Annotated in this window: 50 protein-coding genes; 17 read left to right on the plus strand and 33 right to left on the minus strand. The window is 70.1% G+C overall.

Translation table 11 applies throughout. The features are described 5' to 3' along the window. Positions 1 to 54: 54 nt before the first annotated feature. The 5 genes from tnpC to GFH49_RS35010 all read right to left on the minus strand — a co-directional run bounded on the left by tnpC (position 55) and on the right by GFH49_RS35010 (position 4,613). A complete protein-coding gene (gene tnpC / locus GFH49_RS34990; RefSeq protein WP_155054304.1) occupies positions 55 to 1,485 on the minus strand; it encodes an IS66 family transposase in 1,431 nt (476 codons plus the stop codon). A gap of 319 nt (positions 1,486 to 1,804) precedes the next feature. Continuing rightward, entirely contained in the window at positions 1,805 to 2,425 is a 621-nt protein-coding gene (locus GFH49_RS34995) for a dihydrofolate reductase family protein (protein WP_155060087.1), read from the minus strand. Next, entirely contained in the window at positions 2,425 to 2,931 is a 507-nt protein-coding gene (locus tag GFH49_RS35000) for an SRPBCC family protein (protein ID WP_155060088.1), read from the minus strand. Before GFH49_RS35000 ends, GFH49_RS34995 begins: the two co-directional genes overlap by 1 nt. 3 nt (positions 2,932 to 2,934) lie before the next feature. Next, complete coding sequence (locus GFH49_RS35005; RefSeq protein ID WP_155060089.1) at positions 2,935 to 3,276, minus strand: ArsR/SmtB family transcription factor; 342 nt, start codon at positions 3,274 to 3,276, stop codon at positions 2,935 to 2,937. Between the two features lie 83 nt (positions 3,277 to 3,359). Further along, positions 3,360 to 4,613, minus strand: a complete 1,254-nt coding sequence (locus GFH49_RS35010; RefSeq protein WP_155060090.1) for an IS256 family transposase — start codon at positions 4,611 to 4,613, stop codon at positions 3,360 to 3,362. Between the two features lie 269 nt (positions 4,614 to 4,882). On the opposite strand from GFH49_RS35010, the gene GFH49_RS35015 reads away from it, so the two are divergent. From GFH49_RS35015 to GFH49_RS35025, 3 genes are all read left to right on the plus strand, one after another. Beyond that, complete coding sequence (locus tag GFH49_RS35015; protein WP_155060091.1) at positions 4,883 to 5,854, plus strand: hypothetical protein; 972 nt, start codon at positions 4,883 to 4,885, stop codon at positions 5,852 to 5,854. Positions 5,855 to 6,004: 150 nt separating this feature from the next. Beyond that, positions 6,005 to 7,399 (plus strand): AAA family ATPase, encoded by a 1,395-nt coding sequence (locus tag GFH49_RS35020; RefSeq protein WP_155060092.1) that lies wholly within the window; start codon positions 6,005 to 6,007, stop codon positions 7,397 to 7,399. A gap of 8 nt (positions 7,400 to 7,407) precedes the next feature. Beyond that, complete coding sequence (locus GFH49_RS35025; RefSeq protein WP_148833519.1) at positions 7,408 to 8,295, plus strand: hypothetical protein; 888 nt, start codon at positions 7,408 to 7,410, stop codon at positions 8,293 to 8,295. A 14-nt stretch (positions 8,296 to 8,309) separates the two neighbouring features. Here GFH49_RS35025 and GFH49_RS35030 read toward each other — a convergent pair whose 3' ends face one another. Beyond that, complete coding sequence (locus GFH49_RS35030; protein WP_155060093.1) at positions 8,310 to 9,425, minus strand: XRE family transcriptional regulator; 1,116 nt, start codon at positions 9,423 to 9,425, stop codon at positions 8,310 to 8,312. A 240-nt stretch (positions 9,426 to 9,665) separates the two neighbouring features. On the opposite strand from GFH49_RS35030, the gene GFH49_RS35035 reads away from it, so the two are divergent. From GFH49_RS35035 to GFH49_RS35055, 5 genes are read left to right on the plus strand one after another with little or no spacing between them, the layout of a single operon-like run. Further along, positions 9,666 to 10,571: an AAA family ATPase gene (locus GFH49_RS35035; protein WP_155060094.1), complete on the plus strand. Its 906-nt coding sequence runs from the start codon at positions 9,666 to 9,668 to the stop codon at positions 10,569 to 10,571. Between the two features lie 19 nt (positions 10,572 to 10,590). Beyond that, positions 10,591 to 11,037, plus strand: a complete 447-nt coding sequence (locus GFH49_RS35040; protein WP_230396674.1) for a CBASS system Cap8 protein — start codon at positions 10,591 to 10,593, stop codon at positions 11,035 to 11,037. Beyond that, on the plus strand, positions 11,034 to 11,543 hold the full coding sequence (locus GFH49_RS35045) for a hypothetical protein (protein ID WP_155060095.1): 510 nt from the start codon (positions 11,034 to 11,036) through the stop codon (positions 11,541 to 11,543). The genes GFH49_RS35040 and GFH49_RS35045 overlap by 4 nt, the downstream gene beginning before the upstream one ends. A 24-nt stretch (positions 11,544 to 11,567) precedes the next feature. After that, the gene (locus tag GFH49_RS35050; RefSeq protein ID WP_148833508.1) at positions 11,568 to 12,434 is read left to right on the plus strand and encodes a CBASS oligonucleotide cyclase; all 867 of its coding nucleotides are present in this window, start codon (positions 11,568 to 11,570) and stop codon (positions 12,432 to 12,434) included. Next, positions 12,431 to 13,399, plus strand: coding sequence for an S-4TM family putative pore-forming effector (locus tag GFH49_RS35055; protein ID WP_155060096.1), 969 nt, complete (start codon positions 12,431 to 12,433; stop codon positions 13,397 to 13,399). Before GFH49_RS35050 ends, GFH49_RS35055 begins: the two co-directional genes overlap by 4 nt. A gap of 313 nt (positions 13,400 to 13,712) precedes the next feature. On the opposite strand, the gene GFH49_RS35060 is transcribed toward GFH49_RS35055, so the two are convergent. From GFH49_RS35060 to GFH49_RS35085, 6 genes are all read right to left on the minus strand, one after another. After that, positions 13,713 to 14,162: a DUF8820 family protein gene (locus tag GFH49_RS35060; RefSeq protein ID WP_155060097.1), complete on the minus strand. Its 450-nt coding sequence runs from the start codon at positions 14,160 to 14,162 to the stop codon at positions 13,713 to 13,715. A gap of 26 nt (positions 14,163 to 14,188) precedes the next feature. Beyond that, positions 14,189 to 15,406, minus strand: a complete 1,218-nt coding sequence (locus GFH49_RS35065; RefSeq protein ID WP_155060098.1) for a DUF6745 domain-containing protein — start codon at positions 15,404 to 15,406, stop codon at positions 14,189 to 14,191. A gap of 148 nt (positions 15,407 to 15,554) precedes the next feature. Continuing rightward, the gene (locus tag GFH49_RS35070) at positions 15,555 to 18,038 is read right to left on the minus strand and encodes an alpha-L-arabinofuranosidase family protein (protein ID WP_155060099.1); all 2,484 of its coding nucleotides are present in this window, start codon (positions 18,036 to 18,038) and stop codon (positions 15,555 to 15,557) included. Positions 18,039 to 18,395: 357 nt separating this feature from the next. Then, positions 18,396 to 18,989: a histidine phosphatase family protein gene (locus GFH49_RS35075; protein WP_155060100.1), complete on the minus strand. Its 594-nt coding sequence runs from the start codon at positions 18,987 to 18,989 to the stop codon at positions 18,396 to 18,398. 96 nt (positions 18,990 to 19,085) lie between these two features. Next, positions 19,086 to 19,865, minus strand: a complete 780-nt coding sequence (locus GFH49_RS35080; RefSeq protein ID WP_155060101.1) for a class I SAM-dependent DNA methyltransferase — start codon at positions 19,863 to 19,865, stop codon at positions 19,086 to 19,088. A gap of 37 nt (positions 19,866 to 19,902) precedes the next feature. Next, positions 19,903 to 21,345 (minus strand): aminotransferase-like domain-containing protein, encoded by a 1,443-nt coding sequence (locus GFH49_RS35085; protein WP_155060102.1) that lies wholly within the window; start codon positions 21,343 to 21,345, stop codon positions 19,903 to 19,905. On the opposite strand from GFH49_RS35085, the gene GFH49_RS35090 reads away from it, so the two are divergent. Together GFH49_RS35090 and GFH49_RS35095 are read left to right on the plus strand one after the other, a co-directional pair. Beyond that, positions 21,344 to 22,408 (plus strand): DMT family transporter, encoded by a 1,065-nt coding sequence (locus GFH49_RS35090; RefSeq protein WP_155060103.1) that lies wholly within the window; start codon positions 21,344 to 21,346, stop codon positions 22,406 to 22,408. The genes GFH49_RS35085 and GFH49_RS35090 overlap by 2 nt on opposite strands. A 94-nt stretch (positions 22,409 to 22,502) precedes the next feature. Beyond that, entirely contained in the window at positions 22,503 to 22,697 is a 195-nt protein-coding gene (locus GFH49_RS35095) for a DUF1918 domain-containing protein (RefSeq protein ID WP_155060104.1), read from the plus strand. Between the two features lie 21 nt (positions 22,698 to 22,718). Here the strand turns inward: GFH49_RS35095 and GFH49_RS35100 are convergent, their stop codons facing one another. Beyond that, positions 22,719 to 23,942, minus strand: coding sequence for a glycoside hydrolase family 10-like protein (locus GFH49_RS35100; protein ID WP_155060124.1), 1,224 nt, complete (start codon positions 23,940 to 23,942; stop codon positions 22,719 to 22,721). Between the two features lie 168 nt (positions 23,943 to 24,110). Between GFH49_RS35100 and GFH49_RS35105 the strand changes: the two genes are divergently transcribed. Together GFH49_RS35105 and GFH49_RS35110 are read left to right on the plus strand one after the other, a co-directional pair. Then, complete coding sequence (locus GFH49_RS35105) at positions 24,111 to 24,971, plus strand: 3-hydroxybutyryl-CoA dehydrogenase (RefSeq protein ID WP_155060105.1); 861 nt, start codon at positions 24,111 to 24,113, stop codon at positions 24,969 to 24,971. 193 nt (positions 24,972 to 25,164) lie between these two features. Next, positions 25,165 to 25,422, plus strand: coding sequence for a hypothetical protein (locus tag GFH49_RS35110; protein WP_155060106.1), 258 nt, complete (start codon positions 25,165 to 25,167; stop codon positions 25,420 to 25,422). A 28-nt stretch (positions 25,423 to 25,450) separates the two neighbouring features. On the opposite strand, the gene GFH49_RS35115 is transcribed toward GFH49_RS35110, so the two are convergent. The 10 genes from GFH49_RS35115 to infC all read right to left on the minus strand — a co-directional run bounded on the left by GFH49_RS35115 (position 25,451) and on the right by infC (position 36,264). Continuing rightward, positions 25,451 to 25,996: an NUDIX hydrolase gene (locus tag GFH49_RS35115; protein WP_155060107.1), complete on the minus strand. Its 546-nt coding sequence runs from the start codon at positions 25,994 to 25,996 to the stop codon at positions 25,451 to 25,453. A 74-nt stretch (positions 25,997 to 26,070) separates the two neighbouring features. Beyond that, on the minus strand, positions 26,071 to 27,411 hold the full coding sequence (locus GFH49_RS35120) for an NsdA family TPR-like regulatory protein (RefSeq protein WP_155060108.1): 1,341 nt from the start codon (positions 27,409 to 27,411) through the stop codon (positions 26,071 to 26,073). A gap of 221 nt (positions 27,412 to 27,632) precedes the next feature. Further along, on the minus strand, positions 27,633 to 28,697 hold the full coding sequence (locus GFH49_RS35125; RefSeq protein WP_155060109.1) for a PP2C family protein-serine/threonine phosphatase: 1,065 nt from the start codon (positions 28,695 to 28,697) through the stop codon (positions 27,633 to 27,635). 165 nt (positions 28,698 to 28,862) lie between these two features. Beyond that, positions 28,863 to 31,385: a phenylalanine--tRNA ligase subunit beta gene (gene pheT / locus GFH49_RS35130; protein WP_155060110.1), complete on the minus strand. Its 2,523-nt coding sequence runs from the start codon at positions 31,383 to 31,385 to the stop codon at positions 28,863 to 28,865. Further along, positions 31,385 to 32,515, minus strand: a complete 1,131-nt coding sequence (gene pheS, locus GFH49_RS35135; RefSeq protein WP_155060111.1) for a phenylalanine--tRNA ligase subunit alpha — start codon at positions 32,513 to 32,515, stop codon at positions 31,385 to 31,387. The genes pheT and pheS overlap by 1 nt, the downstream gene beginning before the upstream one ends. 128 nt (positions 32,516 to 32,643) lie before the next feature. Then, the gene (locus GFH49_RS35140) at positions 32,644 to 33,783 is read right to left on the minus strand and encodes a sensor histidine kinase (protein ID WP_155060112.1); all 1,140 of its coding nucleotides are present in this window, start codon (positions 33,781 to 33,783) and stop codon (positions 32,644 to 32,646) included. 50 nt (positions 33,784 to 33,833) lie between these two features. Beyond that, entirely contained in the window at positions 33,834 to 34,682 is an 849-nt protein-coding gene (locus tag GFH49_RS35145) for a TrmH family RNA methyltransferase (protein WP_155060113.1), read from the minus strand. A gap of 102 nt (positions 34,683 to 34,784) precedes the next feature. Continuing rightward, complete coding sequence (gene rplT / locus GFH49_RS35150; RefSeq protein ID WP_033531708.1) at positions 34,785 to 35,168, minus strand: 50S ribosomal protein L20; 384 nt, start codon at positions 35,166 to 35,168, stop codon at positions 34,785 to 34,787. A 110-nt stretch (positions 35,169 to 35,278) separates the two neighbouring features. Continuing rightward, complete coding sequence (rpmI, locus tag GFH49_RS35155) at positions 35,279 to 35,473, minus strand: 50S ribosomal protein L35 (protein WP_004933563.1); 195 nt, start codon at positions 35,471 to 35,473, stop codon at positions 35,279 to 35,281. Positions 35,474 to 35,583: 110 nt separating this feature from the next. After that, positions 35,584 to 36,264, minus strand: a complete 681-nt coding sequence (infC, locus tag GFH49_RS35160; protein WP_196218231.1) for a translation initiation factor IF-3 — start codon at positions 36,262 to 36,264, stop codon at positions 35,584 to 35,586. 341 nt (positions 36,265 to 36,605) lie between these two features. Between infC and GFH49_RS35165 the strand changes: the two genes are divergently transcribed. Next, positions 36,606 to 36,962 (plus strand): DUF1844 domain-containing protein, encoded by a 357-nt coding sequence (locus GFH49_RS35165; protein WP_155060114.1) that lies wholly within the window; start codon positions 36,606 to 36,608, stop codon positions 36,960 to 36,962. A 598-nt stretch (positions 36,963 to 37,560) separates the two neighbouring features. On the opposite strand, the gene GFH49_RS35170 is transcribed toward GFH49_RS35165, so the two are convergent. Next, on the minus strand, positions 37,561 to 38,340 hold the full coding sequence (locus GFH49_RS35170; RefSeq protein WP_155060115.1) for an SseB family protein: 780 nt from the start codon (positions 38,338 to 38,340) through the stop codon (positions 37,561 to 37,563). A gap of 149 nt (positions 38,341 to 38,489) precedes the next feature. On the opposite strand from GFH49_RS35170, the gene GFH49_RS35175 reads away from it, so the two are divergent. Beyond that, positions 38,490 to 39,467, plus strand: coding sequence for a serine hydrolase (locus GFH49_RS35175; protein WP_155060116.1), 978 nt, complete (start codon positions 38,490 to 38,492; stop codon positions 39,465 to 39,467). Between the two features lie 115 nt (positions 39,468 to 39,582). On the opposite strand, the gene mycP is transcribed toward GFH49_RS35175, so the two are convergent. After that, positions 39,583 to 40,749, minus strand: coding sequence for a type VII secretion-associated serine protease mycosin (mycP, locus tag GFH49_RS35180; RefSeq protein ID WP_155060117.1), 1,167 nt, complete (start codon positions 40,747 to 40,749; stop codon positions 39,583 to 39,585). Next, positions 40,746 to 41,666, minus strand: coding sequence for a hypothetical protein (locus GFH49_RS35185; RefSeq protein WP_328288315.1), 921 nt, complete (start codon positions 41,664 to 41,666; stop codon positions 40,746 to 40,748). The genes mycP and GFH49_RS35185 overlap by 4 nt, the downstream gene beginning before the upstream one ends. Before the next feature lie 1,282 nt (positions 41,667 to 42,948). On the opposite strand from GFH49_RS35185, the gene GFH49_RS35190 reads away from it, so the two are divergent. Continuing rightward, entirely contained in the window at positions 42,949 to 44,151 is a 1,203-nt protein-coding gene (locus tag GFH49_RS35190; protein WP_155060118.1) for an amino acid deaminase/aldolase, read from the plus strand. 4 nt (positions 44,152 to 44,155) lie between these two features. Here GFH49_RS35190 and GFH49_RS35195 read toward each other — a convergent pair whose 3' ends face one another. Genes GFH49_RS35195 through GFH49_RS35210 form a run of 4 tightly spaced genes read right to left on the minus strand, consistent with a single transcriptional unit; the run spans position 44,156 to position 48,680 of the window. After that, a complete protein-coding gene (locus GFH49_RS35195) occupies positions 44,156 to 45,082 on the minus strand; it encodes a DUF2510 domain-containing protein (protein WP_155060127.1) in 927 nt (308 codons plus the stop codon). Between the two features lie 27 nt (positions 45,083 to 45,109). Continuing rightward, positions 45,110 to 45,892 carry a 3-oxoacyl-ACP reductase gene (locus GFH49_RS35200; protein ID WP_155060119.1) on the minus strand — a complete coding sequence of 261 codons (783 nt, stop codon included), beginning with the start codon at positions 45,890 to 45,892 and terminating at the stop codon, positions 45,110 to 45,112. Further along, a complete protein-coding gene (locus tag GFH49_RS35205) occupies positions 45,889 to 47,262 on the minus strand; it encodes an aldehyde dehydrogenase family protein (RefSeq protein ID WP_155060120.1) in 1,374 nt (457 codons plus the stop codon). Before GFH49_RS35205 ends, GFH49_RS35200 begins: the two co-directional genes overlap by 4 nt. 8 nt (positions 47,263 to 47,270) lie before the next feature. Next, positions 47,271 to 48,680: a glutamine synthetase family protein gene (locus GFH49_RS35210; protein ID WP_155060121.1), complete on the minus strand. Its 1,410-nt coding sequence runs from the start codon at positions 48,678 to 48,680 to the stop codon at positions 47,271 to 47,273. A gap of 98 nt (positions 48,681 to 48,778) precedes the next feature. On the opposite strand from GFH49_RS35210, the gene GFH49_RS35215 reads away from it, so the two are divergent. Both GFH49_RS35215 and GFH49_RS35220 read left to right on the plus strand, forming a co-directional pair. After that, complete coding sequence (locus tag GFH49_RS35215) at positions 48,779 to 49,513, plus strand: FadR/GntR family transcriptional regulator (RefSeq protein ID WP_155060122.1); 735 nt, start codon at positions 48,779 to 48,781, stop codon at positions 49,511 to 49,513. A gap of 73 nt (positions 49,514 to 49,586) precedes the next feature. Next, positions 49,587 to 50,285 (plus strand): gamma-glutamyl-gamma-aminobutyrate hydrolase family protein, encoded by a 699-nt coding sequence (locus tag GFH49_RS35220; protein WP_155060123.1) that lies wholly within the window; start codon positions 49,587 to 49,589, stop codon positions 50,283 to 50,285. A 21-nt stretch (positions 50,286 to 50,306) separates the two neighbouring features. Here the strand turns inward: GFH49_RS35220 and GFH49_RS40815 are convergent, their stop codons facing one another. The 3 genes from GFH49_RS40815 to GFH49_RS35235 form a co-directional block, all read right to left on the minus strand. After that, on the minus strand, positions 50,307 to 50,693 hold the full coding sequence (locus GFH49_RS40815; protein WP_230396675.1) for a Rossmann-fold NAD(P)-binding domain-containing protein: 387 nt from the start codon (positions 50,691 to 50,693) through the stop codon (positions 50,307 to 50,309). A 41-nt stretch (positions 50,694 to 50,734) separates the two neighbouring features. Further along, positions 50,735 to 51,382 (minus strand): NAD(P)-dependent oxidoreductase, encoded by a 648-nt coding sequence (locus tag GFH49_RS35230; protein WP_155059817.1) that lies wholly within the window; start codon positions 51,380 to 51,382, stop codon positions 50,735 to 50,737. 64 nt (positions 51,383 to 51,446) lie between these two features. Next, a partial coding sequence (locus GFH49_RS35235) for a TetR/AcrR family transcriptional regulator (RefSeq protein WP_155059816.1) occupies positions 51,447 to 52,031 on the minus strand: 585 nt, incomplete at its 5' end.

A 52,031-nucleotide genomic window follows, 5' to 3' on the forward strand; every position in this document is an offset into this window, starting at 1 on the left:
GTACGCATTCAGAAGGAATGGGCCTGATCGGTGACGGTCGGTGAGAGTGGCTGGTCAGGTGGTCTGTGCGATGGGTGGCATCCAGAGTTTGCCGGTGAAGGCGCGGTGGATGGCCTCGAAGGTGGTCAGGCCGTGCTTGCGGGCGGAGTCGAGGTAGGAGCGCACGGCGAGCCAGGCCGTCGCGCCCGTGTCGGACTGATGGCAGCCGGAGATCTTCAGCTGGGTCTTGACCGGACGCAGGGCCCGTTCGCCGCAGTTGTTGGTGAACGGCACGTGCCGGGGATCGTCGGCGAAGCGCAGGACGTCGTGGGCCTGATCGCGAAGCCGGGTCAGGAGGTTGTGGGCCGGGCTCTGCTTCCGGCCCGGCACTTTGGGATGGAGACTGAGCCCGACCTTGATGCCCTGGTGGAACGCTTCGCAGTGCAGCAGGAGCGCACCGGGGGTGATCTCGGCGGTCTCCTGGTTCCGGACGCGTACGGCCTGGGTGTTCAGTCCGGCCAGGGCCCAGCGGATCTGCTGGTGCCACTTCTGGTCGGGAAAGTCCTCTTCGGCGGCGGTCAGTTCGCGGATCAGGTGGGCTCCGCACAGCTGATGGGTGCAGGAGTCGTAGCCGGCATACAGGGACAGTGAGTCGTGGACCAGGACGCCCCGGTAGTGCGGGAGCACCTTGCCGGCATCTGCTCCGGCGCGCGAGCGCGGGGCGAGGTGGAGCAGGGTGAGGAAGTCGGTGCAGGCCACGTGGAGCCAGCGCCGGGTGGTGCCGATGCGGGTGGTGGTCTCATCCGCGTGGAGCACGTGTCCCATGATCAGCAGGGCACGGATCAGGTTCAGACAGTCCTCGACCAGGCCGGCGGCCTCGGGGAGCAGAGAGGCGACCCAGCCGGTGGAGACCTCGGCCCCGGTCACGTCCCGGATCAGGATCGTGGTCCGCTCGACGGGGATGTGCTGGAAGACCAGCAGGTAGACGGCCAGGGCACGCAGGTTGGGGCCATAGGAGGAGGGCGATCGGGCGACCTGGCCGGGCATCGGCGAGGCGGTCACCGTCCCGCACGCGCACCGGCAGCGATGGGCCCGGTGCTCGGTCACCTTCACCGTGGTCAGCGGGATGTCACGGACCTGACGGCGCTCGAAGCCGATGCTGTCGTCCTCGCCCAGCGCCCGGCCGCACCCGGTGCAGGCCGCTGGAAGGTGGTCCTCGGTGACATCGGGATCAGCGACCATGCACAGCCCAGATCCGTCGGCACCCGGCTGGCGTCCCCGCTTGCGGCCGCTCTTCGGTACCGGCTTCTTCTCCGGCCGACCGAAGGTGTCCGAGGACGGTGGCATCGAGGAGTTCCCCGAGTTCCGGCCAAGCCGCCGCTCCAGCTCTGCCACCCGCGCCGTCAACCGCTCATTCGCCGCGGCCAGCTCCTCGTTCTGTCGCTGGAGCAGCCCGATCACCGTGAGGAGGTCCTCACGCGACGCAGACTCCCACCCCGACGACATGACCACGGATCCTGCCGCACCCACCCGCAACCTGTCACATCGTCAGACAGCGAAGCCGATCACGACCTGCTGAATGCTTACTCCAGAAGTCCCTCCGGGGCCGCCTGGATTCACCCACTCGAGCCACGGACGCGTCCGAGTACTTCACCGATCTCCGGCTGGCCACTGCGCTGATCAACACGGCATAGCCTCACAGCCGAGCAATAGTCAATAGTTGTGGATCAGGTAATGCGACTATTCGCAGTTGGCCGTGGTGGACTGCTGATTCAAGCGTGTGCGCCGCGGGTGCTCGGGTCGCTGGGGTGGAGTGGTGGCGCGGCTACCGTGGGTGCACGGCGTAGGTCAGGTGCGTCACCTGCGACGACGGCTCCGAACGGACCGGCTCCAGCGCGACCCTGGACGCGTCCACGCCCTCGAACAGGCGGATTCCGGAGCCGAACAGCACGGGCGACAGCGCGATCGAGAACTCGTCGACCAGGCCGGCGTTCACGTACTCCAGGATCGTCGCGCCGCCGCCCGCGATGCGGACGTCGCGGTCGCCGGCGCCCTCGCGGGCCTGGTCGAGCGCGGTCTCGATGCCGTCGTTGACAAAGTGGAAGGTGGTCCCGCCCGGCCGCTCCCAGGGGTCACGCTTCTCGTGCGTCACGACGATGACCGGCGTGTGGAACGGTGCCTCCTCCGGCCACATCTGCTCGCCGGCGTCGAACATGCGCTTGCCCATGACGCTCGCGCCGGTGCGCTCGAACGTCTCCCGCACGATGTCGTTGTCGCGCCCCTCCTCGCCGCCCTCGCCCAGCTTCAGGTTCTCCCGGAAGAACCGCTGCGGGAAAATCCACTGCTGCAGTTCCATCCACTGCTGCCCCATCAAGTCCCCGAGGGACTCGGGCGCGATGAACCCGTCCAGCGACATCGACACGCTGAAGAACACCTTCCCGGCCATCAGCCCTCTGCCCCCTTCCGCGCGAGGTCGGTGACGTAGGCCGCCAGGTTGCTCAGGGTCTGCCGGCCGCCCTCGATCGCGTGGTACTTCTCGACCGCCTCGTCGCGCAGTTCCTTGGTGGGGAACACCGTGCGCATCACGATCCGGGTCGCCGCGCCGTCCTGCGCGAAGGTCAGGACCGACTCGAAGGCGTTCGGGTCGTCGCGGGACTCACCGTGCAGCAGCTCGATCCGCTCCGGCGGGGCGATCCGCAGCCAGCGGATCCACTCGGAGTAGTCGGTCCCGTCCGGCCCGTGCAGCACGAAGTCCCACTCCCCGCCCTCGCGGAACTCGAAGGACCGCGTGGTGGTGGTGAACCCCTCCGGACCCCACCACCGCGACAGGTGCCGGACCTCGGTGAACGCCTCGAACACCAGCTCCCGCGGGGCGTCGATGAGCCGGGAGATCACGATCTCCCGGTCGGCCGTCGCCGGCTCCGCCCGCGTTTCCTGCCTTGCCCCTGCCATCGGTCAATCCTCCTGCCATGTCTGCTTGAGGTCTTGCACGTAGGTGTCCAGCCGGTCGAAACTCTCGTTCCAGAACCGCTCGAATCCGCCGGTCCACTCGTGGACCGGCCGCAGCCCGCGGGCGTCCAGGCCGTAGAGGCGCTGCTTGCCCGCCTTGCGGTCCCGCACCAGCCCGACCTCCCGGAGCACCCGCAGGTGTTTGGACGCCCGCGGCTGGCTCATCCCCAGCTCCTGGGCCAGATCGGTCACCGGCCGCTCACCCGCCCGCAGCAGCGCCAGGATGTCCCGGCGTTGCGGCTCGGCGATCGCGTTGAAGACGTCCGATGTCGTCGCTGCTCGTGCCATGGCAGCGATCATATGCCTATATCGGCATGCGTCAAGCCGAGAGGAATCAAACGGAGCTTGCCGGATGTCGATTGCGTGCCTGATCAGGCTGCAGTGACCTTCTTCCGCTCGACCAGGACGCCGTTTTCGAACCGGGCGCCGGAGCGGACCAGGGCCACGAGGTGCGCACCGGTGATGGCCCGCCAGCGTTCCTGAGCGGACTCGACGAGCTTGAACACCATCGCGAGGGCAGCGGCCGGGCTGCCGGCGCCGCGGGTGACCTTGGTCCGGAGCTTGACCGTCGAGAAGGTTGATTCGATGGGGTTTGTCGTTCGCAGATGGATCCAGTGCTCGGCGGGGAAGCCGTAGAAGGCCAGCAGCTCCTCGCGGTCGTCGGTGATCTTCGCGACGGCCTTGGGGAACTTGGCGCCGTAGGTCTTGGCAAACGCCTCGATCGCCTTCTCGGCGTGCGCGCGGTCCTCGGCGTTGTAGATCTCCTGCATCGCCTTCGTCGCGCCCGGCTGTGCGGACTTCGGCAGGGCGTTCGTGACATTCCGCGCCTTGTGGACCCAGCACCGCTGGTGGCGAGCCGCGGGGAACACCTCGGCCAGCGCCTTCCACAGGCCCATCGCGCCGTCGCCGACGATCAGCTCGGGATCCCGCATGCCCCGGCGGCGGCAGTCACGCAGCAGGTCGGCCCACGACTCAGCCGACTCACGCAGCCCTTCCGCCAGCGCGATCAGTTCCTTGGTGCCGTCCAGGCGCACCCCCATCAGCACCAGGACGCAGGAGTGCGCCTGTCCGAGCCGGACCTTGGGGTGCACCCCGTCGGCCCACACGTACACGTAGTCGGACTCGGCGAGGTCCCGCTGCTGGAAGGCGGCGTGGTCGTCGGTCCACTGCTTCGTCAGCCGGGTCACGGTGGCCGGCGACAGCCCGGCCGCCGAGCCGAGGAATTGCTCCAGCGCGGGCACGAAGTCCCCCGAGGACAGTCCGTGCAGGTAGAGCAGCGGCAGCACCTCGCTGACCTTGGGTGACTTGCGGCACCAGGGCGGGAGGATCTTCGAGGAGAACCGCATCCGCTCGCTGGTGGCCGCGTCCACCCGCTTGTCGTTCACGCGCGGGGCCGTGACCTCGACCGGGCCTGCGGCGGTGGTCACGGTGCGGGGTCGGTGGTGGCCGTTGCGGACCACCAGGCGGCGCCCGGCCTCATCCGTTTCGGCGGCCAACTCGGCTATGTACTGGTTGACTTCGGCCTCCAGCGCGGCGGCAAGCATCCGCCGAGCGCCTTCGCGGACAATCTCGTCGATCAGGGAGCCGGACTCGGTGGAGCCGTCGGCGTTCACTACGCTGAGCACGGGCGTGCCTTCCCGACCCGCGCTGCGAACGCGGGCCTACTCGGTGACCATCACAGGATCATTCGGGAAGGTACGCCCTTCGCGTCCCTCCCGGGACTGATCCACAAGTCCTAAGCATTGCTCCTCACAGCCTGGACCTCCTCGATGCCAACACCGCTGAGCGAATCGACTCCAACTCGCAGACAATGCACGCCAGTCCGGGCGGGAGGCACAACCAACAAGTCCGCGACACGCCGCCGCGTGACCCCATTACCTGCGGAGCTTTGCTCATGGCCGCAGACCGCCTGCTTTCGAGAGACGACCTGCCCGACGTCATCTCGAATCTCACGCGTGCTGCCTTCGGCAGCCCTTCAAGCCGAACACCATGGGCCGTTCTCTACGACAGACACAAGAGCGGCTGCTCCGAGCGACTCCGCCAGGTCGCTGAACCCGTCACTCGGACGTTCCCCCGGGTCGGCGGCGGACGCGGAGGCACACGAGGACCACTCCGCAGCGGCTACCAGCCCGAGCACATCCCGGCGTTCCTGGAACCCGACTGGTATCAGCGCTACCTGGCCAGCTGCGCGGGCTCGGAAGTCAAGTCCGTGCGCAGGGCCGCCGCCGTCCGGCTCGTCCAGTGGACCATGGGCGGAACCTACGATGACGCCGCCGAGTTCCTCGGGATCACGCCAGTCCAGACACACCTACTCACCGGACGCGAGACCCGGCGCTCAGCATGGACGCGATGCAACCCTCTTGAGGTCGACAAAGCCCTTCGTGCTCTCGCCTCAGAACTGCAATCACGACGTCAACCACCAGTTGACTACTGGCACAGACGGCAAGCACTCCACGAGTGGGTGCTCAGCATCGACTCCTGGGAAGCGCTGGTCAAAGAACTCCCGTCCGTTCGCACCCAGACCCGCACCCGGACCGACGACCGCAAGCGCCAGGACGCCTCGGTATTCATCTGGACGCTGGTCACGCGAGGCGAGCACCTCTTCGCTCCCCGCCCACTCGAAGCCGCACAACCCACCGAAATCCAGCAACAGTGGGCCGCGCGGCGGAACACCGCATGGTTCCAGTTCTCCCGCCCCGATCCACTGCGTCACTACGCGGACCTACGCTACGTCCTCGCCAAGTACGCACAGCAACTCGCACGGGAAATCGACGCCGGTGCTGGGCCCACGGCCACCCTCGCGGATGAGGTCAACGGATCACCCAACGTCCCGACGCTAACGCACAGTAGACATCCATGTCCGTAGCTCTGCTCCCGAGAGCCCGTACAGCACCGTACGCAGCCCCGCCCACCGTCATCACCGCATCGCAGATGGCGGCGATCTCCAACATGGGGTACGGAGCAGAGATACGATCACTTCGCCCGCAATGGGAACGAGACACCGGATGGACAACTGATGGACAGCGCTCGTGCGCTCACCCAAGTGAAGGTCACTGGCCTGCTCGGCAGGTTCACGCATACGGTCAACTTCCCGGCTACCGACGAGTTCGTGATCGTCCACGGGCCCAATGGTGTGGGCAAGACAATGCTCCTCGACCTCATCAGCGCGGTGTCGTGGCCGGTGGACTTCGGCAAGATCGCACGCGTGCCGTTTCAGACTCTTCAGATGTGCTTCAGCGACGGCTCGCAGCTCTCTATCGAAAAGCCCGAGCCGGAGAGCATGCACGAAGAGGACCAAGCCTCTCCAGACGACGAAACCCGGACCGCTCCGGCATCCTTGTCCTTCCTCCTCGAAGGACCTGGCCCCGTTCGCATCACGTGGTCGCCCAAGCTCCCCGTAGGGCGAGCGGAGGCCCGGCGCGCGTTCATGCGCCTCGAAACGGGCAGCGCTGAACTGCTGTCCCGTAACCAAAGGTTGCTACGAAACCAGCTAATGCACGCTACCGACGAGGTCGCTCTCCTGGACCTCCTGGCACAGTGGGGGGACGAGCCCCCTGATGCGCTCAGGGACCTGCTGAGCGAGCTCATGCCGGCAGAGATGCGTGAGTACCTGACGGGCATCGTGGTCCATTCCATCGACACCCACCGGCTGCTTGGCCTGTCGGTGCCAGAGGATCGGCCAGGACGGAGGCAGCGTCCCACACTGATGAAAGTCGAGGAGTTCGCTCAGGACCTGGCCCGCAGACTGGCGAAAGAACTGGCGGAGAACTCACGGACTTCGCAGGAGCTGGACCGAACCTACCCACAGCGCCTTCTGGAGAACCCCGCTGTCGACGTGAGCGAGCAGGCGATTCGGGAACGCTACGACGCCCAGAACGAGCTACGACGCCAGCTCGGTGACATCTCGCTGGTTGACGATGACGAACGTTCCAGCGTGATCGAGATCCCCGAGCGCATGGAGGACTGGCAGCGCGCGGTGCTGTGGACCTATCTCCGTGACACCGAAGCAAAACTGGCGACGTTCCAGGACACTCTCGATCGAGTTTCTCGACTGCGTGAAATCGTCAACAGCCGGTTCCTGTTCAAACACCTCGAGATCGACCGCGAACGCGGCTTCCGACTGGTCAGCGACGACGACGGGCAGGAACTCGAACTAGCTTCCCTGTCTTCCGGAGAGCAGCATGAACTGGTGCTGGTCTACGACCTCCTGTTCAATGTGCCTTTGGGCGCTCTCGTCCTAATCGATGAACCGGAGATCTCCCTTCATGTGTCCTGGCAAAAGGGATTCATCACGGACCTCCGCAAGATCGCGTCCCTGGTGAGGTTCCGGACTATCGTCGCCACTCATTCCCCTCAGATTGCCGGAAAGTGGGCGGATCGCATGGTCGTGCTCGGCCCGGACGCGGAGTAGCAGACAAGGTGTTCGACGACCTCGATGCAAACGACCTCTACGCTGAACTGATCATGCTCCGGGCCAATGACTCACGCGCCTTCATACTCGTCGAAGGCTCTGCGGACTGCGCAGTCTTGGACCGCTTCATAAACGCCGAAAATTTCACCACAGTTCCCGCGCTAGGCAAGCAAAGAGCCCAAGGAGCCATCGCGAGGGTCCACGACAGCGACCAACTCGCAGCCGTCTATGCCATCCTTGACCGCGACTGGGTAGGGCTGTTGGACAACGGTATGGACCACCACGCAGTGATCTACACCGACTTCTACGACTTGGACGCTTGCATCTTCTTCGCCCCGCACGTATACGAAGCACTCGCGGCCAGCTTCTGCACTGACCTGAGTTTTCGGCACGGCGCCGACGGCTGCACCCAGGAGGACATCAACGCCGCCTGTGTCCACCTGGCGCTCCCAGTCGGGCTCCTGCGCTTCATGTCTCAGCGTGACGGGCTCGCGCTGAATTTGCGGGACTTCCCGTTGACCGAGGTGGCAAGGAACAACGTCGGCAGCATCGACCTCACCGCATTGATCACGCTCGCCTGCAAACGCGCAGGAAAGGAGCCCGAAGACCATCCTGGGCTGCTCGCCCTTCTGCAGGCAGAACTCGCACGCGTCACGGAGAGGGAGCAGTACTGCTCCGGCCACGACCTGGCCAAGGCATTCTCACTCGTCGCGAAACGGCGGTGGGCAGCCAAAGTGGGACACGATGTCATCGAACGCTCCGCCAGAGCCGCGCTTAGCCGTGACGCGTTCGAGCAGACGAGCATCTACCGTGGCTGCATGCGTTGGGCCGACAGTGAAGGGGCAGCCGTCTGGAAGGATGCCCTCACCTCCTCCCAAAACTCGCATACCGAGTAACCGAGCGGGGCCGGTCAGAATTCCACACGGGGTCGTTCGCTGATATCCCGACTGAGCAGGGTTCGAATGTCGGCTTCCGGAAGTCCGGAACGATTGATGAAATCAGCGAAGGAGATCCCGGTTGTCTCCATGAGTTCTAGTGCTCGTTGCAAGAGTACGGGAACTTCTGGATTCCCAAGAGGGCCTGGCTCAACTTTCCTCCACCCCCGGACGGACAAGGCTTTCCATGCCTGCGCATAGGTGTGTTCACTCATAGCACCGAGCGTTTTTGCCCTAACCAGGAGAGCTGCTAGAGAAACGTGCCACTTCGCTTTCAAGCGAAGAAATACGGGCCAATCGAGATGTTCCGGAAGTTCGGATCTGATGTCGTTAGCTGGCATGAGGAACGCAGCAGCAAACTCGTGGGCCTGACTCTCAGTGACCTTGTCGCCGATTTTCCCGGTGAGGCCATGCAAGACCAGGTGCCCTAGCTCATGGGCCGCATCGAAGCGGGAGCGGTCACGCAGTCCCTTGTCGGCCCCGAGAGCGACAATAGGCCTGTCAGGGAAGTCGACACAGAATGCATCAACTTTTTCAATGCTGACACGGAAGCGAACGACGGCAACGCCGTTCATTTCCATCAGGCGCACGACGTTTCGTACGGGACCGCGTGGGACATTCCAGTGATCACGGATCTGTGCTGCCGCTTGTTCGATGTCGGCGGATTGAAGAGGATGCTCTTCGTTGATTGGAATGCGCGGCAGATTGAGGTCGGGAAGCGCGACGTATTTTTCGAGCTCAAGCGCGAGTTCTCGTGCGAGGTGCACGTACGCAAGCGCTTGTTGGCGATCTCGAGGGGAGGTCGATCGAAGGCTGCGAAAGAACCCGTTGACCTGATCCTGAGCAGGGGGGCGGGCTGGCGCGGCGAAGAACGACAGCGGTACCCGCAAAGCGACCGCAAGCCGGCGAAGCGTCGATGTAGCGGGCTTGGTGTGTCCGTTTTCGAACTGGCTGATCGAGGCTGCGGTGACGGAGCCCACTTCCCTGGCCAGTTGCACCTGGGTGAGCCCCCGGAGTTCGCGCGCCATTCGCAGCCGGGCGCGATCGAACAGGGCTGCGATGTCACCAGGGTCCAGTCGCAGGTCGTTCACGTCGCTCGCCTCCCGGCCGCGTCCGCCGATCAGCGGACGATTCCCGATCTTGAATGCTCCGCCCGCATCTTAGGCACACCTTGGTTACCGGTCGGTCAAATCGCTCGGCTCCAACCGAACACGCCCGAGTGAAGTGTGTCGAGTTGCATCTCCGCCACGTCATGTACTCTACCGAAACCAGAGAAGATGATGTTCAGATCTGAGGTGACCCACCATGCGTGGGGGGACGGAGTTGAGGGGATGCGGGTTCAGGAGTGCGTGCTGTCGGACGAGGTGATCACCGCCGACTCGGCGGAGGCCTCGTTGTGGGACGCCATCGTGGTGCCGGAGGAGATCAAGGAGCGCTTGCGCAACCAGACTGTGCTGTCGCTGCTCGTGCGGCCTGACCTGCCGTTTGCGGTGACGGCGTTGCATGGCTTGTGCACGCTCTACGGCCCTCCCGGCACCGGCAAGACGACCCTGGCGCGGGGTCTGCCGGCACAGGTCGCCCGCTACGTCGCCGGAGGCGCGGTCCGGCGGATCGAGATCAACCCGCACGGGCTGATGAGCGCCGAGCACGGGCAGTCGCAGCAGCGGGTCAGCGAGCTGCTCGGCGAGTACGTACCGGGTCTCGCGTCGGATGGCGTGCCGACCGTGGTGATCCTCGACGAGGTCGAGTCGATGGCAGTCGCCCGCTCGGCGGCATCGCTGGCCGCCAACCCGGCCGACGTCCACCGCGCCACCGACGCGGTGCTCACCGCCTTGGATCTCAACGCCGCCGAGCACCCGCACCTGTTCTTCGTCGCGACCAGCAACTTCACCACCGCCCTGGACGAGGCGTTCCTCTCCCGCTCCGACGCCGCCATCCTCGTCCCGCTTCCCGAGCCGGAGGCACTGCGGAAGATCCTGGCCTCCACGCTGGTGACGCTGGCCGACAAGTACCCGGCGTTGGGTGAGCTGGCGCGCTCCTCGGCGATGGAGCGCGTCGCCGAGGCGGCTCGCGGGCTGGACGGCCGCCGTACGCGCAAGGTGGTCTTTGAAGCCCTGGCTCAGCGGCTGGACACGGTGCTGGACCCCGGCAGTCTCACCGAAGACGACCTGGCCGCCGCGGTGCGCAACGCCGTCGCGGAGACGGGTGAGCCGGAGGTGTCCCGTGCGGCGTACTAGGCAGGTGGCGGCTTCTCCCGTGCGCAGCGCCAGCGGAACCTGGGCGGTGATCTCGGACCTCGTGGCGGACACCGTGGCGCAGTCCTCCGCACTGTCCCGCGACGAGGCGGTGCAGGCGATGTCGGCCGCCGAGGCAGTCGGGCGGATGCTGATCGCGGCAGGGCACCTGCAGCAGCACCCGATCATCCTGGTGGCCGGCAAGGTGCACTGCGAGATCACGACGGTGTCCGGCACGGCGGCGCTGACGTTGGAGGAGAACCTCAACCCCGTCCCCGGCGCGGCGGGCGCCGACGATTTCACGATCCACCTGCCGTCCCCGGCCCCGCTCCAGGAGCAGGTGAAGGCAGCCGCCGACGGTCACGCCCGGTTGTCCGACGCTGTCCCGCCCGACCCGGAGACGAAGGCTGCCCACTCCGGTCTGCTGATCGACCGTGAGGCTCTGCGACGGGCGGTCACTCAGCGATGACCTCCACCTACACCTACAGCTACAGCTACACCCGGACCCACACCGCCACGCACCTGACCGACGTCATCCTCGGCACCATCACCGACATCCTCGCCGACCTGGGTATCAACATGGACCGGCTGCATCGCGACTGGGTGCAGAACGAGAACGCGATCAAGGCGTGGATCGAGGAGGCATCCCTCGACACGGTCGTCCTCGAGTGCCACCAGCCCTCGGGCACCGTGGCACCGGTGATCGAGTTCCCGGTGTCCTACACCACTTCCGGCGACGGCAACGCCGAGTTCACCGCCTCTCGTGCTCGAGCCGCCCGGTTCCGGGCCAAGTTCGACCGGGTGCCCGCGGGCACCACCTACCGGCTGTTCTGCACCTTCAACAGGCCCCGCACCCCGCAACCAGGTTGGGGCCCCGGCCATCGGGCGAGCACCGACGGCCTGCGCGGCATCACCTTCGGCACCCTCGGCTCCGCCCCGCACGCCTCGACCGGCATGCGGTATTACCACACCTGAGACCACGAGCAGGGACACACCGCTATGGGATACATCGACGACGCCTTCACCAAGCTCAAGCACAACCTGGAGATCACCCAGACCGAGCAGAACCTGGCGAAGGCACGGCACGAGGCCATCCGCGATTTCGTCCGGTCGCACTGGGACCTCGCCGACGACTTCCTCACCGGCAGCTACCGGCGCGACACCAAGACGAAGAAGCTCAAGGACATCGACATCTTCGTGGTCCTCGACGCCGACGGCTCCCAGGCCGGCTTCCTCAATCAGGCGCCCATCCAAGTGATCAACGCCCTGGAGACGCTGCTCCGTCAGAAGTGGAGCGCTGCCGCCCGCGACGGCATGGCCGTCGTCATCCCCTACGGCCCCGACGACGAGGTCATGTCGATCGACGTAGTCCCCGCCTTCAAGCGAGACGAGGGCGGCTACTACATCCCCAATCCCTCGGCAGGCGACTGGATCGCGACCAACCCCAAGCGCCACCACGAGCTGAGCATCGCCAAGAACGCCGACTGCGACGGCAAGTACGTACCCTTCGTCAAGATGGTCAAGGGCATCAACCGCGAACTCGGCGAGCCCGTGTCGCCCTCCTTCCTGCTGGAGGTCATGGCCCAGTCGCTAGTGAAACCGCCGATCGGGCGCTACCAGGACGAGATCGTGCTGTTCCTGGCCACCGCCGCCGAACGCATCGGCGACGAGTGGCCTGACCCCGCCGGCCTGGGCGGTGACGTCAACGCCGTCATGAACGCGACTCAGAAGCTCGCCGCGGCCAACGCACTCACCCAGGCCCGCGCCATCGCAGAGCAGGCAGTCGACCTGGAGGACGAGGGCCAGGAGCGCGCTGCCTACGACGAGTGGAAGAAGCTGTTCGGGAACAGGATGACCAGGCCATGAACCTCTCCACCGACCCCGGCGGCGTCCACGGGATCCCATCCCGGGCCATCCACGAGCAGCAGCTCGACGACGGCATGCTGCTCCTCCAGCGCGCCGCGTCAGCAAGCCACCAACGCGGCCAGCTCCTCGAGGCCGTGCGCGTCACCGCCGCCGTTCTGCTCGCCGCCGCCGGTGTCCTGATCACGCTGATCGGCCACGGCCGGACAGCCGTCTCGATCGTCGGGTTCTTCTGGTTCGTCGTCTCCGCGTTCCTGCTCAAGGGCCTCGCCGGGAGCACAGCCCGGCAGGGCGCCCTGCTCCAGGAGATGTTCGACGTCACCCTGTTCCACTTGCCGTGGCGTTCCACCGTTGCAGGCGATCCCATCCCCGAACCCGACGTCCGCCGTCTCGCGCGCAAGCTCCCCCGAGGTGGCGCGAAGGATAAGCGCATCACCGACGGTTGGTACGACCCCACCCACGACGTCCACCACCCCTACGACATTTTCATCGCCCAGGAACAGAACCTTGCCTGGGACGCCCGCCTCCGCCGCCGCTACAGCCACCTCATCGCCACGCTTGCGATGCTGTGGGCCACTATCGGCTTCGTCGCGGGTTTGGTGGTCGCGGACGCCACTCTGGGCGACACTCTCCTTAGCTTCTTCGTCCCGTCTCTGGCGGCCTACCAGATCGCTTACGAGATCTGGTCCGGCCAACGCAAGGTGGCCGACGAGCGCGACCGACTCACCAAGGTCGTCAATACTGAGCTACACAACGGACACCCCGGCCCCGTACCCGACGACGAATGGCACCGCCTTCGGACCGTTGCACGGGATGTGCAGGACGGCGTTCTCCGCACCCGCCTGGACACCACCCGAGTACCCGAGTGGTTCTACAAACGCTTCCGCGACGACGACGAACGCGACTTCGGCGACACCGCAGAAGGCCACCGCGTCCGCCTCGCCCAAATCACGCCCCCACCCCCGTAAGTCGCTGGGCGGGTTACTCCAAACCCGCCCAGCGACCTGCCGCACCTAAACGTGGGACCGTCTCACCCCGGAGCTCACGCACAGTAAGCATCCGCACCCTTGAGGTGCCAACTATCTCGCTCAAGGTGTGCCAACAAGAGTTCTCCAAGCCGGCCTGACCTGCACAGCTCAGACGGAGATGTGCCAACTAAAAATCTCGGTCACAGTGATCAGCGGGACGAGTCCCCGGCATCCACAAGGGGATCACGGCAAGGGCGATTCCTGCCGGCGATCCAAGGGTGGACCGCCGGCGCGTGGCGGGACCGGGCCCGTGTCAGTCGGCGATCATCCGGTAGCCCTGCCCAGCCGATCGGTCGGTCACCCGCTCGCGCTGGCGGCGTACGACGTACCGGCCGGGGGCGATGCCGGTGGCGCCGTGCTCCGGGTGGAGGAGGTAGGCGACCGCCGACGCGTCGATCACGCCGAGGGCGAGTCGCTCGTCGTCCAGGACGTAAGTGGTCCAGCGGCAGGTGCCGGGGTCGGCGACCAGGGCGTGCGGATTGCCGCCGCCGGCGCTGCGGAGCAGTTCGATGCCGGCTGCCGGGACGTCGTCCCAGCGCTGGTAGTGGACTCGGACGGCGTCCGCCACGAGCACGTACGGGATGACGATGAGGTCTCCCTGGGCCTGGATGCCGTCGACGACGGGGACGGCGACCTGTCGTTCGAGGTGGTCGAGGACGTCGAGGCCGGTACGGGCGGTCAGTTCGGACAGGGTCATGGTCATGTGCGTCACCTCGGGAAATCGGAGGGTCAGGTGCGGCGGACGAGTTGCGCGTACTGCTCGCCGGACAGTCCGTAGGTCCAGCCGGCCGCCGCGACCGGGTCGTCGAAGCGGTCGGGCACACCGAGGCCGTAGCGGCGGCGGGTGCCGTCCGGTTCGACGGAGCCGTTGACGGTGAGCAGCAGGCGCGCGGGGCGCCGCCAGAGGTCGAGTGGTACGTCGTAGAGGTGCAGACCGGAGCCGGGGTTGCCGGGGTCCGTGGCGGTGGCGACGAGGCGCAGCCGGGCCTGGTCGACGTAGGCCTGCCAGCCGATGCGCTCGATGGCGCTGCGCCGCACCTCGACGTTGTGCTCGGCGTGGATGCGGTCGACGGTCGGGTCGGTGATCGCCCACTCCGGGACGATCGTGCCGTGCAGCGCGTGCAGGCGGGTGCCGTCGGCGAACCGTACGGCAGGCCCGTCGGCGCGGTGGAGTCGCCGCTCGCCCTGGTCGCCGAGGCGCTCGGTGTGCAGTTCGGCGGGTCGTTCCGCCAGCACGCACACGCCGTCACCGGCCCACCACCAGCCGGTGGACCGGGCGAGGTCGGCCCAGAGGCCGAGCTGGTGGGCGTCGGCGCCGAGGTAGCGGACGAGGCCGAGGCGGGCGCGGATCTCGTAGGGCGCGATCCAGTACGCCTCGTGCTGGCCGTGCCAGGTCAGGGTGAAGGCGTCGGCGGGCAGGAACGCCGTGCGCAGGGGAGCGCGGACCGCGTCGCGCAGGCTCGTGGTCAGCGGGCTGTCCACGGCGGCCCGGAGCACGGCGTCCCAGGTCGCGCCCGCGGCCAGCGCCGCCTCCGGTGTGGGGCCGGGTCCGCCCGGGCGGGGCGAGGTGTCCCACCCCCTGCCCCAGGCCCATGGATCACGCCTCAGCCGTTCGTCCATGCGTTCGCGCAGATCCGCGGCCAGGCAGGCCAGCCGGGCGGGCACGGGACTCTTGCGCAGGTTGGTGGCGGAGGCGCGAAGCGCGGCCGATGGGAAACTGCACCGATCGTCGCGTACCTCGCTGACTCCCGCCACGGGCGACGGGGCCCAGACGAACCGGGGTGGCGGCTCGCCGAGGAGGCGGTACAGGTCGGTGATGGCCGATTCGGCCCGGGCCCGGTCGGACGGGCCTGTGGTGAGTCCGTGCCGCAGCCATTCGTCGCGCAGGGCGCGGGCCGGGGCGACCCACTCGGCGGTGGAGTGGGGACGTGCCGTCCTGGGGCTCACCGGAGGACTTCGAGGTCCGCCTTTCGCTTCATCATGCGGAGGATCGTGACAGCAGCGCCGCCGGGGCGCAACCGAGTTATGCGCGCCCCTCAATTGCGGGCGCGGGCGGCCCAGGCGTACTTCGGCGTCGCCTGAGCCGCCCGTCGCGTCACCGCTGCTTGATCCGCAGGAAGGTGACCGAGTTCGCCGGGAAGGTGTACGTGAACTTCTCGGCGACCCCCTGGAAGGTGGACGTCACCGGGGTCACCGGCGTGTCCGTCTCGGTGTTCACCTCGTCGGGTTCGGCGGCCAGGGTGCTCACCCGGGCCTTCGAGGCGACCTTGGCGGTGCCGAGGTCGATCGCCGTACGGGCCTGAGTGGACTGGGCGTTGACGACCTTGACGATCAGGTCACCGGTCTTCGCGTCCGCGGTGACGACCTGGCGGAACGGCTCGGCCGGCTTGTCGTCGGTGAAGCTGCCCCACTCCTGGCCGTCCAGGTAGAGGGTCACCTGACGGCCCCGCACCTTGATGTCGATGTCGTAGGCGCGGCCCGTCTCGATCGACCCGGCCTTGGAGATCAGCGTCGACTTGCCGCCGTCCACGGCCTGTTCGACGGCGGACTGGGTGTTGTTCCAGCCGCCCAGATTCCACCAGTAGTAGTTGCCGGTGTCCTTGACGCCGAAGGCGACGAGGAAGCCCTCCCGGCCGGACTGCTTGGTGGCCTTCACGTGCAGGTCGTAGTTCTGCCAGGCCGGGTCGCCGGCCGTGACCATGGTGTTCTCGGCCACGGCGTCCGTCTGGACGTACTGCCCGTCCTGGACGCTCCAGCTGCCGGTGCCGCCCTGCGTCCACTTCGACGCGTCTGCGGAGAAGTCGTCGCTGAACAGCGTCGAGCCGTCCTCGCCGGTGACCTCGACATCGTCGTACGCCGCACTGGTCGCCCAGGTCGACAGGCCGACGGCGCCGGTGATCGGCCCGCTGACGTCCGGGGTGCTGGTGGCGGTGGACGGGACGACACGGTCGCCGACGTTGTTCATGAACAGCTTCTGGACCTCGTAGTTGGCCGAGTTCCAGGAGGCGTGGTTGTTGAACCAGATCATGTCCGGGCGCCACTGCACATAATCCTCGTTGGCGAGCAGCGGGGCGTAGGAGGCGAGCTTGACGACGTCGGCGTTGCGTTCCAGGCCGGTCATGTACGCGGCTTCGGAGAGGGCGTTGTTGAAGGTGTTGCCCTGGGAGGCGTACTCGCCGAGGAAGACCTTGGGACCGCTGCGGTCGTAGCTGTCGTAGCGCTCGTTGTTCTGCAGGAACCACTGCGGGCTGTTGTAGTAGTGCTCGTCGACCATGTCGACGTCGCCCTCGCGGTTGAGCTGCCAGGCGGTGTCGAAGGTCGTTCCGGCGTCGTCCGGGCCGGAGTTGGAGATCACCGTGATGTCGGGGTACTCGGCCTCGATCGCGGTCCGGAACTTCTCGAAGCGGGCGAAGAATTCGTTCGGCAGGTTCTCCTCGTTGCCGACGGCGAGGTGCGTGAGGTGGAAGGGCTCGGGGTGGCCCATCTCGGCGCGCTTCTTGCCCCAGGTGCTGGTCACAGGGCCGTTGGCGAACTCGATCAGGTCCAGGGTGTCCTGGATGTGCCGCTGGAGCAGCGCCTCGTCGTCGGTGGCCCGGTTCTGGCCGCAGCCGGTGACGAGGGCGGGTACGACGGGCAGCGGCATCGCGCCGATGTCCTCGGAGAAGCGGAAGTACTCGTAGTAGCCGAGGCCGTAACTCTGGTTGTAGCCCCAGAAGTTGGCGTTCGTGGCGCGTTCCTCGACCGGGCCGATGGTGTCCTTCCACTGGTACGAGCGCTTGCGCTGCCAGCCGGAGGCCTCGCTGTAGTCCTGCATGGAGCCGGTGTTGACCAGACAGCCGCCGGGGAAGCGCACGAAGCCCGGGTTCAGGGCCTCGATCCTCTCGGCGAGGTCCTTGCGCAGGCCGTTCGGCTGGTGCTTGTAGGTGTCGCGCGGGAAGAGGGAGACCTCGTCGACCGCGGCGGCACTCGACGAGGTGACGGTCAGCCGGCCGCGGTTGCTGGTGCGGGTCGCGGTGAAGGTGGCCGTGTACTTCGCCCAGCCGCCCTTCGCGGCGACCTGGCGGGTGGTCGCGAGTGTGCCCGGCGCGTCCTTCAGGGTCACGCTGAGCGTGGTGCCGCTGTCGGCGCGGGCCCATACGGAGAAGTCGTACTTCTTGCCCTGCTCGACATGGATGCCGGTGTTGTATCCGGCGTTCGTGACCGATGAACCGGCGCCCAGGGAGAGGTAGTTGCGGTTGCGCTCATTGAGGCGCCCGGCGTCGTTCACGACGTCTGCCGTCCCGGCGACCGCCCATGAGGTGAGGGGCGTGTACGCGGTGTTGTCGGCGGTGGAGTACTCGAAGGACCGGTTCTGCACCAGCTCGGCGTACAGTCCGCCGTCGGCGGCCCGGTTGATGTCCTCGAAGAAGACGCCGTACATCGTGTCGTCGATCTTCGCGCCCTGGGAGGCGGGGTCGACGGTGATCGCGTAGTCGGCGACGGCCTCGGCGTGCGCGGGGGCGGGCAGGGCGACGGCCGCCGTCAGGAGGGCGGTGGCGGTGAGGCCCTGTCTCCAGCGCGTGCGGGTGGTGCGTGACATGGATACTCCGCGGCTCTAGCTGTTCGAAATATCGGGCTATGGTCAGCACTTCGAACGGCAAGATAAGGAGGTGACCGGGGCACGTCAATGGGTCACGCACAGGCGGATGGGACGGAAAGCGTTACGGAATGGGCGAGTTGCGGCCGGTGCCGGATGTGCCGGCGTCTCCGGCCGGCACCTGGCGGTCCGTACGGCCCGTGCGGGATCTCGCGAGTCGAGCGAGAACCGGGGGCACTCCGTCGCCGTCGGACAGGCATGACCTGTCAAACCCCCGGAGCGAACCGTCCTCCACCGCCGGCCACTGACGCACCCCTTGGTGCATCGGCGGTCCGGCCAGGCGCTGGTCCTCACGACCGGCTACGTGCGCGTGGGCTGAGCCGGCGCCCCCTCGAAGCGCAGATTCCAGCGCCCCGCCCGGCCCGTGACGGTGGTCGCCGACAGGGGGCGGACATCGATGTTCCAGTACGTCGACGGCGGCGCCTTCAGCGCGTACACCAGCGCCGCGCGGATCACCGAGGGCTCGGCCACGGCGACGATCCGGCCCCCGTCGTCGACCGGCCGGGTGTCGAGCCAGCCGCCGACCCGGGTGATGAAGGCGAGCAGCGACTCACCGCCGTGCGGCGTGCCGCGGGGGTCGGCGAGCCACGCGTCCACCGCCTCCGGCTCCCGCGCCATCGCCTCCCCCAGCGTGAGCCCCCGCCAGCGCCCCATGTCGCAGTCGCGCAGCGCGAGTTGCACCAGCGGCGCGTAGCCGAGGGCGTCACCGGTGGCGCGGCTGCGCGGCGTCGGCGAGCAGTAGCGCAGCTCGGCCGCCGCGAGCGGGATCAGATCCCGGGCGGCCCGCTGCACCTCGCCCCAGCCCGCCTGATCCAGCGGCCGGTCGTCCTCGAACCGCTCCGCCAGCAGCGGCGAGCTGCGCGCGGCGGCGACGAACGTGACCCGAAGTGGCATACAGGGATCGTGAATCGCGGAAAGTGTGCAGGTCAAGGGGGAATACTTGGGAGTTACTAGGGAGTTACCCAGGGTATGTGAAGCCTTACCTCACGGTCAGGACCGATGGGGCGATTCACTCGAAAATCCCGACTGACGACCTGCGGGTTTCTCCCAGACCGAGACATGCCCCCGGCTCTCACCGGTGAACGGTTCGCGTGACCATCCCTCCCAGCGATCCCGCAGCCGCAGCCCGGCGAGGCGGGCCATCAGGTCCAGTTCGGAGGGCCAGACATAGCGGAACGGAAGGGACCAGTGCTCGGCGTGGCCGTCCACGACGGTGACGTAGTTCGAGCTCATCGCCTGGGTGGCGACGTCGTAGGTGTCGAACGCCCATCGGGTGGGGCTGATGGTGAACGGTACGGCGGTCTGCCCCGGCGGCAGCAGGCGCAGTTGCGGCACTCCGACCTCGACGACGAAACAGCCGCCGGGTGCCAGATGCGCGGCGGCGTTGCGGAAGCAGTCCACCTGCGCGTCCTGCGTCGTCAGGTTGTTGATCGTGTTGAAGACGAGGTAGGTGACCGTGAACTCGCCCGGCGCCCGTGTCGTCGCGAAGTCGCCGATGGTCACACCGACCTCGTCACCCCCGGGCTTGTCGCGCAGCCGGTTCGCCATCGCCCGGGACAGCTCGATGCCGTGCACCGGCACTCCGCGCGCGGCGAGCGGCAGCGCGATCCGGCCGGTGCCGACGCCGAACTCCAGCGCCGCGCCGTCGCCGGCGAGTCCGGCCAGCAGGTCGACCGCCGGATCCACCACCTCCGGGCGGAACATGTCCGCCGCCGACCGGTCGTACCCGGCCGCGATGCTCTCTGAGAAGTAACCGTCCTCGTCGTCCATGCCGGGACCGTACCGCTCACGGCCGCACGGGCGGGGGTCATTTTCGCCCGGACACCTCGTCGGCAGCCGTACGCAGCCGCCGTACCCCTTCTGTGATCTCGCCCGTCCCCGTCGCGGCCGCAAAGCTCAACCGCACATGCCCGGCCGGGGGTTCGGCGCTGAAGTAGGGGCGGCCGGGGGTGATCGCGACGCCCGCGCGCAGGGCGGCGGCGGTGAGGAGGGCCTCGTCGGTGCCGTCGGGCAGCCGCAGCCAGAGGTGGTAGCCGCCGGACGGGGTGTGCGGCAGGGCGAGTTCGGGGAGGCCGGCCCCGAGAGCGGCCGTCATCGTGTCGCGGCGGGTCTTCAACTCGGCTGAGATCGACCGGAGATGGCGTGGCCAGGCGGGCGATCCGGCGAGTTCGAGCGCGGCCTCCTGAAGGGGGCGCGGCACGAAGAAGGTGTCGACGATCTGGATGGCGCGCAGCCGCTCCAGCGCCGGGCCGCGTGCGGCGAGCGCGCTCACTCGGAAGCTCGGCGAGGTGGCCTTGGTGAGCGAGCTGACGTGGACGACGACTCCGTCGAGGTCGTCGGCGACCAGCGGACGCGGCAGCGGTCCGGCGTCCTGGTGCACCAGCCGTCGTACGAAGTCGTCCTCGATCACGAACGCGCCCGCCTCCCGCGCGATGGCGACCACCTCCGCGCGGCGGTCCGCGGCGAGCACCGCCCCGGTCGGGTTCTGGAACAGCGGCTGGCAGACGAAGAGCCGGGCCCCACTCGCCCGGAACGCGTCGGCGAGCAGGGCGGGGCGCACGCCGTCCGGGTCGACCGGCACCGGGACCGGCCGCAGTCCGGCCGCGCGGGCGATGGCCAGCATGCCGGGATAGGTCGGCGACTCGACGAGGACCGGCGCACCGGGCGGCGTCAGCGCGCGGAACGCGGTGGTCAGCGCCGCCTGGCCGCCCCCGCCGACCAGCACCTCGGCGGCCGTCACGGTGCCGCCGATCTCGCGGGCGAACCACTCGCGCAGCTCCGGCAGGCCGTCCATCGGCGGACGGCCCCACGCTCCCGGCCGGCGCCCCGCACGGACCAGCGCGGCGGTCAGCGCACGCTCGGGCTGGAGCGTGGGGTGCAGGTAGCCGCCGGTGAACTCGATCACCCCGGGCGGCGGAGCCGCGAGCGAGACCACGACTCCGGAGGCGTCCACCGAGCGCGGTACGACATCGGCGGCGCCGTCCGCGCTGAGCGCGACCTCCTGCCAGGAGGTGTCCCCGGCGGGCGCGGGCGTCGTACGGGGCCGGGCGCGGAAGGCACCCGCGCCGGGGCGGGTCACCACCAGCCCCTCGGCGGCCAGCTGCGCCAGGGCACGCGAGACGGTCACCGGGCTGACCCGGTACCGCTCGACGAGGACACGGCTCGACGGGAGCTTTCCACCAGGTGAGTAGCGGTTGAGCTCCTGTCGCAGCCGATACACCAGTTCACCGACGCTGCTACGCTCGTGCATGAGAACACAGAGTAGCGCTATCACCCCGACCGGGATAGCGGTCAGCGGTCGGCCCGGTACCGCCACAGGCACCCTTCAGGCCGCCCTGGGAGTCATCGCCTTCTCCCTCACCTTCCCCGCGACCGCATGGGGACTGGAAGGCTTCGGGCCGTGGTCCCTGGTCGCCGTGCGCAGTGTGCTCGCGGCACTGATCGCGGGCGGCTGTCTGCTGGCGCTTCGGGTACCGGTACCGCAACGAGCGCACTGGCCCGGACTGGCCGTGGTCGCCGCCGGAGTCGTCGTCGGCTTCCCGCTGCTGACGACCCTCGCCCTGCAGACCTCGACCACCGCCCACGCCGCCGTCGTGGTCGGCCTGCTCCCGCTGACCACCGCGCTCTGCTCCGCCCTGCGCGTCGGCACGAGGCGCTCCGCGGGACGTGCCACGTTCGGCCGTCGAGTATCTGCGGGACCGTCGTGGCTGGTCGCGCCCGCGCGGCGGAGCCGCATATGTCACAGCCCCGCGCCCCTTCGGGGCGCTACCGAACCGCAGCCGACCTCGCGAGACCCGCTCAGCCCCTCGCGCACCTTCTGGACGGCCGCGTTCGTGGGCGCCGCCGCGGTGGTCGTGTTCACCGTGCGGCAGAGCGGCGGCGCGCTGACCACCGCCGACCTGTATCTCTTCGGGGCGCTGCTGATGTGCGCGGCCGGCTACACCGAGGGCGGTCGGCTGGCCCGGGTCATGCCGGGCTGGCAGGTCGTCGGCTGGGCGCTGGTGCTGTGTCTGCCGATCGGCGTGCCCGCGGCCGTGCTCGCCCTGTCGTACGAGCCGGTGCGGCTGACCGCGCACAGCGTGACCGGACTGCTGTGGGTCGCGGCGGGCTCCCAGTTCCTCGGCCTGGTCGTCTGGTACCGGGGCATGGCGGCGATCGGCATCCCCAAGGCCAGCCAGTTGCAGTTGGCCCAGCCGCTGCTCACACTGGTGTGGTCGGTGCTGCTGCTGGGCGAGCACCTGACAGTGGCCGCCCCGCTCACGGCCGCGGCGGTGCTCGTCTGCATCGCCGTCACCCAGCGGGCGCGAGGCTGAGCGGCGTGCACGCCCCGGTCCCGACCGGTGCCAGGCGCCGTAGACTCAAGGCCACGGACCGCTGCTCCCGCGCAGAGTGAGGAGGCCCTACAGAATGCGTGCCACCGTGGGCGACCAGCTTGTCCAGCACGGCAGGGTGGTCGGACAGCACGACAAGGTCGGCGAGATCGTGGAAGTGATGGGGCGGGAGGGCAACCCCCCGTACCGCGTCAAGTTCGAGGACGGGCACGAGGGCGTGTGCTCACCGGGCCCCGACACCGAGATCCGCCACAAGGAAGTCCGGCATTAGATCAAGGAATCCGGCACTGGGTCAGCGCGGCGGCCTCACCGACCGCCCGTAGTGGTCGGCGACCACCCGCGCCATCGCGCCGATCCGGTCCGTCGCCACGTCCTTCGCGGCGAAGAAGACATGCCCGCGCGCCTCGGGATGGTTCTTCGCGAGCGTCAGATGCCGGGAGAGTTCACCGGCGTCCTGCCAGGCCGCGGGCTGCGCCGGGTCGCCCGCCTTGTACAGCGCCTCACCCACGTACAGCCGTGTCCCGCTGCCCCGCACGGCCGAGGCCCACCAGGGCAGGATCTTGGCGTAGTCGGCCGCGGCGAGGCCGATGTTCCAGTACAGCTGAGGGCAGACGTAGTCGATCCAGTTCTCGCGGACCCACCTGCGGGTGTCGGCGTACAGGTCGTCGTATGTCTGCACCCCCGCGCGGGTGTCGGAGCCGCGGGGGTCGGTGGCGGCGTTGCGCCACACCCCGAACGGGCTGATCCCGAACTGTGTGCCCGGCCTGATCGACTTGATGCGGGCCGCCATCTCGCCCACCAGCCGGTTGATGTTGTCCCGCCGCCAGTCGGCCCGGTTCGCGAAGCCGCCGCCGTACTGCTCGAAGGCGGCGTCGTCGTCGAAGGTCTGGCCCGACACCGGATACGGATAGAAGTAGTCGTCGAAGTGAACGCCGTCGACGGGGTACTTGCGCACCGCGTCGAGCATGGCCTCCTGGACGAAGGCGCGGACCTCGGGCAGACCCGGGTTGTAGTAGAGCTTCCCGCCGTATCCCACCACCCAGTCCGGGTGCTTGCGCGCCGGATGGGAGGCGGTGAGCCGCTTGGGGTCGGTGTGGTTGGCGATCCGGTACGGGTTGAACCAGGCGTGCAGTTCCAGGCCCCGCAGATGCGCCTCCTCCACGGCCGAGCCGAGCGGGTCCCAGCCGGGGGCCTTGCCCTGGGTGCCGGTCAGGTACTGCGACCAGGGCTCGTACGGCGAGGGCCACAGCGCGTCGGCCGTCGGGCGCACCTGGAAGATCACGGTGTTGAGGCGGTTGCGGACCGCGGTGTCGAGGTGGGTGACCAGTTCCCCCCACTGCTGGGACGGACTCAGGCCCGCCCGGGAGGGCCAGTCACGGTTGGCCACGGTCGCCAGCCACATGCCGCGCATCTCGGTCGCGGCCCGCGGATACCGCGGTACGGCCGCCGCACTCGACGCCGGCGTGAGGGCCGCCAGCGCGGCCACCGCGAACGCCCGACGTGACAACCGCCCCATCTGCACACCCCATACGCTGCGGACCCGCCCGGTCACGGATCGTCTCCGCGCCCCAGGATGCCCGCACCCGCGCGATCGATCATCGATACTTACAGGTAACGTGCAGGATCGGAGCAGGCTCCACACCAATGGCGGCCTGTCGCAGGCGTCGATCAGTAAGGGGACGATGTGACCGACATCCAACGCGTCGGAGTCGTGGGCTGCGGCCAGATGGGCGCGGGCATCGCCGAGGTGTGCGCCCGCGCCGGACTGGACGTGAAGGTCGCCGAGACCACCGGCGAGGCCCTGGAGATCGGCCGTACCCGGCTGTTCAACTCCCTTTCCAAGGCGGCCGAGCGCGGCAAGATCACGGCGGAGGAGCTGGCGGCGACACAGGCCCGGCTCGGCTTCACCACCGACCTCGGCGAGTTCGCCGACCGCGATCTGGTGATCGAGGCCGTCGTCGAGAACGAGCAGGTGAAGGCCGAGATCTTCCAGGTGCTCGACCAGGTCGTGACCCGCCCCGACGCGATCCTCGCCTCCAACACCTCCTCCATCCCGCTGGTGAAGCTCGCGGTCGCCACCTCGCGGCCCGACCACGTCGTCGGCATCCACTTCTTCAACCCGGCCCCGGTGCAGAAGCTGGTCGAGCTGATCCCGGCGCTCACCACCTCCGAGGGCACGCTCAGCCGCGCCCAGGCCTTCGCCGAGAAGCTGCTGGGCAAGCACGCCATCCGGGCCCAGGACCGCTCCGGCTTCGTGGTGAACGCGCTGCTGATCCCCTATCTGCTCTCCGCGATCCGGATGTTCGAGTCGGGCATCGCCAGCCGCGAGGACATCGACAACGGCATGGAGCTCGGCTGCGCCCACCCGATGGGCCCGCTGAAGCTGTCCGACCTGATCGGCCTGGACACGGTCGCCTCGGTGGCGCACTCCATGTACGAGGAGTACAAGGAGCCGCTGTACGCCGCTCCCCCGCTGCTCCAGCGCATGGTGGACGCGGGCCGCCTGGGACGGAAGTCCGGGGCGGGCTTCTACACCTACGACTGATTACAGAAGGTCAGATTCCGGCCACGTACACGGGCCCGGCACCGCGGAGGTGCCGGGCCCGTGTCATTCACACACCGTGTGCGCTCCGGGCTCGCATATGCCCCTCGCACACTCTCCCCACACGCCCACCAGGCGAGTTCACTTTCTCTGCGTATGCCACGGATGAGAAACGACTACGGAAAGGAGCGGACTCGTGACCGCCGATCCCGAGCATCCGGTCGTATCTGGTGAACTCGCAGAGTTACGACGTCGTCTCGACGTCAACTACGCCCACGTGGCGGGCGACCTGGCTCTGCTCACGCACCGCACCGAGGAGACCGCCAAGGAACTCGACGAGCTGAGCACCCGGATCAACACACTGGAACACGCGCGCTGGCCGCTGCCCGCGGTCGCCGCCCTCACCGCCGTGGGTGCTCTCGTCGTGGCGATCTGGCAGACAGTAGGGCACTGACCAGGGACATTCCTTCAGGGACGTTCCCTCAGGGCAAGTCGTCCTGAACGAGCCTGAGTTGGTGCAACATCAGTAGCGCGGCCGCCATGTTGGCGGCCGGGACCTCCCCCCGGGCGACCATGTCGGGGACGAGTTTGAGCGGGACCCACTCCCGGCGGTCCGACTCGAAGTCGTCCACAGGCGGGCCGATGTACTCGCCTTCGTCGGCCCAGTAGATGTGGTGCCGGGCGTCGGTGAGCCCGTTGGAGGGCTCCACGCTCATGAGGTGGCGCAAGGGTCCCGGCCGCCATCCGGTCTCCTCCTCCAGTTCCCTGGCGGCCGCGCGGGCGATGTCCTCACCGTCCTCGACGACGCCCGCCGCGAGTTCCCACCCCCAGCTGTCGGTGATGAAGCGGTGGCGCCACAGGAGGAGGACCTCATTGGCCTCGTTGACCACCGTGGCCACGGCCACCGGCCGCAGCCGTATGAGGAAGTGGTCCAGGTGCCGGCCGTCAGGCAGCTCCACATCTGCCAGGTTGACGGTGAACCAGCGGTTTTCATACACAGTTTGTTCGTTCTGTTTCGTCCACTGCACGGTTCTGCCACCTTCCGTCGAGTAAGTGGCAATATCGCAGCAGGGAGTATGAGTGTCCGGGTTCGAGCGCCGGATTACAGCGGCACGCGCAGTGCTCCGTCGATGAGTTCGGCGGCCTCGGCCGTGCCCGCACAGCCGTTGCGTACCAAGTGCTCGCGTACCGCCCGGAGTCTGTCGCGCAGCCGCTGGGACTCCATCCCCCGGGCCTGCTCGGCCATCTGCACCGCGGTGGCCACCGCCTTGTCGGCGTTGCCCTGCCGCAGCTCGATCGTGCTGAGCATGGCGAGCCGGTGCACCCGGCCGCGGTCATGGGCCGGGTTGCCCACGGCAGCCGCGGCATGCTCACCCGCCGCCGCCAGCTCACCGAGGCTGAGCAGCGCCTCAGCCACCTGGACGTTGACCAGTCCCGGCTGGACATAGCCCGTCTCGTCGGGCTCGTATCCGCGCCGGATGCGTTCGGCGGCCGTCTCGGCACGCCGGATGCAGGACAGGGCGCTCGTGCCGTCGCCCAGGTGGGCGTATGCCTTCGCCTGCATCGCGTACAGGTCGGAGGCGAGGGCCGGGGTGATGTGCTTGCCCGCGGCCCGCAGCGCGGCCTCCGCGAAGGCCACGGCCTGGCGGTGTTCCCGCATGAACAGGGCCTGGTTGACGAGGAGCGCGATGATGTACGCCCCGAGTCCCCGGTCCCCGCTGGCCTTCGCGAGCCTGAGTGCCTGGTGGAAGTAGCGCTGGGCGAGTCCGTGGGCGTCGGAGTCGTACGTGCAGATCCCGGCGATCGCCACCAACCCGCCGGTGGCCCGGTGCAGTTGGCGGCCGGTGGCGTCGGTGTAGCTGCCGCGCAGCAGCGGCGCCGCCTCGGCGTTCAGGAAGCCGACGATCCGGGTGCGGGTCGCTATGCCGCCGGCCTTGCGGTACATCTGCTCGTAGTGCGTACGGGCGGCGCGCAGCATGTCGAGGTCGCTCGGCGTGACCCGGTGCCGCCCGCCGCGGGAGACGTCGACGTCCTCCGGCGGGTTCTCCCACTCCCACACCGGCATCACGGCGGGCGTGCCGGTGACGGCGGGGGCGCCCAGGATGTGCGGGCGCTGCTGTTCGTCCGAGCGCCACAGGGCGGTGGCCCGCTCAACGAAGCCGGACAGCGAGGTGCCGTGCGGGGCGGACGGCTCACCGGGCACGCCGAGGCCGATGTCGTCGAGCGTGACGGGGCGTTGCAGCCGGGCGGCGAGTACTTCGCAGATCAGGTCGGGGACCTGGCCGCGAGGTCGCTGGCCCTTCAGCCACCGTGCCACGGCGGTGTGTTCGTACCGGAGGGCGAGGCCGCGGGCCCGCCCTGCCTGGTTCACATGTGCGGCCAGTCCCGCGTGTGAGATTCCCGCCTCGTCCAGGATCGCGTCGAGCAGGGTGTTGGGCTGCATGGGTTGCCCCCCGGGTGGCTCGGTGGCGTCAGGTTAGTGGTTCCGTCTTCACACGGGGTGTGAACCGAGTACGCGAATCCGCACCGTGCGTGCGCTGTTGCGGAGAGTCGCCGGCCGGTTGACTGAAATGCCTCGTCAGAGGCCGGCCGGGCCGCCGGCTCCCCCTCGTACAGTGCGGCGGCCCGGCCAGGGGCTTGGCGGTGCGACTGAACGCCGTTGGTTCAGAGGTGGTTTGTCGGCTGACGGTGCGTGGGGGCTTGTCGCGCAGTTCCCCGCGCCCCTATCGGCACGCTGCTTACGTTGGTTCGATGGTTCCCCAGGACCAGCAGGGCCACGTCGTCCGTCAGTCTGCCTGATGTGTGGCGCAGGAGTTGGGTGAAGACCGTGCCCAGGAGGGGCTGGGAGGTGTTCACGCCGTCGCTCAGCGCCTCTGCCAGCACGGTCGGCAGCGGGAAGAACCGGCCATGGGCGTCTCGGGCGTCCTCGGCACCGTCCGTGAAGAGGAACAGCGCCTCCTCGGCGTGGAGTTGACCGCAGGGTACGGCGGGCAGATCGGCCGGCAGCGGGAACGGGCCCAGCGGGGGCAGGGGGTCGGCGCGGGTCAGCGGGTCGACGTGGGTGCCGGTGAGGCGGTACGGCCAGGGGTGACCGCAGTTGAGGGCGCGCACCTCTCCGTCCGGATCGATCTCCAGCAGCAGGACCGTGAGGAACTCCTCGGCGACCGGGCTGTCGGGGGCGGCGCCGGCCCGCTCCCGCAGATGCCGGGCCAGGGCCCGCTCCAGCCTGCGCAGCACACCACCGAGGTCGGGCTCGTCGTGCACGGCCTCACGGAAGCTGCCGAGGACGGCGGCGACGGTGCCGATGGCGGCGAGACCGTGTCCGCGTACGTCGCCCATCACGGCCCGTACTCCGTGCTCGGTGGCGATGACCTCGTACAGGTCGCCACCGATGACCGCGCCGCGCTCGGCGGACAGTTGGGCGGCGGCGACATGCAGCCCGTCGACGCGCGGTGGCAAGGGCCGCAGCAGCACGCTCTGGGCGGCGCCCGCGACCCGGCGCACCTGCCGCAGCTCACGCAGCAGCGTCTGCCGGACATGGACGATCAGCCCGGTGCCCACGGCGAAGAAGACGGCGCTGGTGACGATCCGCGCTCCCAGCCCGGTCTGCTGGGCGAGTGGACAGACCATTTTGTACGTGACCGCTATGGCGCCCCACACCGTCGGCAGCCCGATGGCGAGCACCCGGCGCCCCGCCCTGCGGGGAACCCCAGCCTTGACGCGGTTCATGCCGATGGCCCCCCAATAGGCCCTGACAGCACAGAATCGGACCGGCCCCGAAAGGCCGGTCCGATTCTGTCGACCACATGGCCCGTAAGGACCAGATCACCCCAAAACCTCACCCAATTGAGTGAGGTGACTCCAGCGCCCCGCCAGGGCGGTCCCCTACGGCGCCTAGCCCCGCAGCACCGCCCCGGTCCGCTCGCCCGCCAGGGCGACCGCCGCATCCCGAGCCGCGGAGGCCTCGTCGACGGTCAGCGTCCGATCCGCCGCACGGAACCGCAACGCGTACGCCAGCGACTTCTTGCCTTCACCCAGCTGATCGTCGTTCTCGTACACGTCGAACAGCCGGATCGCCTCAAGGAGTTCACCCGCGCCCGCGCGCAGCGCGGCCTCCACATCGGTGTGCGGTACGAACTTGTCGACGACCAGAGCGACATCCTGCGTGGCCACGGGGAACGCCGAGATGCGAGGCCCCGTCGGCAAACCGGCGCCGGCCGCCTCCAGCAGATCCAGCTCGACCTCCATCGCACAGGTCCGCTCCGGCAGATGCATCGCCTTCACCACCCGCGGGTGCAGCTCACCGGCGTGGCCCACGAAGGTCTCCCCCGCGTACAGCGCGGCGCACCGCCCGGGGTGCCAGGGCGCGTGCTGGTCGGCGCGGACGGTGAGCTCCACACCGGCCTCGCGGGCGACGAGCCGGGCCGCCTCGACGGCGTCCGCCCAGTCGGCCGGGCGGCCCTGGCCCCACCAGCCGGCCTGCTCCCGGGCACCGGCCAGCACCACGGCGGCGCGGCGCGGCTGGCGCGGCAGCGCGGTGTCGAGGGTGGCCAGCTCCTCGTCGGTGGGCCGGCGGTCGACGGGCAGCCGCGTCGGGATCGCCTCCCGCCCCGTGGGCCGGAAGACCAGCCCTGTCTCGAAGAGCGCCAGATCGTGCGAGCCCCGCCCGTCATTGCGCCGCAGCGCGCTCAGCAGGCCCGGCAGCAGCGTCGTACGGAGGGCGGGCTCCTCGTCGGAGAGCGGGTTGACGAGGGTGACCAGCGTGCGGCGCGGGTCGTCCGTGTCGATGCCGAGCTGGTCGAGGACGGCCTCGCCGATGAACGGGTAGTTCAGCGCCTCGACGTAGCCCGCTCCGGCCAGCACACGGCCGACCCGCCGGTGCAGCCGCTGCCGCCCGGTCAGCCCGCGACCCGCGGGAAGCTTGGGCAGCGTGGAGGGCAGGTTCTCGTACCCCTCCAGGCGGATGACCTCTTCGGCCAGGTCGTTCGGGTCGGTGAGGTCGGGCCGCCAGGACGGGACGGTGACGATCAGCTCGTCCTGGCCGTACACGTCGCAGCCGACCTCCTGAAGGCGGCGTACGACGGTCTCGCGGCCGTACTCGACGCCCGCGACCTTGTCCGGGTGGTCGGCCGGGATGGTGATCGTGCGCGGCGCGGACGGCGCGATGATCTCCGTGACGCCCGCTTCGGCGGTGCCGCCCGCGAGCAGCACCAGCAGATCGACCGTGCGCTGCGCGGCGGCGGCGCCGGCCAGCGGGTCGACGCCCCGCTCGAAGCGGCGGGAGGCCTCGGAGGACAGCTTGTGGCGGCGGGCGGTGCGGGCGACGGAGACCGGGTCGAAGTGGGCGGCCTCGATGACCACCTCGGTGGTCGTGCCGTCCGTCTCGTCGATCTCGGTGTTCGCGCCGCCCATGACGCCGGCGAGGCCGATCGGCCCGCGGTCGTCGGTGATCACCAGGTCGTCGGCGTCCAGCGTGCGCGTGACGCCGTCGAGGGTGGCGAGCTTCTCGCCCGCCTCGGCCCGGCGCACGCCGATGGTGCCCTGGACGCGGGCGCGGTCGTAGGCGTGCAGGGGCTGGCCCAGCTCCAGCATCACGTAGTTGGTGATGTCGACGGCGAGCGAGACCGGGCGCATGCCCGCCTTCTGCAGGCGCCGCTGGAGCCAGATCGGGGAGCGGGCCTCGGGGTCGAGGCCGGTCACCGTGCGGGCGGTGAAGCGGTCGCAGCCCAAGGGGTCGGCGACCTCCACCGGGTAGCCGAAGGCGTTCGGACCGGGCACGTCGAGCAGCGCCGGGTCACGCAGCGGCAGCCCGTACGCGGTCGCCGCCTCGCGGGCGATACCGCGCAGCGAGAGGCAGTAGCCGCGGTCGGGTGTGACGGCGATGTCGAGGACCTCGTCGACCAGTTCGAGCAGTTCGATCGCGTCGGTGCCGACCTCGTGCTGCGGCGGCAGCACGATGATGCCCTTGGTGCCGTCGTCGCCCATGCCCAGCTCCTCGCTGGAGCAGATCATGCCGTGCGAGGTCTTGCCGTACGTCTTGCGGGCGCTGATCGCGAAGCCGCCGGGCAGGACGGCACCCGGCAGGACCACGACGACCTTGTCGCCGACGGCGAAGTTCCGGGCGCCGCAGACGATCTCCTGCGGCCGGCCGCTGTCTTCCCCAGAGCCGAAAGCCTGGGAGGTGCCCCCAGCGGCGCCGACGTCCACGGTGCAGAAGCGGATCGGCTTCTTGAAGCCCTCCAGCTCCTCGATGGTCAGCACCTGGCCGACGACCAGCGGCCCCTTGAGGTCGGCGCCGAGCTGTTCGACGGTCTCGACCTCCAGACCGGCCGAAACGAGCTTGGCCTGTACGTCACGGCCGGTCTCCGTCGCCGGCAGGTCGACGTACTCCCGCAGCCAGGAAAGCGGGACCCGCATCAGATCTCCATCCCGAACGGCCGGGTGAACCGGACGTCACCCTCGACCATGTCTCGCATGTCTTCGACGTTGTGGCGGAACATCAGCATCCGCTCGATGCCGAACCCGAAGGCGAATCCGCTGTACTTCTCCGGGTCGACGCCGCAGGCGATCAGCACCCGCGGGTTGACCATGCCGCAGCCGCCCAGCTCGATCCACCCTTCCGAGGAGCACGTGCGGCAGGGGCGGTCGGGGTTGCCGACGGACTCGCCCTTGCAGACGTAGCAGAGCATGTCCATCTCGGCGGACGGCTCGGTGAAGGGGAAGTAGTTCGGGCGCAGCCGCGTCGTCATCTCCGGCCCGAAGAGCGACTGGACCATGTGGTCCATGGTCCCCTTGAGGTCGGCCATGGTCAGGCCCTCGTCCACGGCGAGCAGCTCGATCTGGTGGAAGACCGGGGTGTGCGTGGCGTCCAGCTCGTCGGTGCGGAAGACCCGGCCGGGGCAGACGACGTAGACCGGGGGCTCGCGGTCGAGAAGGGAGCGGGCCTGGACGGGCGAGGTGTGCGTCCGCAGTACGACACCGGACTCGCCGTCGCCGTCGGAGCCCTTGGGGCCCTGCACGAAGAACGTGTCCTGCATCTGGCGGGCCGGGTGGTCCGGGGTGAAGTTCAGCGCGTCGAAGTTGAACCACTCGGCCTCGACCTCGGGGCCCTCGGCGATCTCGTAGCCCATGGAGACGAAGACGTCGGCGACCCGCTCCATCATCGTGGTCAGCGGGTGGCGGGCGCCGGCCGGAACGCGGTCGTACGGCAGCGTGACGTCCACCGCCTCCTCGACCAGCATCCGGGCGTCGCGCTCGGCCTCCAGCTCCGCCTGGCGGGCGGTGAGCGCCTTGTTCACGGCGCCGCGGGCCATGCCGACACGCTTGCCTGCCTCGGCCTTGGCGTGCGGGGGCAGGGCCCCGATCTCGCGGTTGGCGAGGGCCAGCGGGGAGGTACCGCCGGAGTGAGCGACCTTGGCCTCCTGGAGCGCGTCGAGGGAGTCCGCGGCGGCGAAGGCGGCAAGCGCCTCGTCCCGCATGCGCTCGATCGCTTCCGGTTTCAAGGCCTCGACCTCGACAGGGTCGTACGACTTATTCGGTGCCGACATCTCTTCCCGTGCTTCCGATTGGCTGGCTGAAGGTCCCCATCACAGACTCCGCGAGGACACATGGGTGCCAAAGGCCGAGTCTAACGGGGTGGAGGTATACGAATGCGCCCGCGGGCCGCTCGGACGTCTCAGGTGAGATACGCCGGAGTGCTCACGGGCAACGTAAATCGGAACTCGGCGCCGCCGCCGGGGGCGCGGCCGACCGTGATGGTGCCGCCGTGAACCTCGACGATGCCCTTGACGATATAGAGCCCGAGGCCGGTGCCGCCGCGCTTGCTGCCCCGCCAGAAGCGGGTGAAGACGCGGTTCATGGACTCCTCCGGGATGCCTGGGCCCTCGTCGCTCACGGTGACCGATGTGCCGGTGTCCTCTCCCTCACGGGGGGACGTGGCGGGCGTGACGTCAATCGTGACGGTTCCCTCGCCGTGCCGCACGGCATTTTCCAGCAGGTTGCTGAGCACCTGGTCGACCTTGTCGGGGTCGGCCCACAGACCGGGCAGCGGCTGCTCGATACGCAGCAGGAACCGGTCGGCGGGCAGCCCGGCGGCGACGTAGGCCTGGATGTGCCGGCCGACCGCGGCACCGATGTCGACGGGCTGGCGGCGCAGCTCCAGCCGCCCGGAGTCGATGCGGGAGATGTCGAGGAGCTCGGTGATCAGCCGGGTGACCCGGTCGGCGTCGGCGTCGACAGTCTCCAGCATCAGCCGCTTCTGGTCGTCGGTGAACCTCTCCCACTTGGCGAGGAGGGTGGCGGTGAAGCCCTTGACGGAGGTGAGGGGGGAGCGCAGTTCGTGGGCGACGGTCGCTATCAGCTCGGCATGGCTGCGCTCGGTGCGGCGACGGGCCTCGGTGTCGCGGAGGGACACGACGACGCGGTGGACGGGCCCGGTGGGTTCGGTACGGACGTACCGCGCGGAGACGAGGACCTCACGCCCGCCGGGCAGCAGCAGGTTCCGCTCGGGCTGCCCCACCCTGATGGCGAGCCCGCCGTACGGATCGGTCAGCTGCCACCAGCGCCTGCCCTCCAGGTCCTCTAACGGCAGCGCCTTTTCCAGCCGCATGCCGAGGGCGTCGGCGGCGGACACGGCGGTGATCCGCTCCGCGGCGGTGTTGAAGCAGACGACCCGCCCGTGCTCATCGGCGACGACGAGGCCGTCCGGCAGTTGATCGGGGTCGATGCCGAGCCCGGCGACATCGCCGGACGGCCGGGACGCGGGCGGTCGCCCCGCACCCCGTGCTTCCGGCGCGTTGCTGGTGCCGATGGTCATCCCCGTACCCCACCTCTCAGACGGCGCAGGGCCCCGAACAGGCCACCCTACTAGCTCCCGGTGACGGAGCGGCACCCTCCGGAGGCGCGCTGTGCACGGGCGGACGCGTAGAGACATACGGCGGCGGCGGTCGCGAGGTTCAGACTCTCTGCCTTCCCGTGGATCGGAACCCGCACGACGGCGTCCGCGAGCGCGCGGGTCTCCTCCGGCAGCCCCCACGCCTCGTTCCCGAACACCCAGGCCGTCGGGCCGCCCATGGTGCTGTTGTCCAACTCGTCGTCCAGATCGTCGGTCCCGGCCCCGTCCGCGGCCAGAATCCGCACCCCGGCGTCCTTGAGCCCCGCCACGGCCCGCTCGACGGGGACACCGACGGCGACCGGCAGGTGAAACAGCGAACCGACGGAGGCACGCACGGCCTTGGGGTTGTACAGATCGACAGACGCATCGGTCAGTACGACGGCCTCGGCTCCGGCGGCATCGGCGCACCGCAGCACGGTCCCGGCGTTGCCGGGGTCGCGGACGTGGGCGAGGACGGCGACCAGCTTGGGGCGGGCGGCGAGGATCTCCTCGAACGGCGTGTCCAGGAACCGGCAGATCCCGACGAGCCCCTGCGGGGTGACGGTGGTCGAGATGTCGGCGATGACCTGCTCGGAGGCGAGGTGGACACGGGCGCCGATGTCCCGGGCCCGCCCGATGATGTCGGCGTACCGCTCCGCGGCGTCCAAGGTGGCGAACAACTCGACGAGGGTGTCCGCCCGCCCCCCCGCCTCCCGCACGGCCTGCGGCCCCTCCGCGAGAAACAGCCGCTCCTTCCCCCGGAAGTTCCGCTTGGCCAGCCGCCGGGCGGCCGAGACGCGGGGCGAGCGGGGGGAGATCAGCTCGGGAGATACGGGAGGCATACAGCTCACCTTCAGAAAGAAACCGGTGCTCACACAGCAACGGACCCGCAGGCAGAAACCCACGGGTCCGTCCAGTCACGTCGGCCTAGGCCCAGCGTGGCGTCACGCGGCCTTCGGCGCGTTGACGTCCGCCGGCAGCGCCTTCTGCGCGACCTCGACGAGCGCGGCGAACGCGGTGGCGTCGTTGACGGCCAGCTCGGCGAGGATCTTGCGGTCGACCTCGATGTTCGCGGCCTTCAGGCCCTGGATGAAGCGGTTGTACGTGATGCCGTTGGCGCGGGCAGCGGCGTTGATGCGCTGGATCCACAGCTGGCGGAAGTCACCCTTGCGCTTCTTGCGGTCGTTGTAGTTGTAGACCAGCGAGTGGGTGACCTGCTCCTTGGCCTTGCGGTACAGGCGCGAACGCTGACCGCGGTAGCCGGAGGCCTGCTCGAGGATCGCCCGGCGCTTCTTGTGGGCGTTGACTGCCCGCTTGACGCGTGCCACTTGTTAACTCCTTGTAGCGGGGCCGTGGTTGGACTCACACGGCCCGGAATCGATTGGGTCCCGGTCCTGGCGTACGGCGCTCGGTGATCAGAAGACCAGGCGCCCGTACGTCACTTGCCGAGAAGCTTCTTGATCTTCGCGGCGTCGCCCGGGGCCATCTCGGCGTTGCCGGTGAGGCGACGCGTCACGCGGGACGACTTGTGCTCAAGCAGGTGGCGCTTGCCGGCGCGCTCACGGAGCACCTTGCCGGAGCCGGTGACCTTGAAGCGCTTGCTGGCACCGCTGTGCGACTTGTTCTTCGGCATAGCGCCGTTCTCTCCTCGTCGGTGGCGCTCCGATGCCCGGTCGCGAAACCGGGCACGGTGGAGCGTCGCTGTTGTATCGGTTACATCCTGGGGACTCGCGCCCCCCGGGATCACGCCTCGGCGGAAGCCTCGGCAGGCGCCTCGGCGGCCACGGCGTTCTCGGAGTCCGCGGCGTTCTGCGAGCGGCCGGGGTTGGCCTTCGCTTCCGCCTTGCGGGCTTCCTGCGCCTGGCGGGCCTCGGCCATCGCCTCGGTCTTCTTCTTGTGCGGACCGAGAACCATGATCATGTTCCGGCCGTCCTGCTTCGGGTTCGACTCGACGAAACCGAGGTCCTGGACGTCCTCCGCGAGACGCTGCAGCAGTCGGTAGCCCAGCTCGGGCCGGGACTGCTCGCGACCACGGAACATGATCGTGATCTTGACCTTGTCGCCCTGCTTGAGGAACCGGACGACGTGACCCTTCTTGGTGTCATAGTCGTGCGGGTCGATCTTCGGCCGGAGCTTCATCTCCTTGATGACCGTGTGCGCCTGGTTCTTGCGCGCCTCACGGGCCTTCATGGCCGACTCGTACTTGAACTTCCCGTAGTCCATGAGCTTGCACACGGGCGGACGGGCGTTCGCCGCGACCTCGACCAGGTCCAGGTCGTACTCCTGCGCAAGCTCCAGGGCCTTGGCCAGCGGGACGATGCCCACCTGCTCGCCGCTGGGACCGACAAGTCGCACCTCGGGAACGCGAATCCGGTCGTTGATGCGGGGCTCGGCGCTGATGGATCCTCCTCGGTAGCACCACACGACTGTCTGGAGGACAGCCGCGTAACGTCTCTTTTCGATAGACCTAACCGCGCCGAAGCACAAAAAATGCCCCGGACGATCACAGGCGGGGCTCCTCGAACTACCGGAGCGACCGCCGCGAGGATCGCGGGGCGCACTTTCGGGCGGATGCCCGTCGCTGAACGGGACCGCCTGACCGGTGACCCGCCGCCCGGAAGGCGGTCAGGTGGGAGTTCGAAAGCCTCCACTTGTAGGTCGGGCCCGTGCCGTGTGGCATACGTGTCCGACCGGTCGTTACACAAGGTTAGCAGCAACCCGGGGGTGGTGCGAACCGGCGTGCATCGGGGCCTATCGTGTCCGGCATGAGTGACACCCCGCCTGAGACGCCCGACTTCGACGCCATGACCCGTGACATCGCCGAGGTCCCCGCGGTCGAGGTGATCGTGACGGTCGCCGTCAACCTGATGAGCGCCGCCGCGGTGAAGCTCGGTCTGACCGAGGAGGGCGAGAAGCACAAGGACCTGGACGAGGCCCGCAAGCTGGTGTCCGCCCTCGCCGGACTGCTCGACGCCAGCGCCACGGAGATCAGCTCCTTCCACGCGGCCCCGCTGCGCGACGGTCTGAAGTCGCTCCAGCTGGCGTTCCGCGAGGCGTCGATCGTCCCGGACGAGCCCGGCCAGGGACCCGGCGAGAAGTACACCGGCCCGGTCTACGGCTAAAACTGCCCGGGCGGATCGGGCCGGCTGCCCGGAACGGCACCTCGTCAGTGGTCAGTGCGGGTGAGCCGGGTGAGCGGGGGCGATGGGGTGCCCCCGCGTGAGCGGATTCGAGGGTGCGGAGAGCCTCCGGCGGCAAGGCCGGGGAGGGCGTCGGCGCGATGGGTCCCGCGCGCGAGGGCGAGCGGCCATCGCAGCCCTGAAACGCGTCGGCCGCGAGATCGGTCCCACGCGCGAGGGCGAGCGGGTCGGCCGCGGAGCAACCGGCCGCGATGACCGACTGGTCCCGCGCGCGCGGGCGAGCGTCGGGAGTCGGCCGTCGGCGAGGACGTCGCGGACGGGCGGGCCGGAGCCCGCGAGGCCGGCACTCGACGACGGGCCGGAACCCGCAACGTCGGGCATTGGACAGGCCGGAGCCGCGACATCGGGCACCCGACGGACCGGAGCCGCGACTCGGGCATCCGACGGACCGGAGCCGCGACTCGGGCATTGGACAGGCCGGAGCCGCGACATCGGGCACCCGACGGACCGGAGCCGCGACTCGGGCATCCGACGGACCGGAGCCGCGACTCGGGCATCCGACGGACCGGACGGGCCCTGGCTACCCGCGTACGTACAAGGGCTCGCCCGGTGGTGTCGCCCCGGTCGGCAGGAGTGCCAGGTCGAGGCCGCGCACCAGGCGGGCCCGCAGCGTTTCGTCGGTGGCCAGCCGCTCGGCCAGGGTGCGGGCGGCCGGGCCCGGGGTGGCGCCGGGGTCGAGGACGAGGGCGAGCGTGCCGTCCGCCTGTCCGGGGCCGAGGTAGGCACGCAGCACGGCGGGCTCGGCGGCCACGGCGGCCCGTACGGCGCCGGTGACGGCGGGGTCGGCGAGCGGATCGGTCGTCGTACGGCCCTCCGCCAGCGCCAGCAGCGCGGGCCCGGTCAGTTCGTACGGCACCGGTCCGGCCAGGTCCAGCACGATCGTGTCCGCCTTCTCGTGCGCCGCAGCCCGCAGTGCCTGGTGCAGGGGTACGGCGACGGGGCGGGCCGCGGGGTCCCAGCGGGCCAGCGAGTCGGTGGAGGTGAAGGCAGGCAGGGCCGTGCGGGTGCCGGCCTTCAGGGTCGGCACGGCCATGTCGCTGGTCTTCTCGCGGCGCAGCCCGCCCTCCCGTCTCCCACCACCGCCCTTCCAAGGAGCTTCGCGCCCCTCCTCAGTGTCCTCTTCGACCTCACCGAGTACGGCTACGACAGGGACGAGGAGGCGGGCGCCCTTCAGCGCCTGAAGCACCGGCTCCACGGCGGTGCGATCCTCGGCCCAGCCGGCGAGCGCCGCGCTCAGCCGGGGGTCGGCAGAGCCGTCGTCGTCGGAGAATCCGGGGTCGGGAATGTTCTTGTTCGCCACGGTCACCGACCCTATCGGGGGAAAGCTGCTGCGGTTGTGCGGCCCCGGAAACCCGGCCGTGACACCTTCACCGGTTTCTCAGAGATCCCTGACAGACATCTAACCTCCGTCTAACAGACCGCACAGCCGAATGCCCCAGCATCGCGGGCATGGAGCCTCCCGGACCCGCTCGCCGCGTTCCGTCCCGCCGCAGCCTGGTGTACGCCGCCCTCGCCGCGGTCGCCGTCGTGGGCGGTACGGCAGTGGGGACCGTGTACGTGAAGGCACAGGCGGACTCCGGTACGGGGGCCGTATCGTCGGTCTCCGCGTCGCCGTCGGCCTCGGCGAGCGGGGAGGCATCGGTGGAGACGGCGACCGCGCAGCCGGTGGTGGACCACGACGAACTGCTGGCCGAGGCGATGGACCCGGTGACCGTCGAGGACAGTGCCGAGGTGTCGGTGGCGGTGCTGGACGTGGAGTCCGGCGCGAGCGCCACGTACGGGGACGGTCTCTTCGACACCGCGAGCATCGTCAAGGTGGACATCCTGGCGGCCCTGCTCCTCCAGGCGCAGGACGCGGGACGTGAGCTGACGGCGACGGAGAAGTCGTACGCGACGGCGATGATCGAGACCAGCGACAACGCCTCCGCGGCGTCCCTGTGGCGGACGATCGGGAGGGCGGACGGGCTCGACGCCGCGAACGAGCGTCTCGGGCTCACCGGCACCGAGGGCGGCGAGGACATGCTGTGGGGGCTGACGCAGACCACGGCGGCCGATCAGATCGTGCTGCTCCAGCAGGTGTTCGGGGAGGACTCGGAGCTGACCGAGGCCTCGCGGTCGTACATCCAGGGGCTGATGGGGCAGATAGCCACCGGGCAGCAGTGGGGGGTGTCGGCCGCGGCCGACGGCTCGGCGTGGGCGCTGAAGAACGGCTGGCTGCCGCGCAGCGCCACCGGCCTGTGGGACATCAACAGCATCGGGCGGATCACCGTCGACGGTCACGACTATCTGGTGGCGGTGCTGTCCGACGGCAACTCGACGCAGGCGAAGGGGATTTCACTGGTCGAGGCGGCGGCGCGGGCAGCGGTCTCGGTGTTCGGAGAACAGGAGCCGTCCGCGTCCGCCTCGGCCTCCGCCTCGGCTCCCTGAGCGGGCCGGGCGAAGTCGACCAGCCAGGACGGCGCCGCAGACGGCCCACGGCCTGCCGCGGCCCCGCGGCGGAGCCGCGCATCGACACAGCCGGCGCGGAGCGTTCGGGCGCGGGCTACGCGTCGTCGTACCGCCGGCCGCGCCACACGACGACGGCGACGACCAGCAGGACACCGCCGATGCTGCCCGCCAGCGGGGCGGCCCAGCCCGATGTCGTGTCCTCGGCCTCGGCTGCGTCGGGGCCCGAGCCGAAGTACTCGTCGTCGTAGCCGGCCGCGTGCAGGCCCTTCGGTTCGAGGCGCTCGGCGGCCTCGATGGCGGCTGCCGGGTCGACGAGGCCGTAGCCGCGGGAGTCGTCGCGGCCGTTCACGGGGGCGTTGCGGGCGGTGTCCTCCAGGAGCTTCTTGATCTGGGCCGGGGTCAGTCCGGGGTGGGCCGCCTTGACGAGGGCGACGGCGCCGGAGACGAAGGCCGCGGCGGCACTCGTACCCCAGCCCTCGTAGTACTTGCGGTCGGGGTCGGCGATGACGATGTCGACGCCGGGGGCGCTGACCGTGGCGTACCAGCGGCGGGTGGAGAAGGCGGCGCGGGTGCCGTAGCGGTCGACGGCGGTCGCGGCGATCACGCCCGGGTAGGCGGCCGGGTAGGAGATGTGGTCGCCCGTGTCACCGCCGTTGCCGGCCGAGGCGACGACGACGGCCCCCTTCTTGAGGGCGTACTGGACCGCTTCGTCCTCGGCCGGTTCGGGGTGGGCGGACTTGGAGTCGTCGCCGAGGGAGAGGTTGATGACGTCGGCGCCGTGGTCGGCGGCCCAGCGGATGCCTTCGGCGAGGGCGTTGCCGCGGGTGTTGCGGGCCTTGCCGCGGGCGGAGTCGCCGTCTTCGAGGATCACGCGGACGGGGAGGATCCTGGCCTCGGGGGCGACGCCCATGACGCCGTCGCCGTTGCCCGCGCCATGGCCGTGACCGGCGATGATGCCGGCCATGGCGGTGCCGTGGCGGGCCCAGGCGCGGTCGCCCCGGGTGGCGCCGAAGCCGATCATGTCCTTGCCTTCGAGGACGTTGCCGGCGAGGTCGGGGTGGCCGGAGTCGACGCCGGTGTCCAGGACGGCGACGGTGACGCCGCGGCCCTTCGTGGTCTGCCAGGTCTCTTCCGTGTGCATGGCCTCCAGGGCCCACTGCTGGGCGCGTATGCCGTCGGCGTGCGCGGCGGTGGGCGGCACGAGGGCGATGGAGGCGGCGAGCAGGGCGCTGACGACGCCGAGGCGGCGGGTGGCGGTCATGACGGCTGCTCCGTGGCCGAGTCGACGGTCTTGCGCAGCGCCCGTTCGACGCGGTCGGCCAGGCCCCGCGCCTCGTGGCCCAGGCCCGCCTGGGCGACGGCCGTGGTGGCGCCGGACGCCATGGCCTCGGCGGCCGGCTCGGGTTCGTCGACGGTACGGCCGTCGGCCCAGCCGGAGACGGAGTAGACGACGACCGGGGCGTCGGTGAGGACGGAGACGGTCCACGAGGCGCGCTGCTCGCTGCCGAAGCCTGCGGCGGCGGTGTCCTTCGCGGCGTACGGGCGGGGCATCAGGTCGGTACGGCTGTCCAGGCTCTCGTTCTTGAACCGGGTGCGCAGGGCGGCCATGGCGGCGGAGTCGCCCTTGGTGAAGAGCAGACCGACGGTGGTGACGTAGCTCTGGGTCGCGTCCGTGTACGTGGCGCGCAGCAGGCGCTGGCAGCCGACGGGGGCGAGGGCCTTGCGCAGCAGCGGGTCGAAGGCGTCCGCGCAGCCGCTGTCCGGGGCGACGGCGATGCGGGTCCAGGTGCGGTCGGCTCCGCCGGGCCCGGCGCCCTGGCCCTCGATGGTGGGCTGGAACAGCTGATCGACCGGCACGCTGTGCCACAGGCTTCCGGCCGCGGCGAACGCGCCGCTCGAACCGCCCTCACCGCCGTCGGGGATGAGCCAACTCCCGGTCACCGCACCGCCGATCAACCCGAGCCCGAGCACCAGGCAGGCAGCCGCCACGACGGTACGATTCCGCACCCGGCCCCCCAGCGGACGCGGCCGCGCCCGGTCGTCGTATCCCTCGGGCTGCCCCAGCGACACGAACGGCCGCCCCGTCCCGCCCGGCGCCACGGACGCGCTCCAGGAGAACGCGGGGTCGGGCGAGAAGGACCGCCCACCCGCCGGCGGCGAGTCGGGCAGCGGAGGCACACCACCCCCGCCGGACTCAGCAGTCGACGCCGAATCACCCGGGACCGGGCGCAAGCGGGTGGTCCTCTCAGAGACGGTCTCGGCCGGTATCGGGGCTACGACCGGACGCCGCAAGCCCTCGGCAGACGCGGGCGGCACGTCGGGACGTCGGGGAGTTTCCGGGGGCAGCGGTTGGGCGACGGGGCGCCGGGGTGGCTCGGGGGGCACCGGCGGCTGGGCGGGAGCCGCGGGTACGCGCGGGCGGCGCGGCGTCTCGGCAGGCAGCGGCTGCCCGCCGGCACGCCTCAGCGCCTCGGCGGAGGCGGGGCGCGCGGCGGCCGGAGGGCGCGGCGGCTGGGCGGGAGCCGCGGGTACGCGCGGGCGGCGCGAGTGGTCGGCGGTCGGCGCCGATGCGTTCGGACGTTGTGACGGCTCAGCGGAAGCCGCAGAACCGCGCAGACCAGGCTCCGCATCGGCATTCACCGCGGGACCGCCCGGACGCCGCGAACGGTCGGCGGCCGGTGCCGGGGCGCCCGGCCGGGGCGAAGGCTCGGCAGGAACCACGGATCCACCCGGACGGAGCGAACCGTCAGCGGTCGCCGTCGGTGTGGCCGGACGACGCGTGGGCTCGGCAGGAACCCCGGATCCGCCGGGACGGTGTGAGGGTGCGGCAGGGGGCGCGGATGGGTGTGGGCCGGGTGCGGGGGCAGGGTTTGATGCGGGCGCGGCCGGGTGGCGTGGTGGTGTGGTGGTGTCCGTGGGTGTTCGGGGAGGGGTGTCCGGGAAGCGGGCGGAGGCCTTTGGCGGGGGTGGTGGGGCGGTGTCCTGGGGGGACGGGTCGGTGAAGGGGGGTTGAGAGCCGGGGGCGTCCGTCGTGTCGCGCGCAGGAGTGCGGGGGGCGTCCGGTCTGGGCCCCCTGCCCTGGGAGGGCACGTCGGACTGCGGGGCCGCGGTCGGAGCCGACGCGGCCTCCGATCCCGGCCCGCCCGTGCCGCGGGTCGGCGTCTGACCGGCGTCGTCCCGTGCCGCTGCCTCGGGCGTACCGTTCACCGGCTGGTCGTACTCCGCCGGAACCGTGGGCGGATGAGGTGGGCGTGGGGGCACGGGCGCGCGCCTCGCTTCCGTGCTCATGCACCCCCCGTTTCCTCATGCCCGGGCCTTGCGCGGGCCGGAGTCGTTCCTGCGTGCGTGCGCGCAACTCTACGGGTTGCCCCCGGTGGAACGGGAACCGGTCCACAACACCGGGGCATCTGCCCGGAACATCCCCCTACCCTGCGGTAATCCAGTCTGGCAGGCTTCGTTCATGACTGCGCGCGCCGCCGACCGGACCCGTTACGACCGGGCCACCGCCCATCTCGACGCCCCTCTCGCGATCGTGGACCTGGACGCCTTCGACGCCAACGCGGAGGACTTGGTCCGCCGGGCGAGCGGAAAGCCCGTGCGGGTCGCCAGCAAGTCCGTACGCTGCCGGGCCCTGCTCGAACGGGCGCTCGCCAAGGACGGCTTCGCGGGCATCATGTCCTTCACCCTCGCCGAGTCCCTGTGGCTGGCGCGGTCGGGGTTCGACGACATCCTGCTGGCCTATCCGTCGGCGGACCGCGCCGGATTCGCCGAGTTGGCCGGTGATCCCAAACTCGCCGCCGCGGTGACCGTGATGGTCGACGACCCGGCGCAGCTCGCGCTCATCGACGCGTCCCGCAGCGGCGGGCGTGAAGTGGTGCGGGTGTGCCTGGAGTTGGACACCTCCCTGAAGCTGCTCGGCGGGCGCGTGCGGATCGGGGCGCGGCGGTCTCCGCTGCACTCCCCCGCCCAAGTCGCCGACCTGGCCCGTACGGTGGCCCGCCGGCCCGGCTTCAAGCTCGTGGGGATCATGGCCTACGAGGGGCACATCGCCGGCGTCGGCGACGCGATCGCCGGGCGGCCGCTGCGCTCGCGTGCCGTCCGGCTGATGCAGTCCACCGCCCGCCGGGAACTCGCCGAGCGGCGGGCCGAGGTGGTACGCGCGGTGCGGGCCGTGGCACCCGATCTGGAGTACGTCAACGGCGGCGGGACCGGCAGTGTGCAGCACACCGCCGCCGAGGACTCCGTCACGGAGATCGCGGCCGGGTCGGGGCTGTACGTGCCGCGGCTGTTCGACAACTACACGTCGTTCAGCGGGCGTCCGGCCGCGCTGTTCGCCCAGCCCGTCGTACGCCGGCCGGGCGTCGGGGTCGTCACCGTCCTCGGCGGCGGCTATCCGGCGTCCGGCGCGGCCGGGCTCGACCGGCTGCCCGTGCCGTATCTGCCGGAAGGGCTGGAGTACGACCCCCAGGAGGGTCCCGGCGAGGTGCAGACGCCGCTGCTCGGGCCGCCCGCCGACGATCTGCTGATCGGCGACAAGGTGTGGTTCCGGCATGCCAAGGCCGGTGAGCTGTGCGAGCGGTTCGACGCGCTGCGTCTGATCGAGGGGGACTCGGTGACGGCGACCGTACCGACGTATCGCGGCGAGGGACTGACCTTCCTGTAGCTCGTCAGCCCCTCGGTCCTATGCTGCTGCCCACACCTCCGCCGCCGACCTCGTCGGCGATCACCTTGATTCCCTTGGTGAACCGGTCCATGTCGGACAGCGGCGGCCCGTCCTCGCCCGCGTCGAGGACATAGCGGACGATGACCCGGGACTCCGGGCCGGCGCCGCACGGGAACGCCAGCGACTGGACGTAACCGCCCGGCCCTTTGGCCGTGCTGACCCGCCAGCGCACGTAGTACCCGGCGCGGCCCGCCACCGCCACCGGCCCGGAACCGACGAGCTTGTGGGACTCCATGCCGCCGAAGGGGCGCCGTCCGATGCGGTCGCGGTCGTAGGCGTCACCGGCCGCATCCGGGATGTCCGCCCTGGCCAGGGCCTCGGGGGACTTCTCGTCGTGGCCGGTGACCGTGCGGGAGACGACGAGGCCGTGGTGGCAGGCTCCGGCGTCGGCCGGGCAGTCGTAGGCGCCGTCGGTGGTCATCAGGACGTCGGCCTCGGCGATGTGCCGGGGGCGGACCCAGCCGTCGAGCAACGGCAGGGTGATGCCGTTGAGTTGGTCGACGACCAGGTCGGCGTCGTCGGCGGACGGCTCGCTGGTGGACGGGGACGCAGTCTCGCCGGCCGGTGCCTCGCCGGTCGGTGCCTCGGCGGTCGGCGTCGGTAGCGTCGGGTCCGCGATCGGGTTCACGCCGCCGCCGTCCCGGCCGAGGACGACCGTCCCGGTGACGATCGCGACGACGAGGACGACGCTCGCGCTGATGAGGGCGACAGCCTTGGCCCGCCCGGAGGCCCCGCCGGCGGACGGAAGGGCCGGCACCGGCGGCCCGGGGATCTCGGGCGCGCGCCGGTGCTCGGTCCAGGCCGTTCCGTCCCACCAGCGCTCCAGGTGCGGGGCGGAAAGGTCCCGGTACCAGCCGGGCGGGGGCGTCATGCTCATCTCGGCACTGTAGGGCGCCGCCTACAGGGGCGTGACGTACGCCCCCGAGATTCCGCCGTCGACGAGGAAGTCGGTCGCGTTCACGAAGGAGGAGTCGTCGCTGGCCAGGAAGGCGACCGCGGCGGCGATCTCCTCGGCCTCCGCGAACCGGCCGACGGGGATGTGGACGAGCCGGCGTGCCGCCCGCTCCGGGTCCTTGGCGAACAGCTCCTGCAGAAGCGGGGTGTTGACCGGTCCGGGGCAGAGCGCGTTGACGCGGATGCCTTCGCGGGCGAACTGCACGCCGAGTTCGCGGGACATGGCCAGGACGCCACCCTTGGAGGCGGTGTACGAGATCTGCGACGTGGCCGCGCCCATCCGGGCCACGAAGGACGCGGTGTTGATGATCGACCCCCTGCCCTGGCGCCGCATGTAGGGGATCGCGGCCTTGCAGCACAGGTAGACGGAGGTGAGGTTGACCTCCTGGACGCGCTTCCAGGCCTCCAGGCCGGTCTCCAGGATGGAGTCGTCGTCGGGCGGCGAGATGCCCGCGTTGTTGAAGGCGATGTCGACGCTGCCGTAGGTGTCGTACGCCGTCTTGAACAGCGCCTCGACCTGCTCGGCGTCGGTGACGTCGACCTTCACGAAGATCCCCCCGATGTCGTCGGCAGCCGCCTTGCCGCGCTGTTCGTCCACGTCGCCGCAGACGATGTGCGCGCCCTCGGAGGCGAGCCGGCGGGCGGTGGCGAGGCCGATGCCGCTGCCGGCTCCGGTGATGACGGCGGTGCGGCCGACCAGTCGGCGGCACACGTTTTCTTCGGTCACTGTGCGGGGCCTTCCGTGCTGATGAAGACGTTCTTGGTTTCGGTGAAGGCGGACAGGGCGTCCGGGCCCAGCTCACGGCCGACGCCGGACTGCTTGACGCCGCCGAAGGGGGTCCAGTAGCGGACGGCGGAGTGGGAGTTGACGGACAGGTTGCCGGCCCGGACGGCCTGCGAGACGCGCAGGGCGCGGCCCAGGTCGCGGGTCCACAGGGAGCCCGCGAGGCCGTACGGGGTGTCGTTGGCGAGGCGGACCGCGTCCTGCTCGTCGGTGAAGGGCAGCAGGACGGCGACCGGGCCGAAGATCTCCTCGCAGGCCGCCGCGGAATCGTGCCGCTCCCCGGTCAGGACGGTCGGCGCGAACCAGAAGCCGGGGCCGTCGGGGGCGCTGCCGCGCAGGGCCGGGGCGTCCTCGGGGACGAACGACCGTACGCGGTCCAGCTGCTGACGGCTGATCAGCGGGCCCATCTGGGTCTTGTCGTCGGCGGGGTCGCCCACGACCACCGCGGACAGCGCGTCGGCGAGCAGTTCGCGGACCTCGTCGTACACGGACTCCTGGACCAGGATCCGGGTGCGGGCGCAGCAGTCCTGGCCGCTGTTGTCGAGGAAGGAGAACGGGTCGGCCGCGCTCTTCAGGTCGGCGTCGGCGAAGACGATGTTGGGGCTCTTGCCGCCGAGTTCGAGGGTGACCGGCTTGACCAGGCGGGCGCAGCGCTCCATGATCTCGCGGCCGGTTCGGGTGGAGCCGGTGAACACGATCTTCGCCACGCCGGGGTGGTCGACGAGGGCGCGGCCCGCGATATGGCCGTATCCGGGGAGGACTTGGAACAGCCCCTCGGGCAGGCCGGCCTCCAGCGCGAGTTCGGCCAGCCGCAGCGCTGTGAGCGGGGTGGTCTCGGCGGGCTTGAGGACGACCGCGTTGGCCGCGGCGAGGGCCGGGAAGGAGCCCCAGGCGGCGATGGGCATCGGGAAGTTCCAGGGTGCGATGACGCCTACCACGCCGAGGGGCTCCTGGAAGGTGACGTTCCAGCCGCCCGGTACGGGGATCTGCTTGCCGAGGAGGCGTTCGGCGCCGCCGGCCGCGTACAGCAGCAGATCGCGGGCGTTGCCGGCCTCCCAGCGGGCGTTGCCGAGGAGATGGCCCGCCTCACGGACCTCCAGCTGGGCCAGCTCCTCGCTGTGGGTGTCGACGACGTCGGCGAAGCGGCGCAGCAGCCGGGCCCGGTCGGCGGGGGCGGCGAACGCCCAGGACCGCTGGGCGGCGGCGGCACGGGCGACGGCACGGTCCACGTCGGCGGCGTCGGCGGCGGGGAGGGTGGCGACGACCTCCTCGGTCGCGGGGTTCAGGACTTCGAGTTCGTGCTCGGCGGACAAGGAGGGCCTCACATGCGTTCGAAGGAGCGGCGCAGCTCCCAGTCGGTGACCGCGGCGTCGAAGGCGTCCAGCTCGACGCGCGCCATGTTGCGGTAGTGCGCGACGACCTCGTCGCCGAAGGCGGCCTTGGCCACGGGGCTGTTCTCCCACAGCTCGGCGGCCTCACGCAGGGTGGTGGGCACGTGCGCGAACTCGGCGGCGTAGGCGTTGCCCGGGCAGGGCTCGGGCAGCTCCAGCTGCTGCTCGATGCCGTACAGCCCGGCCGCCACCAGCCCGGCCACCGCGAGGTGCGGGTTGACGTCGCCGCCGGGCAGCCGGTTCTCGAACCGCAGGGAGCGGCCGTGGCCGACGACGCGGAGGGCACAGGTGCGGTTGTCGTAGCCCCAGGCGACGGCGGTGGGGGCGAAGGAGCCGGGCTGGAAGCGTTTGTAGGAGTTGATGTTGGGGGCGTAGAGGAGGGAGAAGTCGCGCAGGGCGGCCAGCTGTCCGGCGAGGAAGTGGCGCATGACATGTGACATAGCACCGGTATCGGTATCGGTACCCGTCCCGTCGGTGCCATGTGACATACCACTGCCCTCCCCCGGCATCACGCTGTTCCCGTCCGCATCCGCCAACGACAGATGGATGTGGCAGGAGTTGCCCTCGCGCTCGTCGTACTTGGCCATGAAGGTCAGGGACACGCCCTCCTGGGCGGCGATCTCCTTGGCTCCGGTCTTGTAGACGGCGTGCTGGTCGCAGGTGACGAGGGCCTCGTCGTAGCGGAAGGCGATCTCATGCTGGCCGGGGTTGCACTCGCCCTTGGCGGACTCGACGGTGAGGCCGGCGCCCGCCATCTCGTTGCGGATGCGGCGGAGCAGGGGCTCGATGCGGCCGGTGCCGAGGACGGAGTAGTCGATGTTGTACTGGTTCGCCGGGGTGAGCCCCCGGTAGTTCGCGTCCCAGGCCTGCTCGTAGGTGTCCTTGAAGACGATGAACTCCAGCTCCGTGCCGACCTGGGCGGTGAGGCCGAGTTCGGCGAGGCGCTCCAGCTGGCGGCGCAGTATCTGGCGCGGGGCGGCGACGACCGGGGAGCCGTCGGTCCAGGCGAGGTCGGCGATCACCATGGCCGTGCCCGCGTTCCAGGGGACCCGGCGCAGGGTGCTCAGGTCGGGGTGCATGGCGAAGTCGCCGTAGCCGCGGTCCCAGGACGACATGGCGTAGCCGTCGACGGTGTTCATCTCGGTGTCGACGGCCAGGAGGTAGTTGCAGCCCTCGGTGCCGTGGTGGAGGACCTCGTCGAGGAAGAAGCGGGCGGCGAACCGCTTGCCCTGGAGCCGCCCTTGCATATCGGGGAAGGCCAGGACGACAGTGTCGATCTCACCGCCCGCGACGAGTGCGTGCAGCTCCTCGACGCCGAGCGGGGGTGTGCGGTCTGCCACGGGAAGGGCCTCCTTCGGGCTTCTGCGCGCTGGTTTCAGCCAGCCGAGAGCCATAAGGTATTGCGGAGAACCATTGCTTGGGAAGGGGGCACGGCCATATGTCGGTCGATCCCGACGGCATCGCTCAGGACGGGCTGGCCCCGGTGCTGCGTCCGGTGCGCGCCGGCAACGGCTTCGAGGAGGCGCTTGAGCAGATCCTCCAGGTCGTCCGCCTCGGCCTGGTGCCCGGCGGCGAACGGCTGCCCGCCGAGCGGGAGCTGGCGGAGCGGCTCGGCATCAGCCGGGTCACCCTGCGCGAGGTGCTCAAGGTGCTTCAGGACCAGGGGCTCGTCGAGTCCCGCCGCGGGCGGTACGGCGGGACCTTCGTGCTGCCCCGAAAGGACTGCGGCGGCGAGGACGAGCTGCGGCGGCGGGTCGCCGCGGTCGACATCGAGGACGTGCTGCGGTTCCGCGAGGTACTGGAGGTCGGCGCGGCCGGGCTGTGCGCCGCGCACGGCCTCACCGGCGAGCAGACCGCCCGGCTCCGTGAGGCCCTCGCCCGCACTCAGGACGCTCCCCTCTCCGACTACCGCCGACTGGACACACTGCTCCACCTCACCCTGGCCGAGCTGTGCGAGTCGCCGTCGCTGACCGCGCAGTACGCGGCGGTCCGGGCCACCGTCAACGACCTGCTGGACTGCATCCCGCTGCTCGTCCGCAACCTGGAGCACTCCCAGCGGCAGCATCTCGCGATCGTCGAGGCGGTGCTGGACGGGGACGCGGACGGCGCGCGGGAGATGATGCGGGAGCACTGCGGGGGGACGGCGGCGCTGTTGCGGGGGTTCCTGACCTGAGGGCGGGCTTGCCGTTGGAGGATGATTACGGCAATGGTGTGAGCGCGATCCATTGACGGGAGCGGGAGGACGTATGACCGGCAGGCCGTTGATCGGCATCAGTACGTATCTGGAGGCCGGGGCCCGCTGGGGCGTGTGGGAGCTGGAGGCCGCGTTGCTGCCTGCCGGGTATCCGCGGCTCGTACAGGCGGCGGGCGGGCTGGCCGTGATGCTTCCGCCGGACGAGCCGTCGCTCGCCGCGTCGGCCGTGGCCCGGCTCGACGGTCTGGTGATCGCGGGCGGGCCGGATGTCGATCCGGTCCGGTACGGCGCCGAGCGCGACGACCGGACGGGGCCGCCGGCGCGGGCGCGTGACGCCTGGGAACTCGCGCTCATCGAGGCCGCGTTGCAGGCCCGCGTGCCGTTGCTGGGCATCTGCCGCGGCATGCAGCTGCTGAACGTCGCCCTCGGCGGCACGCTCGTCCAGCATCTCGACGGGCATGCGGAGGTGGTCGGCGTCTTCGGGCGGCACTCGGTCAAGCCCGTGCCGGGGACGCTGTACGCGGGTGTCGTCCCGGAGGAGACGGCTGTACCGACGTATCACCATCAGTCCGTGGACCGGCTGGGGGCGGGGCTGGTGGCGTCGGCGTATGCGGCGGACGGGACCGTGGAGGCGGTGGAACTTCCTTCCGGCGACTGGGTGTTGGGGGTGCAGTGGCATCCGGAGATGGGCGGGGATCTGCGCGTGATGCGGGCCTTGGTGCGTGCGGCCGGTCCCCCGGCCGGCGTCTGAGTCACCGGAGGGCCACGGACGTCATGATGGCGCTCGGGTGGGTGGATGGCTCGCGAAGGGTCCTCGCCCCGCGGCCCCTACCCGCCCCATCCCCCAGGGGCTTCGCCCTTTCGGCCTCCCCCTGCTCACGCGCCGGCTGCAGGAAGGCACGGTGATCACCATCGGCGCGAGCAGGAAGGCCTCGATCTGGTCGCGAAGCTGCTCGACGGTCATTTCCTCGGCGGCGCCCACAACCGCGTACCCGGCATTGTTGACCACAATGTCCACCGGCCCGGACCGGAAAGTCCTGCCGACCACCTTGTCGACGTCGGCCGGCCACGCGAGGCCGAGGATCTCGACGGTCAGCCGGTCGGCATGCTCTGTGAACCGGTCGAACATCCCGCCGCTTTCATGCTTTCGCAGGTGCATCGGTCCCGACGGGCCATCGCGATCCCCTCCTCGTCCTTCGATCAGGCAGCCTGCACGGCGGAGGTGATCAGCATCTGCTTGCCGAAGGTGCTTGAGTCCTCGATCATCGCCAGCATCGCGGCGGCGACGTCAGAGCGGCGCGTGCGGGGCGCGCGCGGCATCTGCCGGCCGGTGGCGGCGTCGACGATCAGCGGGTGCGGGGTCCGCGGCGCGTCCGACAGCGGGCCGGGGTGCACCGTGGTCCAGTCCAGGCCGCTGCCGACGAGCTGCGACTCGCCGGCGACGTGGTCGCGGAAGTTCGAGGCGAGGAAGGTGCGGCACCCGAACCGGTACGGGTACTGGGTGTTCTCGAACGTGTCGCCGACGCCGAGGGCCGAGAGCACCACGATCCGCTTCACGCCGTTCTCCTTGGCCGCGGCGATCACCGGAGGCATGGCCGTGGCCATGATCGGCGCGTTGCGCTGGCTGATCTTCGGGCCCAGCGTCACCGCGACGGCGTCACAGCCGGCCAGAGCGCCCTTCACAGCGTTTCGGTCGTCGAGCTGGCCGCCGACCACGCTCAGCCCAGGACGGGCCCCGAGTGCCTCCGGGCGGCGCACGTAGGCCACAACCTCATTGCCCGCGGCCAGAGCCTGCTCCATGAACTCGGTGCCGGTCCGCCCGGTGGCACCCAGCAGGGCGATCCTCATATCTCTGCTCCTTCGTTCGGCCTGCCCGGCGGCGGGTCCGCTTGTCCGGTGGGTGACGACGCACTCAGGCGTCGAAGGTCTCAGCGAGGGCGTCGAGGAAGGCCCGCTGGTCGAAGCCGGGCATCGTCAGACGCTGCATGATGAAGCCGGGGATGATCGCGACCAGCACCGGGACCCGACGGGCGGCCCAGGCGGCGGGGTCGCCGCCCGCGCGCTGCGGGTGAGACATCGCCCACTCCGTCAGTTCGGCGCGCAGCAGCCCGCCGAACTGCTCGAACACCCCCGCCACAGCGGCGCGCGCCTCGGGCTCCACTGCCGCCTCGGCCCAGACCTGCGGGGCGATGGTGTAGATGTCCTCGCCCAGCTCGGCGATCACCGACCCCAGCAGTTCCCCCGGCGGGCGCGGGACATCCGGCCTGACCTGCGTGATCGCGGCCGTGCGGGTGGCGAACGTCCGCTCGACCACGGCGTGGAACAGCTCCTCCTTGCTGGAGTAGTAGCTGTAGACCGCCCCGGCCGACAGGCCGGATGCCTTGACGATCTGCGTGATCGAGGAACCCCGGTAGCCGTGGGCGGCGAACACGCGCTGCGCGGCGTCGAGGATCTCGCCCCGGCGGGCGACTCGATGGGCTTCGGTGACTTTCGGCAT

It is taken from the genome of Streptomyces blattellae, assembly GCF_009709555.1.
GTDB classification, from domain to species: Bacteria; Actinomycetota; Actinomycetes; order Streptomycetales; family Streptomycetaceae; genus Streptomyces; species Streptomyces blattellae.

Excerpts from the sequence above, each read along its gene's own strand:
- tnpC (WP_155054304.1), bottom strand. The coding sequence starts at position 1,485 with ATGTCGTCGGGGTGGGAGTCTGCGTCGCGTGAGGACCTCCTCACGGTG.
- GFH49_RS34995 (WP_155060087.1), bottom strand. The coding sequence starts at position 2,425 with ATGGCCGGGAAGGTGTTCTTCAGCGTGTCGATGTCGCTGGACGGGTTC.
- GFH49_RS35000 (WP_155060088.1), bottom strand. The coding sequence starts at position 2,931 with ATGGCAGGGGCAAGGCAGGAAACGCGGGCGGAGCCGGCGACGGCCGAC.
- GFH49_RS35005 (WP_155060089.1), bottom strand. The coding sequence starts at position 3,276 with ATGGCACGAGCAGCGACGACATCGGACGTCTTCAACGCGATCGCCGAG.
- GFH49_RS35015 (WP_155060091.1), top strand. The coding sequence starts at position 4,883 with ATGGCCGCAGACCGCCTGCTTTCGAGAGACGACCTGCCCGACGTCATC.
- GFH49_RS35020 (WP_155060092.1), top strand. The coding sequence starts at position 6,005 with ATGGACAGCGCTCGTGCGCTCACCCAAGTGAAGGTCACTGGCCTGCTC.
- GFH49_RS35035 (WP_155060094.1), top strand. The coding sequence starts at position 9,666 with ATGCGGGTTCAGGAGTGCGTGCTGTCGGACGAGGTGATCACCGCCGAC.
- GFH49_RS35045 (WP_155060095.1), top strand. The coding sequence starts at position 11,034 with ATGACCTCCACCTACACCTACAGCTACAGCTACACCCGGACCCACACC.
- GFH49_RS35050 (WP_148833508.1), top strand. The coding sequence starts at position 11,568 with ATGGGATACATCGACGACGCCTTCACCAAGCTCAAGCACAACCTGGAG.
- GFH49_RS35055 (WP_155060096.1), top strand. The coding sequence starts at position 12,431 with ATGAACCTCTCCACCGACCCCGGCGGCGTCCACGGGATCCCATCCCGG.
- GFH49_RS35060 (WP_155060097.1), bottom strand. The coding sequence starts at position 14,162 with ATGACCATGACCCTGTCCGAACTGACCGCCCGTACCGGCCTCGACGTC.
- GFH49_RS35070 (WP_155060099.1), bottom strand. The coding sequence starts at position 18,038 with ATGTCACGCACCACCCGCACGCGCTGGAGACAGGGCCTCACCGCCACC.
- GFH49_RS35075 (WP_155060100.1), bottom strand. The coding sequence starts at position 18,989 with ATGCCACTTCGGGTCACGTTCGTCGCCGCCGCGCGCAGCTCGCCGCTG.
- GFH49_RS35080 (WP_155060101.1), bottom strand. The coding sequence starts at position 19,865 with ATGGACGACGAGGACGGTTACTTCTCAGAGAGCATCGCGGCCGGGTAC.
- GFH49_RS35090 (WP_155060103.1), top strand. The coding sequence starts at position 21,344 with ATGAGAACACAGAGTAGCGCTATCACCCCGACCGGGATAGCGGTCAGC.
- GFH49_RS35085 (WP_155060102.1), bottom strand. The coding sequence starts at position 21,345 with ATGCACGAGCGTAGCAGCGTCGGTGAACTGGTGTATCGGCTGCGACAG.
- GFH49_RS35095 (WP_155060104.1), top strand. The coding sequence starts at position 22,503 with ATGCGTGCCACCGTGGGCGACCAGCTTGTCCAGCACGGCAGGGTGGTC.
- GFH49_RS35100 (WP_155060124.1), bottom strand. The coding sequence starts at position 23,942 with ATGGGGCGGTTGTCACGTCGGGCGTTCGCGGTGGCCGCGCTGGCGGCC.
- GFH49_RS35120 (WP_155060108.1), bottom strand. The coding sequence starts at position 27,411 with ATGCAGCCCAACACCCTGCTCGACGCGATCCTGGACGAGGCGGGAATC.
- GFH49_RS35125 (WP_155060109.1), bottom strand. The coding sequence starts at position 28,697 with ATGAACCGCGTCAAGGCTGGGGTTCCCCGCAGGGCGGGGCGCCGGGTG.
- pheT (WP_155060110.1), bottom strand. The coding sequence starts at position 31,385 with ATGCGGGTCCCGCTTTCCTGGCTGCGGGAGTACGTCGACCTGCCGGCG.
- pheS (WP_155060111.1), bottom strand. The coding sequence starts at position 32,515 with ATGTCGGCACCGAATAAGTCGTACGACCCTGTCGAGGTCGAGGCCTTG.
- GFH49_RS35140 (WP_155060112.1), bottom strand. The coding sequence starts at position 33,783 with ATGACCATCGGCACCAGCAACGCGCCGGAAGCACGGGGTGCGGGGCGA.
- GFH49_RS35145 (WP_155060113.1), bottom strand. The coding sequence starts at position 34,682 with ATGCCTCCCGTATCTCCCGAGCTGATCTCCCCCCGCTCGCCCCGCGTC.
- rpmI (WP_004933563.1), bottom strand. The coding sequence starts at position 35,473 with ATGCCGAAGAACAAGTCGCACAGCGGTGCCAGCAAGCGCTTCAAGGTC.
- GFH49_RS35165 (WP_155060114.1), top strand. The coding sequence starts at position 36,606 with ATGAGTGACACCCCGCCTGAGACGCCCGACTTCGACGCCATGACCCGT.
- GFH49_RS35175 (WP_155060116.1), top strand. The coding sequence starts at position 38,490 with ATGGAGCCTCCCGGACCCGCTCGCCGCGTTCCGTCCCGCCGCAGCCTG.
- mycP (WP_155060117.1), bottom strand. The coding sequence starts at position 40,749 with ATGACCGCCACCCGCCGCCTCGGCGTCGTCAGCGCCCTGCTCGCCGCC.
- GFH49_RS35190 (WP_155060118.1), top strand. The coding sequence starts at position 42,949 with ATGACTGCGCGCGCCGCCGACCGGACCCGTTACGACCGGGCCACCGCC.
- GFH49_RS35195 (WP_155060127.1), bottom strand. The coding sequence starts at position 45,082 with ATGACGCCCCCGCCCGGCTGGTACCGGGACCTTTCCGCCCCGCACCTG.
- GFH49_RS35215 (WP_155060122.1), top strand. The coding sequence starts at position 48,779 with ATGTCGGTCGATCCCGACGGCATCGCTCAGGACGGGCTGGCCCCGGTG.
- GFH49_RS35220 (WP_155060123.1), top strand. The coding sequence starts at position 49,587 with ATGACCGGCAGGCCGTTGATCGGCATCAGTACGTATCTGGAGGCCGGG.
- GFH49_RS40815 (WP_230396675.1), bottom strand. The coding sequence starts at position 50,693 with ATGCACCTGCGAAAGCATGAAAGCGGCGGGATGTTCGACCGGTTCACA.
- GFH49_RS35230 (WP_155059817.1), bottom strand. The coding sequence starts at position 51,382 with ATGAGGATCGCCCTGCTGGGTGCCACCGGGCGGACCGGCACCGAGTTC.